Below are 57,671 nucleotides of genomic sequence, written 5' to 3'. Positions count from 1 at the left end.
TTTACCGGCAATCCGTTGAATACGTTAAGTGGTTGGTAAGGAGCATAAGTTCCTGTTACCGCGCTTCCTCCAGCTCCACAAACGATGTTTGGAGATCCGTCGTTCAAAGTTACGTTGTAAGCACCTGAAGCTTGGTTACACTGACGGAACAAAAGGATTGAGCTCGTAGTGTTGTTCGGGTGAACCAATTTCGCCTCAACATCCCACATGTAAGTGTGAGTCGCTGCAACGACTACGTTCACATCGCTGATCGTAGTTCCGCCATCTGCAATGTTGATTGTAGATGTAGCCGTAGGTCCGAATGTATTTGCGGCAGCTCCATCAGGAATTGGCAAAGCAGTCGTGTTTGAGTAAGTATTACAAGTTGTGGCAACCGTGTACCCGACAGCGAATCTAGGAGAAACTGCGTAGAAGATATTTCCGGCAGCTTCAACCAAGATGCGACAGTTTGCAGAATATACAGCCGGAAGCAAAATAGCCTGTGTTCCGTCGTTTGGCGTGTTAGCAGCAAGAGTTGTCCAAGTTACACCTCCGTCAGATGAAAACAAGATGTTCACATTTGCAGTGTTTACGTTGTTTGCAGTTGTTCCGGCAACGTTCCAGGTCACTGTTTGACCCGAACCTGGCAACCAACTCGTGTTCAGTGCCGGTGCTGTTACCGTGAATGGTCCAGCAGTTCCGTTTACGGTTACAACCATTGCATCAGTTTGTGTCTGTCCACCGCCGCCACCTGCATTGATGTTGTTCCATGCAGTAAGTGTGAAGTTCAATGTACGGGCAACTGTTGAAACAGCTTCCCAAGTATTGCTTGTAGTTCCGCTAAGGACTGTCGCGAAGTTTGGCATATAACGAACCGGAGTTCCCGTTGGAGGAAGCGAACGGAAGTTTGGCCCCTGGATTTTTGTTCCGGCAGGGAAACTGGCCGTAGCGTTTACAGTGGTCGCATCGTCATTCTGTTCCCAAGCGTAAGTCAAGTTACCAGTTCCTGAACCGGTTCCTGTCAATTTGAAAGCAGTTCCTTTCGGAATCGTGTAATCCAAACCAGCATTTACCGTAGGCGCCGGAGTTGTCACGGGCACAGATACCGGACAAGTCTTCAGGTTCAGGTTCGTTTGGATCTGAAGGATACTTCTGTAAGTGAAATAGTCGTCAGAGTGCGCCTGAACGTCTGTAGCTCCTGTGATACCCGCGTAGCCCATGATTGTAGAACCACTTCCTGGCTCAACATTCACAGCATTGTTTTCTGCACTGTGAGAAAAAGTGTGGTTCGCTCCCAATTGGTGTCCCATTTCGTGGGCAACATAATCGATGTCGAAGAAATCTCCTTGCGGAATTCCATCGGCCGGAGACGTGATACCTCTTCCTTTTGTTCCGTCATTACAAACGCAGCCGATACAACCAGCGTTACCACCACCACCATTTGCACCAAACAAGTGTCCGATGTCGTAGTTAGCCTCGCCAACGTTGGCCGTAAGTGCAGTTTGCAACTGTGCGTTCCAGTCGTCAATACCGTTTCCTGTATTGTAAGCAGTGTAAGGATCTGTCGCAGCGTTAGTGTAAATTACGGCCGAACTTCCTGCAACAAGGTTCAGGTGCAAAGCAAGATCTGTCTCGAAAACACCGTTTACACGTGTCATGGTAGCGTTGATTCCGGCAAGAGCGCCAGCTACAGTTCCGCCGTAGAAAGTCGTGTATTCGCCGTTTGTAGACATTGCCAAACGCATTGTCTTGTATACGCCGTTGTTAGAAAGCGCGACGTTTGAGTTTCTTCCCAATTCTTCAGTAAGCGCCACATCATCGGTCTTACAAACCAATGGAAGACGTCCCGGACGGTTGTCGGAAGATTCAAAGATCACATAAACCGAAGCATCTTTCGTAAGAGGCTCGATGAATTCTGTTTTGTCAGCGCGTCTCACCATAGTCTGAACGCCAAGTGGGCTAAGACTAAAGTGGATTGTAGCCGTAGGATCTGTAATACCTTTACCTACATAAGCGCGAATGTCAGGATATTGCGCCTGCAATTCAGGTTCAAAGTTCGAGTTTTCCCAAACGCTGAAGCTTTCGATAGCACCATTTCTATTCGGGAATTGGAGTACAACACCAGCATTGCCCGAATTGCGGTTAGCCGTCGCAGCCAACTTCTGTTTCAACAAGCCTACATTGACCTGATAAAGGTTTTGTTCTTCGGAAGCAGCAGCCTGCCGAACTCGTTCCAAGCCAGCAGCTTTTGAAGCCGCGACTTTAGTCCATGACTCGCCTTTTTGAGCGCTCACTTGCCCAATAGTTGCCGCCAAAGCTAGAAAAAGTAGTGATTTTTTCATTTGATAGTAATTACGGTATTCAGGCAAAAATAGCATTTTATTCGATTTAGAAAAGTAATCGCAGTGGTTTTTGCAAGTGTTTAAGCAGAATCAATGCATTTTTTTCATTTTGTGTTCTAAAAAATACTTAAGGCATTGTTTCAAAATCGAACTCCCGTTACATTTGTATCAAACAATCGGCTTTGAAAATTTTCAACTCCATACAGGATTTTTCCCCAATTGGAAAAACAATACTCACATTAGGCACTTTCGACGGCGTGCACGTCGGACACAAAAAAATCATTGCCAGGCTTTTACAGACGGCGAAAGAAGAAGATTGCGAAAGCGCCATTCTCACGTTTTTCCCGCATCCGCGCATGGTTTTGCAGTCTGATTCCGATATCCGGCTTTTGAACACGATCGAGGAAAAGGCCGAATTGCTCGCGGAAATCGGACTCGATAACCTCGTGATCCATCCGTTTGACAAGGCTTTCTCGCGTTTGACTGCCGAAGAATTCGTGAAATCGGTTTTGGTCGAGCAGTGCAAGATAGAAAAGATCATCATCGGGCACGATCACCGCTTCGGACGCAACAGAACAGCGACAATAGACGATTTGATCGAATACGGAAACCTTTACGGCTTCGGCGTTGAACAACTTTCTGCCCAAGAAGTGGACGAAGTTTCGGTAAGCTCGACCAAGATCCGTGAAGCGCTCAACAACGGTGACATGAAAAAGGCCAACGAATATCTGGGTTACGAGTACTTCCTGACCGCGAAAGTCGTGAAAGGCCGCCAACTCGGGCGAACGATCGGTTTTCCTACGGCGAATCTGGACGTTAGCGCATCGTACAAATTGATTCCGAAACAAGGCGTTTACGTGGCAAAAGCTACGATTGACGGAAAGGAATACCGCGGCATGATGAACATCGGGACAAACCCGACCGTAGACGGACAAGATTTGTCGGTGGAAGTCAATTTTCTCGATTTTGAAGGCGATCTTTACGGAAGAGAACTCAAAGTTTCGATTTTACACAGACTTCGGGATGAGGAAAAATTCGGTTCGCTCGACATTCTCAAAGCCGAAATCGCAAAAGACAGACTCGCCACGATCGCTTATTTTGAAAGCCTATGAGTTTTTCGGATAAATTATATCGGCCGATAGACAATTCACCACTGATCGCGTTCCGTATTTTCTTTGGATTCTTGCTTTTCGCGGAATCCATCGGAGCGATTTTCACGGGTTGGGTAAAATCGGTCTTCATCGAACCCGAATTCACTTTTTCGCACATCGGACTCGAATGGCTGCAACCGCTTCCGGGCCTCGGGATGTATTTTTACTTCGTGGTCATGGGCATTTTCGGGCTTTTGGTCATGCTCGGTTATCGGTACAAAATCTCGCTGGCCGCATTCACGATCATGTGGGCCGCGGTCTATTTCATGCAGAAAGAATCGTACAACAACCACTATTATTTACTGCTTTTGGTCTGTATGATAATGTGGACTTTACCCGCAAACCGATTCGCCTCTTTGGACGTAAAACGCGATCCTTCGCTAAGACAACTCACGATGCCGCAGTGGATTTCGTGGGCGATGATCTTTCAGATGGCGATCGTTTATTTTTTCGCCACGGTTTCCAAACTCACGCCAGACTGGGTCGACGGAACATTCATAAAACTCTTGCTGGGCGGAACCGATCACTTGCCGTTCGCCGAAAACCTGTTCGCTCAACATTGGTTCCATTTGTTCATCGCTTGGTCCGGAATGCTTTTTGACTTTATCGTGATTCCGCTGTTTTTGTGGAAGCGCACGCGTACTGTGGCTTTCGTGTGTTCGATTGTCTTCCATATCTTCAATTCGATCGTTTTGCAGATTGGGATTTTCCCGTTTTTCGCGCTGAGTTTCATCGTGTTTTTTTATCCGCCGGACAAGATTCGCCGGGTTTTCTTCAGACGCAAGCCGATGGCCGATCTTTCCGTAGGAATTCCGCGTCAGACGGCACTTATCCACTATGTTTTCATTCCGTATTTCATCCTGCAGATTTTACTTCCACTAAGGCATTTCACGATCAAAGGCGACGTGCTTTGGACAGAAGAAGGCCATAGATTGAGCTGGCGGATGATGTTGCGACAGCGTTTCGGCTATATCCAATTCGAGGTCGTGGACAAAAAGACGCAACAACAAACCTATTATTCGCTCCAGAAACTGACCAGCAAACAGCAGCATTTGGTGGCGACCAAACCGGACGCGATCTGGCAAATGGCGCAACGCATCAAAAAAGAATACGCCGACAAAGGTCAGGACGTTGCGATTTACGCCAAGGGAAAGGTTGGCGTGAACGATTCCGGCTACCACGAACTCGTCAATCCCAAAGCCGATCTTGCCATAGCCAAATGGGATTATTTTTGGCACAACGACTGGATTTTGCTCTATGACGACGACTGGAAACTCTTAAAATGAGGCATTTGCGACTTTCCTATTAAAATTATATTAAAGTCGTGTCCTCACTGATAAATCCGCAGTTTTTTAGTTAAATTTGATAGACACCATCACAACAATTTGTCTAACCAAACCGGTGTCAATCCCGGATTTCTAAAAAACCATAACCATGAAATTCACCAGAGAACTGCTAAACGGTTTCATCATTTTCGCTGGAATCGGCATTTATTTCGTCATTCTGGAACTCCTAGGATTTTCAGACGTATTCTGGCTTCGCATCCTGAACATTCTCTTCGTCGCTTATGGCGTCAACAGAACCATACAAGGCAATTTCAACGAAGGTATTCGCGGCTACAACACGAATTTACTTTCGGCCGTTGTCACTTCGATGATCGGCGCGGCTTTGAGTATCGCCAGTCTTTTGGCCTACATCACTTTCAAAGGTGGAGAACCGTATCTTAAAAATCTGGCCGACAACTTTATTTTTGGCGGAGGCGATTTGACGATCCAACAGTATTGCATAGGGTTATTGTTCGAGTCTTCGGCTGCCTCACTTGTCGTTTCTTTCTGTCTGATGCAATATTGGAAGGACAAAGTGGAAGTCATCAACAGAGTCGACTGAAAACAGAATATAATGAACTGGCCTGCAATTCAGGGTTTTGCCTTGATTGCAGGCTTTTTTGTTGGCCGAAGCTTCCTATTTGGAAAGCGTCTGCGCAGTACTTAAATAAGAATTTCCTACTTTTGAAGTTTTCAAAATCAGGCCTTATGACCCAAACCAGACACGATTGGACGAAGGAAGAAATCATCGCCCTTTACAATAAGCCTTTGATGGACTTGCTGTACGAAGCAGCTTCCATCCACCGCGAACAACACGATCCCAACGTCGTTCAAGTATCCACGCTTTTGTCTATCAAAACAGGCGGTTGCCCCGAAGATTGCGGCTATTGCCCGCAAGCGGCTCGTTATCACACGGGCGTCGAAGGCAACGACCTCATGACCGTAAATCACGTGAAAGCTCAGGCATTGCGTGCCAAAGCCAGCGGCTCATCTCGGGTTTGCATGGGCGCGGCTTGGAGAAACGTAAAAGACGGCCCGGAGTTCGATCAGGTTCTGGAAATGGTGCGCACGATAAACAAACTCGATATGGAAGTTTGCTGCACACTCGGAATGTTGACCGAAAACCAGGCGCATCGTTTGGCCGAAGCCGGTTTGTATGCCTACAACCACAACCTCGACACCTCAGAAGATTACTATAAGGAAGTCATTTCGACACGCGGTTTCGAAGACCGTCTCCAAACTATCGAAAACGTGCGCAAGACGAATGTGACGGTTTGTTCCGGAGGAATTATCGGAATGGGAGAAAGCGTCGCCGACAGGGCCGGAATGCTCGTGGCCTTATCGACTTTGAATCCGCAACCGGAATCTGTTCCTATCAACGCTTTGGTCGCAGTCGAAGGAACTCCGATGGAAGACGAAAAGCCGGTAGAAATCTGGGAAATGATCAGAATGGTCGCCACGACGAGAATCGTGATGCCGGAAACCCAAGTACGACTTTCTGCGGGAAGAACCGGAATGTCACGCGAAGGCCAAGCCATGTGTTTCTTCGCTGGAGCGAATTCCATTTTCGCCGGAGACAAACTCTTGACGACTCCAAATCCCGACGTGAACGAAGACATGAAAATGTTCGAGATGCTCGGACTCATCCCACAAAAACCATTTACCAAAAAAGTACAGCCGCAAACTGTCGAGGCGCAAGATTCAGAGTTCGAATCTTTGGGCGAAAAGCCAAGATGGACACGACCTGGCCACTCCATCGAACGCAATCTCGAAGCATCCGGAAAGAAATTGGTTTAAGATACAAGCTCTCATTAATGGGAGCTTTTTTGTTTATACATCTGGATTCCGACCAAAATCGACCCCGAATCCGACCGCTATTTTTGTGAAAAGTTTAGCAACGACCCGATTTTACAATTCGGTAACACTCGCTAACTTTAGTAGTGCATTTCAACTCCATTTGGATCTGCGCCTAAACAACACAACGAAATATGTCATTGAACCTAACCGAAATTGAGCGTGTGGAATCTATCTCAAAAGAGGATTTCTACAATAATTACGTCAAAAAACAAAAGCCGGTCGTCATCGAAAAACTTACTGAAGATTGGCCAGCCTACAAAAAATGGCACTTCGAGTACATAAAAGGACTGGCGGGAAACGAGGTCGTGCCTTTGTATGACGACCGTCCGGTTTCGCACAAGGACAAGTTCAACGAAGCACACGCCAAGATGAAGATGTCCGATTACATCGATCTGCTCGAATCAAAGCCTACGAATTATCGGATTTTTCTCTACAATCTTGTCGCGAAAGTTCCCAAACTGCGAGAGGATTTCCGTTGGCCAGATTTGGGTCTGAATCTGATAAAACAAATGCCGATGCTGTTCTTTGGCGGACAAAACTCCAAAGTCTTCATCCATTACGACATCGACTACTCCAATATTCTGCATTTTCACTTCCACGGAAAAAAACGTTGCGTGCTTTTCGCGCCCAACCAAACGCCTTATCTCTACAAAGTCCCGCACGCGCTGATTTCACGTGAAGACATCGACTACGACGATCCAGATTTGGAGAAATTTCCCGCGTTGAAACATGCCAAAGGTTTGGTCACCGATCTCAAACACGGCGAAATGCTTTACATGCCCGAAGGTTACTGGCATTACATGAAATATCTGACTCCGGGTTTCTCGATGAGTTTGCGGTCGCTCCCGCGCGAATTCACCAACCTCGGACGCGCCGTCTACAACATTTTCATCATGCGCCATTACGACAATTTCATGCGAAAATGGAAAGGCCAATCGTGGATCGACTACAAGAACGAGCAGGCCGTGGTTCGAACCCACAAATCGCTCGGAATTCCCGTATAAAACGAGGCCCCGATTTTTGGTCGGGGCTTTTTATTTGGTGGATGTTTTTAATAGATGATTTTCTTGGAAACGATCGCTCCATTTGCAAGTTTGACTTTCACGACAAGCGATTGCTGGCTTTTCGACAGATTGTCAATTGAAAAAATAGTGGCTTGAATTCCCTTTTTGGAGTAAAGATTTCGTCCCAACATATCGTAAATCTCGACAGATTCGATCACTTCGCCTTTCGAGCGCAATTGCACCGATTGGTTGTTCACCGCGACGGAAACCGCATTTTCCGAAGCTAAATCTGGTGTGGAAAGTTGTTCGGTCGTAAAACGCAATTCGAAACGAGTATCGAACGTTCCAACGGCGGTCGTAAAGCTGTAAGCGCTTTGTTTCAGATCGTGGATCACATTTAGAAGTTTGTCCTCGAGATAGATTTGCTGGTTTTCGAAAATTCCGTCAAAGCCTTCCATCGAAATCGTGAAACTTCCGGCTGCGTTGGTTTTGTATCCGATCTTGATTTTGTCACTGTCTGCGAACGGCAGCGCACGTCCTTGAATCGTGAACATCGAAGGATTTTCGTCTATAAGCGAGTAAAATGTTAAATCGTTTCCTGCGTCGATGAAAGGTCCGTCGAAAGCTTCGTCAAATTCATTGGACGCGCCTTGTGCATATCCGACCAAAATCTGCTTGAACCAATTTTGTGAGTTTGAGATGTCGAGCCAGATTCTGTGACGCTCCACTTCTGAAGGAGCCGAAACCACCGTGTTCGCGTGTCCTTGCAAATCGGGTCTGAAGAACGTCGTATTGTTACCCGTAATTCTCATGCTGTTGTTGAAAGTCACGTTTCCGACTGCTTTCCCAATCGCGAAAAATCCTTGTCCCGACGCTATTTTTCCATTCGGAACCGTATTGTTGATCCCGATGTTCGGCGCGGCCAAAGTTCCCGTTCCGCCCAAAAGATTGTAAACGGCATAATCTCCGTAGTTGTAGACCAAACTCGTGACCGGTGTGTTGTGCGTCCAAAAGTAAAGCGTTCCGGTAAGCAGAGCCGAATTCGACGGCAATTGCAGGAATGTATCGGCATTCACCGCCGACGGGTATGGATTTCCGATAAGATTCCAGGTTCCGGTCGAGTTGTAGACCGTCGGCGTGACAAATCCATTGTTCGGAATCCCGACGAAAGAAGCTGCGTAAATTTGTGGAGACGTCGTATAAGTATCAGGAGCGCGGACAATGTATCCGATTCCCGGCGTCATTATGGTCGAACTCGGAACAGTTTGCCAGCTGTTTGTTGGCGTATTGAAAATGTAATATTTGTCCGATCTGGTATTTGGAGACAAATTGAATAAGGTTTGTCCTGACACCGGTGACGACCAATAGGTGAAGTCGTATTTGCGCATCGCGGTTGAATTCCGCTTGACGGTCACGCTTCCTATGTTTGCTGCAAAATCATTTCGTTGGACGATACTTCCACCGCTTTCAACCACGATCGATCCGGCGTTCTCGATGTCGCTTTCTATATTCAGGAACTGCCCGCTGTTGACCGTAATCGTCCGTCCGGCGTTCACCTGACATTTACAAGCCTGGATGTTTCCGGAAGATGTGTTGTAATTGGCGTCGAAAATCGCCTTTGTGGTTTGCGTCGGAGCGCCGTTCGACCAAGTGTTCGAAGCCAGCCAAGTCGTCGTGATTTCCTTTCGCCCGAATAAACTTACGTTGTCGATTGCCCAAATCTCGGCTGTGTTGTTGTTGGCCAGTGTCACGCGAACCATGAGATTCGTCGTTTTCGGAAGATTCGAAAGCCGCAGCGTTCCCATTCCGTTTGTTGTCACGAAACCTGCTGCTGCCGTGGCAAAATTTGTTACTACATTATTTCCGTCGTATGGCAATGCCAAAATTCCGCTTCCCGAAACGAAACTCCATTTGGCATCTGTATTTCCGCTTAAATCGAATTCGCTCGACCAAGTCAAACCGCCGTTGGCACTTACCGAAACGGTGATTTTGTCTGTGGCGTCGCTGCCTTCGGCGGCGGTCGTCGAAAGCGAAGCCAAGCGCAAAGTCAGTTCGATATCACTGTAAAGCGAGGTGTTGATCGCGTTGAACGTCACGACTGAAGTCGCGTTGTTCACTTGCAGGCTTCGGCCGCCAATAAAACGAGAGGATGTTCCGGCATCACCAGACGCTCCGTAAGCAGTGCCGGCGGCAACCGTATAACCTGTTCCTGAATACGCCCAACTTGGAGTCGCAGGAGTCGTCTCAAAATCCTGGACGGCGATCGTTTCGACGAGTCCGTAAGCGCACGGCACATAATCGAGTCCGTAACCGCGAATCGCGAAAGTGTATGGATTTTCGTCGTAATCGTTGTTGACCAAATTCACAACAGCATTTTTAACGCCAACCGAAGATGGGTCAAATCTGATCGTAAAAGTAGTTGTCGCGTTTATCGCCAAAGAAGCCGTCGGAAGCGAAATGATCGAAAACTCCGAGGCATTCGCGCCTGTCAATGTAAGCGCGCCAATCGTGAGTGGTGTATTTCCCGTATTCCTGATTGTGTAAATTCGATCCAAAAACGCACCCGTGATGTTGAGATTGTCGAAGAATGTGTGGTTGATCAGCGTTGGTGTCGTACTTCCGCTGACGATTGGCTGAGCGTTGCCCGTGATGTCGATTTCTGGAGCGACTCCTTTTCCTTGCACCAAAAAAGTATAAGGACTTTCGGTCAATCCTGTAAACGGATCGGCAATCAGATCGTTATTCTGGATCGTAACCAAAGCCGTTCTGATTCCCGAAGCTTGAGGCGTAAAAGTGATTACGAAGTTCGATCCGAAACCACCGTTTATGTTCAAGAGCGTCGGTTGTGTCGTCACGACAAAATCACCGGGATTTGCCCCGCCAATCTGAACTGCCGGCGTTCCCGTAAGCTGTAAAACCGATGCGATGTTGGCCGTATTCTGGATTCTGTAGTCTTTTGTAAGGCTCGTTCCGACGATTTGATCGGCTACCCAAAGCGTATTGTTTCCGGCAACGGGAATCATGTTACCACTTGTGATATTTGCCGTTCCGCCCGTATTTCCTTTGACGTTAATATCGGGTTTTGGAATGATTCCGTAACCTTGGATGTCAAACCAATAAACGCTTTCGTCAGAATCGTTGTTGTAAATCGTCACTCGGGCTTTTCGCAAACCTTCGTCGCTAGGATCGAATTTGATGGTGAGCTCGCGATAGTTCGTCGGACTGCCCGCGGGTTGGATCGCGCCCGTTGGCGAACTCGCGCCCGTAGGAAGGAATATCGCAAAATCGGCGGCTTGCGGGCCTGTGATCGTAATATTGGTGACATTCAGAATCGCTCCACCGAGGTTCTCGATTTTGAATGTGGTGTTGAGGCTTGCGCCGATTGTGGACAAAGGCGATCCGATTGGAGCGAAGTCTGTCCCTTCGGCTACGGTTGGTGTTGTGTCACCCGAAAGAACCGTGATTCCGGAAACGCCTCTCACGTTGATTTCGGGAGCGGCCGGTCCGTAAGTGCCCGAGATTACGATGTCGTCCAGTCCAAATTCGTCTCGGTCGCCCGTTCCGCTAACGTCTTCACTTGTCCAACGCAAATAATAATATTGGCCCGGAGCGACGTTGATTCCCGTGATTATTGTCGATCGCGCCGGTGAAACGCCTACTGCCGTCCATTGGAAAGCATCCGGAGCTTCGGGTGAAATATAGTCAAGAGTCGGAACTGCCTGATAAACGACGTCATCGTTGGAATGTGAGAAATTGAAAGAGTTGGCGCGGCCTTCGTCATTTCTGATAAACAGATTGTAAGAAACCGAAAGCTGCGTCATGTTGGTCGTGCCGTTGTTTCTAACGCGCAACACAATCGAACCCGGATTGAAGTCTGTGGCCGCAGGTTGCACCATGAAGGCCGGATTGGCGACCGTTCCCGGAAGTTCGGTATAGGCGTAAAGCCCGCCTGTCAAAACCGGAGCGGTGATTTGTCCGCGTCCGAAGTCGTCTACGGTTTGTGTTCCGCCAAATCCCAAAGTTCCAAAGTCAAAACCTCTAACGTCCCAAGCATTCGAGTTCAAACGTCCCGCCACGGTTGGGTTTGGTGAAAATCCCGCCGCCTTGTAAGCCGTGCCCGGACTCGTTCCTACCGACGTTGGCATCGAAGCCGAAAAGTCGATAGTGACGGTTGGCACCGCTTCCGTTAGGTTGACCTGCGCCCGACCGACCGCAAAGATCGAAAAGAGAAACAGCAAGGACAGTAAAAATCTGATTTTCATAACGAGTAGGTTTCAGGCTGAATGTTTGGTGGAAATGTAGCTTTCAAACTTACAAAGAAAAGAGAGCTAGATACTTAGCGTTTGCCTATTATCGACAAAAAGCAAAAAAAACCGATGAATTACATCGGTTTTTTCTTATGGATTTTAACAGAATTTTTTGAGTCGCCAGCGCTATCGTTTTAGTGTACGATTTTTCTTGAAATACTTGTCCCGTCGATGAGTTTGACTTTTACCAACAAGGCTTGTTCCTGAATGTTCAACGGAACTTCAATATCAGTTTGGTTTACGTTCTTTCTGACGATGATCGAACGCCCCAAAAGATCGAAAATCTCAACTTCGGAAATGTTCTCACCAACCGAACGAACCATCACGGAATTGCCCGTAGAGACAACCTGGATTTGATTGATAGGCGTTTCAATATCCGGATTTCCGAGCGCATTTTCGGCATAACGCAACTGGAACCTGTTGTCGACAGTTCCCAATCCCAAATCGAAAGAATACGGGCCTTGTTTTAGATTATGGAAAACGTTGAGCAGTTTGTCCTCAAGATAAATCGGCACGGAAGCATCGTTCAAAATTCCTTCGGCGTGCTCGATACTGATGGTGTAAGTTCCCGGCAAGGCAGTGTTCACGCCCAACGGAATCACATCGGTGGTCGAAAACGCAGGTCTTCCCTGGATGCGGTATTTGTCCGAATCAATGAACGAATAAAGACTCACCGAATTCCCGGCATTGGCCACGACGCCGTCATAACCTCTGTCTACGCCCAAAGTCGCATCATCCGTATAGTAAAACAAAACCTGGCTGAACAATCCAATCGGATGCTGGAAATTGAGCCAAACCCTGTCTTTTTGCGCCGGAGCGGTTTGAGCCAAAGTGTTCGTATTCCTGTAGAAATTGTTGTTTGAAAAGCCTTTGTCCCGCATGCCGTTGTTGAACACAAGATTGCCCGATGCCTCAGCTTCAACGAAAAAGCCTTGCCCGCTTGCGATATAACCCGTTGGTTGCGCTCCGCCGTTTGAACTCGCCACACCGCCGCTCAAGTTGTACATTGCATAATCTGTCGTGACGAAATTGCTTTGGTAAGGACCAGGCGCCGTATTAGAAACGGGAGTTGAATGTGTCCAGAACAACAATGTCCCCGAAATATTGGTATTCAGATTGATGAAAGGATCAGCGAAAAGTGCCGATGGATAAGGGTTTCCGACCAAATTGTAATCGTCCCCATTATCGGCTGGATTGGCGCTCAAGGAAATCGGGAACGAAATTATACCGTTGTTCACCGCTCCAGAAAACGTCGCAGTAGCAGTTGCCGGATAGGTTCCGAGATTCGTTGGCGTCATCACCACGTAACATTTTCCCGGAATCATTGTTGCACCGGCTCCCGCGTGGATCCATGTGTCGTTATTGTCGTCGAAACCATCGGCCGGACCTGTTCCGTTCGGGCCAGTCACATCGCTGTAATTTGCCGTGTTGAACGTCCACGAATAATCGAAACGCCAGCCTGGCATCGCTGCGCCGAGTGTCGTATTGGCAACCGGAGAAGACCAATAAGTATAATCGTATTTTCTGAATGGAGTTGTCGTCCTGAAAACCTGGGTTGTCCCGTTGTTCGTCACGATTCCGTTGTTGTCTATCATGACGAGCGATCCGCTGTTTTGCACTTGAAGTGTTCCCGCGGCCAAAACCGACAAGTCGTTCACGATTGAAACGTAAGTGTTTGGGGAAATCACCAAAGTGCGCGATCCGTTTACCGTGAGGCTGCATGCTTCGAAACTTCCGTTGGCCGCGGTATTGTAATTTCCGTTGATGATCGCAGGTGTTGTAGAGTTCGGAGCTGTTGGCGACCAAGCCGTTCCATTCCACGTTACCGTTTGTACTCCTGTGATCATTACTGCATGGGATGCCGTGTAGCAACTTGCTCCATTTTCACGAACCTGAGCATAATACTGATAGCCCGTGAGTCCGGTGATGCTTGAAACCGAAAGTGTCGTAGTCGTTACTCCCGAATAAACGCCCGAATTGGTCAAAGCCGTCCAGTTCGCCGCGCCCGGAGCAGCCACATACCATTGATAAGCCAACGCGTTTCCGCCCGCATAACCCTCAGTCGCGGCCACCGTGAAAGCAGTTTCTTTACAACTTGGCGTAAATGTCGGCTGAAGTGTTATTGTTGGTGGCGTACCTGAAAGGAAGTTGAATGTTCCGATGTCAGAGTAATCGTTTGTAGAGCAAGATGCTTGTGCTTGACCTGCCCAGTCTGTAATGTCCCAATCGGCATTGGTGTAATTGTATTTCGGAACCGTGACGTTATTTTTTCTCCTGAAAGCTGCTCCGCGATCACCAAGTCCTAATCCATCTGCCCAAGTAGCACTTCCAAAAATTCCAAATGAATCGACAAAACTACCTAAGCTAATTCTGTAAAGCCCGATATAATCATTTCCTCCAGTATCGAAGTTAATTCCGCCAGCTCCAGAGGTCTGATTTGCGAATTGCCCATTTCCGCCCGGAGTCAAACATGTATTCGTAGCGTTTGGTGATCCGTTAACACCTATCGCCAGTGTGTATGTCGACAACGGACTAAGTGTACCAATCAGTGTGACATTCGTTACAGGCGCTCCCATCGATCCGTCAGAATGTACACGCACCTGGTAATCCGTCAGGTTTACGGTTGACCCTGTTCCATTAAAGATTTCAACGTAGCTTACTCCACCCGTTGTCGCATCTGTCACTTCACTGATGAACAAATCACCCGGAATCGCACCCGACGTTCCTTCACAACCAACAGTGTGAGTATCGATCACTGTAAACGGATTCGAGCCTTGACAACCCGAAGCATTCGTCGTGACGATATTCCCGCTGATCGCGCCAACAGGAACGACCGCGGTTATTTGAGTTGCCGAAATTTGCGTCACGACAGCAGGAATACCGCTGAAAGTAACTGTTGCGCCCGTAAGATTGTTGACCGAAGCCGTAATCGTGACCACAGTTCCCGCCGGACCAGTTGCCGGAGTAATCACGTTTGTAGCCGCCGTACAAACTCCAGTTCCCTGAATCAGGAAAGTGTAAGGATTTTCGTCAGAATCGTTATTTGCGATTGATACGATTGCCGTTCTTACGCCAACTGCGGTCGGTGAAAAAGTGATATAAAAAACCGTGCTTGTTCCAACGGCTACTGCGTTTGTTGATGGCTGTGTCGAAACTGCAAAATCTCCGGGATTCGCGCCAGCGAGCGTTACGATTGGCGTTCCTGTCAAATTTAAGACAGCCGTTCCAAGATTCTGTATTTCGTAGTCTTTCGGTGCCGTTGTAGCGCCAATGTTCGTAGCCGCAAATTGCGTATTATTTAGCGAGTTTGCCGTTGTGGCGCCACTCACGATATTGTTGGTTCCGCCAGTAAAACCTTTGATGTTGATTTCCGGAACCGGCGTAATCGCATTTCCTGTAAAGTTGATCACGTATGGATTCTCATTGCCTGACGGATCGTTGGTCGTAAAACTCACATTGCCGGCAAAAGCGCCAACTGCGCCCGGGGCGAATCGAATCACGAAAGTTCGTGTTCCCGTCGGACCTGGAATCGACGGCGTCAAAACAAACGCCGGATTGAAACCGAAACCTGTTCCGGTTGTGTTGGTGACGGTCGCGGCCGAAAACGTAAGGTCTTGTTGTCCGAGGTTTTCTATCGTGAACGTAATATCTGTAGTGCTCCCGACAAGTTGCGTTCCGAACGCATAAGTGCTGTTGTGCAGATAATTCGTCGCCGCTTGCTTAATGTTGATGTCAGGATCACGTCGGCCGGCGGTCAAAGCGTGCGTCGCTCCTGAGACAAAACCAGGAACTGGCGCAATCACGTTTGTTGCAGCGTTCACGCCTGTTCCGGGATCGCTCCAAGCCGTTCCGCTGTAGCGATTTCCGGTGTAGTTCGCTTCGTTTCCTACGACATCGGCATCGGTATAAGTTCCCGAAGCCGTAAATGTGGTGATTCCTGTAACTCCGTTTGCCGAAATATCCCAATAGCGCGAAATGTAATCTGTCGAAGCTTCATAATTCGGATGCTCGATATCGTTCACCGCTACCGAAATGTAAGCGTTTGCCGCATAAGTCGCTCCCGTGGTCGTAACCGTTGCAGGCGAATATTGCGAACCATCCGCAGAAGCGTTGTTATCGCCTACACGAAAAACATAACCCGCAGGATTCGCCGTAAAGACTTTTCTCAAAGCCGCATTTGCTCCGGCCGACCTGTCTGCGATTACGTAATCTGTCGTCGCGGTGATTGCTCCGGCAGCTCCAATCGTAAGCGGAAAGTTTCCGACGTCGAGGCGTCCTGCCGTCAAGGCCAAAGTTCCCACAACCGAAAGTGGCGTTCCCAAAGTGGCCGCAGTCGCGTTGGCAGTTCTGTTGATGGTAAAATTGTTCAGCGATTGCCCGCCAGTGGTGAAACTCAACGTTCCGATGCTTCCGGTTCCTAACAAAGTCAGGTTTGAAGTGGCCGTTCCGCTGAAAGTTCCGCCTCCCGAAATGGTGTTGGCAACGCCCGCAGTTCCAATTGTAAGTCCAAGTCCGTTTAGGCTGAATACGTCCGCCGTACTGTTAAACGTGATTGCGTTTCCGCCTACCGGAGCGCTTACGATTAGGTTGTTTGGCCCAATCAGCGTTATAGTCGTGCTGCCGGTAACCGGCTGATAAACAACGTAAGGAATAGTTAGCAAATTCGTCGTGGATATTTGCTGAACACCATTCTTGACAAAGAACACGCGACGGTTGTTGTGCGTGAAAGTTCCGGTGTTTACCGTGAAATTGTTGCCGAGTTTCAGATCGTCTGTAGCGTTTGGCCCCAAAGCGAGCGTTCCCGAAAACAAAACGTTTCCGTTCACGGTAAGGAATCCGCCTGGCGACAATCCGCCGAAGTTCATTGCAAATGTCGATCCTGTGGCAATGGTCAAATCTCCCGCCAAGGCTTTGTTGCCAACGCTTCCCGAAGTACCGTTGATGTAATTGAGCGTCGTGTTGTTAGAAAGTGAAATGTTGTTTGGATAACCTGCGGTCGTGCCGATTGTTCCTACGCCGATCGCGCTCCATTCCAGACCGCGTCCGAAGTTGCCTCCCGACGCATAATTCAATGTTGACGCGTTTCCATAAACCGGAGCGTTTGTGGCGAACGTTCCGCCCGTGTTCATTTGGAGCGTTCCGTTTATCCTGAAAGTCGATCCTGTACTTATCGTTGTTGCCGAAGCCGCGATATAAGTACCATCTACGGTTGTCGATCCGTTGTTGGTGTAACCTGCCGAAGTAATCAACGATGCGCCGGCGTCAATCGTGGTGAAACTTCCCGCGTTTCTCGTGATTCCGACATTGTCTGTTACCGCATGGCGTACGGTTGCATTTTGTGCCGATGTTGGCGCGACGCCTCCAACCCAGGTTGCACCTGTTGACCATGCGCCGTCTTGTGCTGTAACGAAGCCGTTTATTACTGTTCCGTTGAAGATAAAATCGTTTATACTGAAAGTTCCTCCGGCGGCACTAGCGCCCCATGCGTAGACGCGGAAAGTGATTGCGCTCGTTATGTTCTGGTACGCTGCAGCCGCCAAAGAAATATTTGTTCCTGTAACCGCAGCAGTTCCGATATTTGTAGCGTATCCATCCAAACTAGACCTTACCGCAAAACTCGTCGGACCAGTTCCTGAAGCTTGTCCATTATAAGCAAAACTCACGAAATTGATTCGGCTGCCCGAATTCGGCGTAAGCGTAAAAGTGAAATATCTGGCTACGTTTATAGCCGCACCGTTCCAACCGGAGGTATTATATCGGTCATTTGCGGTTTGCACAGTAACACCTGAAGTTCCAATTCCAGAAACCGTAATGTTAGTATCTACGGTCTGTCCGGCAGTGTAAGGGTTCGTTGAACTAGGGTTTGTTCCGGTAATCGGATTCTCCCAAATCGACTGTGCGTAAGCGATTTCTCCCAGGCATAGGTATCCCAGGGCAAGAAGTAGTAATTTAAATTTCATTAAGTCGGGCAGTTTTGTTTTTTCTTAGATTCAATTTACGGCGTATATTCGTTATCATTTTCCCAAATTTCTTCGGGGCAACAAATTTAGCCCTAAATCACTAATTCTCAAATAAATTACGTTACAGAATTATTAACATTGAAAGATGGCCGACAAAAGGTTCGAAACTCACAAAACGTACACGGTAAACGAGGCGCGCCAAAAACTGGAAGCGTATTGCGCCTACCAGGAGCGTTGTCACGATGAAGTTGTGAGCAAACTCCGCTCCATGTCTATGATCCAGGAAGCGATCGACCACATTATCGGGCATTTGATTGAGCACAATTTCCTCAACGAAGAAAGGTTCTCGATTGCTTTTGCACGAGGAAAACACCGCATCAAAAAATGGGGAAAGGTTCGCATCACGAATGAACTCAAAATACGAAATATCTCACAGCGAAACATCAGCACGGCTTTGAAGGAAATCTCGCTCGAGGAATATCAGTCCACTTTTCACGACACTGCCGAAAAACACTGGGAATCGATTACAGGCGCGATCACTCAGGCCAAGCGCAAGAAGTTCTGCGATTTCCTGCTGCGAAAAGGTTTCGAATCGAATTTGGTTTACGACAAACTTCGCGAGCTGGAAAGTGGTCGTTAAAAGTCGAATTCATCTATCGACAAAGTGTCGACATTGATGATTTTCTCGTCCTCTTTTTTCACGTAGGCACGCGCCGCTCCGTAAAGCACGACTTTTTTGGTTTGTGCCGTCGTGTCATTCGGCGTGAGCCAACCGCGTCGCATCATCGTGTTTTTCAAGGAGGAATTGTGGCGCACCAAATAAGGTTTCAGCGTCGCTTCTCCGTCAAATTGCCACATGAATTTCTTGGGTTTCGGGATGATGCTCGCCAGGAAAAGCGATTCGTTCAGGTTGAGTTCGCTTGGATGTTTCAGGAAATAGAACAAGGACGCTTCCCCGATTCCATAGACATTCGGACCCCATTCTATAATGTTCAGATACACTTCATACATGCGGTTCTTGCTCACGATGTGATTGTTTTCCATGATGTAGACCATCAGGATTTCCTCGAGTTTTCGCGACAAGGTTTTCTCGCGCGTCAAAAACACGTTCTTGACCAATTGCATCGAGATCGTACTTGCGCCGCGCGCGAACCTTTTCGACTTGATGTTCTGCACGATCGACTGACGGAAAGCATCTTCGATAAACCCGCGATGGTTATAAAAAGAAGGATCTTCTGTAGTCAAAACCGCGCGTTTCAGGTAAGGCGAAATCTGATCCAATGGCGTGTAATAGATGTTCACCGGATTGACCAGAATCGGACGCAGGCGCTTGCCGTTCTCGATGGCGCGATACGTGAAACTGCCGTTGAGTTTTGCCAGATCGGCTTCTCCGTATTTGACGATCTTGAGGTTGTCACGCGTGAGTTTTACATCGAAAACCGTTTTATTCGGCTTGTTCTTGTTGTAGGCGAAATTGAGTTTGTAGTCGAATGCGCCCGTGGCTTCCATGCCTTCGAAATGCGTGAAAAGTCCTTCGGGAAGCGAGTTGATGAAATCTTGCGCCTGCATTTTCGGGATGTCGACTTTCACCTTATAGATCGTGTCTTCCGAAACATCATAAGAAGCGAACGGATGGAATTTGATCTTGTTCAAAACCGCCGTTGACGAACTGTCGACCGCGATAAAATCGGCACCGAACAAAAAGTGGTAATCGAATTGTGCGTTCTTGATCACGACGTCTTTCGAAGCGATTTTCGGATGGTTCACACGCAAATTCGCGATCGAACTGAAGCCGTCGATTTTCATCTCGCCACCGCTGTAATCGATGTCGTCAACCTTGAGTCGGATGGAATCGAAACCAGATTTCAGATTGTATCGTTCGTCGACCCACGGCACTTTTATTCCCAGCGTATCGGTCGAATAAAAACGCAGATCTGTTTTTTTGTCGCGCGGATCGGCAAAACCCGAAATCTCCCATTTTTGGGCGAACGTATTGGTCGTGACGTCAATCGTAGTGCGCAATTGCTTGTCCTTGAGCTCGAGTTTGGCCATTTTCATCGTGACCTTGCGTCCCATGTCGTCCATTCGAAGCGAAACGTTGTCGAGCTGCATGTTTTCAGGCACGAGATTCAACACGCGATTCAGGATTCTATAACCGAGTTTGGCGTAATTTTTAGGCTCGTTGGTCTCGATTTCCTCCTCGTCTTTCTTCGGATGCAAAAAAGCTTCGAAGTTTTTGCCGTCCTTGTTTTTTACGAGTTGGATGAATCCGTCTTTTACAATGAGCCGGCCGAGTTGGAGATCGCCTGCGAAAAGTTTCCAAAAATTGACTTCGGTGTCGAGCGATTTTACATTGAAAAGTGTGTCTTTGCCTTTCGGAACAAGCAAAATGTCCTGCATCCGAATCGAACTGAAGCCCGTAAATTCGGCATCTTTAATCGAGAAATCGCTGTCGTAATCCTGAGAAATCTTGTCCGAAACCTTGCTGATGGCTTTGTGCAGAAGTTGGTCGCGGAAAATAAAGACGGCAACCAAAGCCAAAACGATCAAGGCAAAAAATGAACCGATTGAAATGTAGATTTTCTTTTTGGTGCTTTTCTTCATCGGACGCAAATAAACACTAAATATAAGATTTAAAATGTTAACAGATGTTAACCAAAAAGTTCTGTTGCGACGTCTTCGATGCGCGATACGAGGCTGATTTTGATTCCGACATTCTTCACGGAAATCTTGCTGTATTTGGACACGAAAATCTGCGAAAATCCGAGTTTTTCGGCTTCCTGTATTCTTTGGTCGATGCGATTCACCGGACGGATTTCTCCCGAAAGCCCGACCTCGCCCACAAAACAACAATCCTTATGCAGCGGAATGTCTTCGTTGGACGAAAGAATCGCCGCAACAACAGCCAAATCGATCGCCGGATCGTCGACGTTGATTCCGCCGGTCACGTTCAGGAAAACATCTTTCGTCCCGAGCCTGAAACCCGCGCGTTTTTCGAGAACCGCGAGAATCATGTTGAGCCGTTTGGCGTTGTAACCCGTGGTCGATCTTTGAGGTGTTCCGTAAACCGCGGTGCTTACCAGCGCCTGGATTTCGATCATCAACGGACGCATGCCTTCTAAAGTTGCGGCGATCGCCGTTCCCGACAAATTCTCGTCGCGATGCGAAATCAGGATTTCCGACGGATTCGAAACCTCGCGCAATCCGCTGCCTTGCATTTCGTAAATCCCGAGTTCGGCGGTCGATCCGAAGCGGTTTTTGAGCGAACGCAACAATCGGTAAACGTGGTTTCTATCGCCTTCGAACTGCAAAACGGTGTCGACCATGTGTTCCAAAATCTTCGGCCCGGCGATGTTTCCGTCTTTTGTGATGTGTCCGATCAAGATTACCGGAACGTTCGATTCCTTGGCGAATTTGATGAGTTCGGCCGTGCATTCGCGAATTTGCGAGATCGATCCCGGCGAAGCTTCTATGTATTCGGTGTGAAGTGTCTGGATCGAATCGATTATGAGAATATCGGGTTCGATTTCCTCGACTTGCTTGAAAATATTCTGGGTTTTTGTCTCTGTGAGAATGTAGCAATTGTTGCTCGACGGATCGATTCTTTCGGCCCGCATCTTGATCTGCTTCTGGCTTTCTTCTCCCGAAACATAAAGCGTCTTGAACGGCAATTTGAGCGAAATCTGAAGCAGCAAGGTACTTTTCCCAATTCCGGGTTCACCGCCTAGCAGAATCAACGATCCCGGAACGATTCCGCCGCCAAGCACGCGATTGAGTTCGCCGTCCATGCTATCGAGGCGATATTCTTCTGCCGAATCGATTTCAGAGACGCGAAGCGGTTTCGAGGCGCGTTTGGTGTCGTGATTCGAGGCGCGCCAGACAGGCTTTTCTTCCTTTTGGACAATTTCCTCGACAATCGTGTTCCATTGCTTGCACGAATTGCACTGACCTTGCCATTTGGAGTATTGCGTGCCGCAGTTTTGGCAGAAAAAGGCTGTTTTTACTTTTGCCACATCGAAGGTTTTTAGGCGTTTATTCTAATTTTGGCTTTGAAGTTTTCCGATGCAATCGCAGCGTTTATTGGCGCTTCAATTCGTCGGCTTTGTTTATCATCATGTCCTTGGTCAAATCTCCGACTTCTTCCATCTGATAAGCTCTCATATAAGATTTAATCGCTCTCGCATTGTCGCCTTTTTTCTCATACATCATGCCCATTTCGTAATCGGCGAGCATGGTTTTCGGATAGTTCTTTTCGGCCAATTGCGCCAACTGATCGAATTCATTGTAAGCTTTGTTCTTGATAAGCGCGGCCTCGATCGCCTTGAAATCGTTGAGGCGCACTTTCATTTTCATGCCCATCGATTTCTCGATCGTGGCATATTTGTCAATCAGATATTGCACGTAACCTTGTTCCAGCTTGACGATTTTCTCATTGAATTCGTTTGCCGAAATAGGTTGGTAAACCGAGAAAAACTGATAAAGAGCACTTGGAATCGCATACAAGACCAACGAATAATGTGACGCGCCCTTGAAATCGTCGAAGTAATAATTCAACCCCGGACGTTTTATGGCTTTGGCAGCGTCGTCGAGTTTCTTGATTCTCGTGGTGAGTTTTTTCACGTCTCCGTCGGCCGTGCAATGGTAGTACCAAATTGGCTTTTGCACTTTTTGAAGTCGCTCGGGAATTTGTTCTTCCATTCCCGTTGGCATGTCCGCGCTAAGCAAAATATAAGCGTCGAAAAGCGGCACGTCTTTGTACAGGAAGAAATTCGCAAAACCGGCCGTCATGTCGTGACCGGCAATAAGTCGCATTGGCGCGACGCGGTATTTTTTCTCGATCGCCGGCATGAGTTCGGTTCCGATGAAGTCGAAGAAATTGTTTCCCGTGTCTTCAGGCAAACCGGTTTCCTTGTCGTATTTACAGTCGGCTTCGCGTTCGTTGTTCTTGTTTTGGCTGATTCCGACGACGATCATCTCCGGAATGTCTTCCCAGTAAGCGCCGTAATCGAGTGCGCCCGTGAAAGCCGGCATCAGATATTCTCCGTCGAGAAGAATCAAAATGGGATATTTACGGGTTTTGTCTTTTTTGTAAGATGGCGGAAGTGCCACGCTGATTTCGCGGTCGGCGTTGAGTTTTTTGGATTTTACCGTGTCGATTACAGTGTGTTGTGCCGAAGCGAATGCCACAGTGAAGACGAGGGCGAAAAAAGTCAGGAAAGCTTTCATAAGGTCTTTGGTTTCGAGCCCAAGATAACAAAATTATCGGTGCGCACGAAAGCCGAATTCATTGCCAAAACGCTAAGATTTCCTGCGATTGAGCGCGGGCAGCAACAGGAAAGAAGCGAATCCGAAGATAAGGACGACGACCATCTGGGACGACCAGACGATCCATCCGAAAGCGGTTCCGATCGGTTTGCTTATGGAGTAAAAAAACAGGATTTGCGAAATCAGGAACGGATAGCTTCCGAAACCGCTGTTTGTGAATGCGATGGCGATGCTTCCCACGACAAATGCCGAAATCGCGGCTCCGAACGACAAAACTGCCGTTTGCGGAAAAACGTACATCGTCACGTAAAAAGTTGCCAGATACGAAAGCCAGATAAAGACCGTGTGACCGATAAACTGCCATTTTTTCTGCATCTTCATCAAACTGAAAACGCCTTCTTTCAACCCCGAGATCTTGTCTTTCAACATCAGGATGAATTTGGAACTCGAATACAGGTAGAACCACAGGGCGACCATGCAAAATCCGAATGCGATTCCGCCGTAAAGCAATAATTTGTTGATTGGAATCTGGTCAAGGACGAAGGCCTTGACGATGTCGAATTGGATGAAAAACGCCAGGACCATGAACGAAAAGAGGATGATCACGTCTAGCAATCTTTCGGCGACGATCGACCCGAAACCTTTGTCAAACGGCACTTCTTCGTACTTTTTCAGAATCAGCGCGCGGCTCACTTCACCAGATTTGGGAATGGCGAGATTGAGCAGATAACAAACATTTATCGCCAGGAAATTGTTGAGGAAAGACGTCTTGTAGCCCATTTGTTCCAGCGGATATTTCCAGCGCCAGGCACGGGAAATATTTCCGAGAACGGCAACGAATCCGCCAAGGACGATGTAGGAGTAATTCGCATCCCTGAAATACGACCGGATCTCGACGAGCTGTTCCGGCGTAAAACTGTAATACGTATAGTAAATAAGATAGATTCCCAACGCTATAGGAAGCACTATAGACAGGAATTTACTTATCTTCTGTTTCAAAATTACGTAAGGGAATTGTCTTTCTCGTTAGGGAAAACGAGACTTGGTTTGAATTGTTTGGCTTCTTCGAATTCGAGGATTCCGTAAGCGATGATGATGATGATGTCGCCTTTGTGCACTTTGCGCGCGGCCGGTCCGTTGAGCTGGATTTCGCCACTGTTGCGGTTTCCGGTGATGGCATACGTCTCAAAACGCTCGCCGTTGTTGACATTCACGATCGAAACTTTTTCACCTTCGATGATGTTTGCCGCTTCCATAAGGGCTTCATCTATGGTGATGCTTCCGATATAATTAAGATCGGCTCCGGTTACAGAAACGCGGTGGATCTTCGACTTTACAACATGTACTAACATGGGGGCAAAGGTAATTAATTTAGTGAAACCGTATCTATTAAACGCACCTCGTTTGCGAATACTGCAATGAAAGCACGATATTTCAGGTTATTTTCCGTTTTTTCGATCGGCACCAGGGTTTGTTCGTCGGCGATTTCGAAGTATTCGAGTTCAAATCCTTCCACGCCTTCAATCATCGTCTTAACCGAGTCGCGCAACTGACTGACAGATTCCGTGCCAAAGTGCTGTTTGGCAGTCTGCAAGCTTTGGTAAATGACAGCCGCTCTTTCCCGGATTTCATTTGGCAGCCGTTCGTTTCTCGAGCTCATGGCAAGTCCGTTGGGTTCGCGAAAAATGGCGCAAGGCACGACGTTCACAGGGATTTTGTATTTGGACACGAGTTTCTTGACAATCTGGAGTTGCTGGAAATCTTTCTCCCCAAAGTATGCATTGGTGGGTTTCACGATCTCGAACAGCCGTTTGACGATTGTTCCGACACCGTCAAAATGGCCTGGACGGAACGCGCCTTCCATTTGGTTTTCGAGTCCGTCGAAGTCGAAATGTTCCGAAACGGCGTTTTGTCCGTAAATGTCTATTACAGATGGAGCGAACACGATGATATCCGGGTTCACCGATCTTATCTTTTCGACGTCAGATTCGAGCGTTCTCGGGTATTTCTCGAGGTCGGATGCGTTGTTGAATTGGGTCGGATTCACAAAAATGCTGATGACTGTCAGAGCATTATCGGATACAGATTGCTTCAATAGCGATAAGTGTCCGTCGTGGAGCGCGCCCATAGTCGGAACAAATCCAATCTTGGCTTCAGGTTCGCTTACTGTCTCAAGATGAGCAGTAAGGTCATTCTGATTGTTGAAAATCAGCATGGAGTGTCAGGTTAAAAGGAGCGCAAAATTATCACTTTTGTTAATAATACCATAAAATTTCGTAGTTTTGCCTGTTTTTTATTGCCTAAAGAAAAAGAGATTTACCCTATGGAAGATAAGAGGATATTGTACGTATCATCTGAGGTTGTTCCGTATCTCGCTGAAAATGAAGTGTCTTTGATGTCTTACGACGTCCCGAAAATGATCAATGATCAAGGCGGACAGATACGAATCTTCATGCCGCGTTACGGAAATATTAATGAGAGAAGACACCAATTGCATGAAGTGATACGTCTTTCGGGGATGAATTTAGTGGTTAATGATCTCGACATGCCCTTAATCATTAAGGTCGCATCGATTCCGAAAGAGCGCATCCAGGTTTATTTTATCGACAACGACGAATATTTCAAGCGAAAGTCGACGTTTACCGACGAAGACGGAAATTTGTATCCGGACAACGACGAACGTTCCATTTTCTTTGCGAAAGGCGTCGTGGAAACGGTCAAGAAACTGAATTGGGTTCCGGACATCATCCACGTTCACGGTTGGATGGCGGCGATGCTTCCAATCTACATGAAACATTATTACAAGGACGAGGCTTTGTTTGCGCACACCAAAATCGTGACTTCGGTCTACGGACAAGGTTTCGAAGGCACGCTCGACAGCAAAATGATGAAGAAAGTGATGTTCGACGACGTTCCTCAAGACGCTGTTTCTTTCCTTGAAACCCCAGACTACGAAAACATCATAAAAGCTTCGGTAATGCACTCTGACGCAGTGATTATCGCCTCTGAAAACGTGTCTCCAAGTTTAACAAAATTTATAGAATCTTCGGGCAAACCTTTTCTACCTTTCGCCCCCAAAGAAACTTTTGCCCAAGCCTATACGAATTTCTATAAGCAGGCGGTTTTGTAAACCCTTACAAGCATTTATGATCTCTAAATTTTTCAAGACAGCGCTGTTTTTCGCTTTCGCCGTGACATTGGTTTCGTGTGACAAGGATTACAACGAAATCGGTACAGATCTGGTCGGGGACGACCACTATCAATTTGTTCCGAGAGAAGACATGTCGATTGCCGCTTCCAACCACCTCACCGGACCGGTTCAGGCCAATGGCCAAACAATCGTTCCTTTCGGCGTTTACAACGACGGCGGTTTCGGAAAAACCACGGCGAATTTCGTGACGCAACTCGAACTTGCCTCGGCAAATCCTACGCTTACTGACCTTGTCGACATTGATTCCGTAAGACTTTACGTGCCTTACAATTCCACTTACGACAAAACGGAGAATAACGTGCGCATCCACAAATTCAATGAACTTCATGGAGACGCCGCCACAAAACTCAACCTTCAGATTTACGAAAACCAGTATTTTCTTCGTTCTCAGGAAGTCGTCGACAACCAAACCCAAGCACAATCGTACTTTAACGACATGGATGCCACAATCGATGCGGCAAAAGCACCGACTTTGCTCAACGATGCGCCAAGCGACGCTTATGATGCAGGAACCAGCGTTGGCACGGTCGGAGCGGAAAACACACAATTCTATTTCAAGAATACCGAATACAAACTCCACAAATACGAAACTGACGTCAACGCTGGCGATACGAATGTCGTTGCGCAATTGCCGGGAATGTATCTGAAATTGAACAAAGCCTATTTCAAAAACAGAATTTTGCAGGCGCCGGCCGGAATGTTGGCGAACAACAACGTATTCAAGAATTACTTCAGAGGCCTTTATTTCAAGGTGTCAGATCCTTCGACGGCCAAAGGCGTTCTGAACATGATGAACTTCACCGGAGGCGCGGTTACGATTTACTACCGAAGAAATATCACGGTCACCAATACGACTACCGGAGTTTCGGAAACCAAGCCGAGACGTTTCGAGATGAAACTCAACATGACCGGAAATTCTGTCACTTTGCTCAATTATGACAATCCACCGACGCTCGTTCCAAACCGGATCGTAATCAAAGGTGGCGAAGGAAGTATAGCGGCCGTCGACATCATTTCCCAACTCGAGAGAGAGCAAATGGTAGCCGAAGACTGGATGATCAACGAAGCCAACCTCACTTTTCACGTAGATGAAGTCGCGATGGCCGGAAGGAAGCGTCCGGATCGTATTTATTTGTACGACATGACGCACAATCAGCCATTGGTCGATTATTCTTTTGATACTTCTACGGATTCCGATCCGAAAAAAATCAAGAAAATCTACAGCGGACTTATCGATTCGTCCAAAGTCAACGGTATTTACAAATTCTTCTACAAAGTCAGGATAACCAATTATGTGCGAAGCCTTATCGCCGAGCCGGATTCTACACGAGTCAGGATTGGAGTTTCGGCACTCGAAAATATCGGTGAATCGAGCATGGTAAAAACCAAGAACCCAATCGTGGTTCCAAACGCCGACGGAACCACGACCTCTTACAATAAAGTTCCCAAGTCGTCTGTAATTCACCCGTTTGGCGTAATATTGCACGGGCCTGAAAGTGAAGACGTTGCAGACAGGCTAAAACTCAGGGTTTACTACACAAAGCCTGATTAACAAGAACCTACACCAAATAAACAAGAAATAAATTATGTGCGGAATCGTTGGATACATTGGCAACAGGGACGCTTACCCAATTGTCATCAAAGGACTCAAAAGATTGGAATATCGCGGCTATGACAGCGCGGGCGTAATGCTTTACGACGGTGACGAACTCAAGCTTTCGAAAACGAAAGGAAAGGTTTCTGACCTCGAATTGCGCTCAGAAGCCGAAATCTCGCTTCACGGAAACATCGGAATGGGACACACGCGTTGGGCAACCCACGGCGTTCCAAATGACGTGAACTCGCATCCGCATCTTTCGAATTCAGGAAATATCGCAATCATCCACAACGGAATCATCGAGAACTACGAGCCGTTGAAAAAGGAATTGATCAACCGCGGATACAAATTCAGTTCTGATACAGACACCGAAGTTTTGGTCAACCTTATTGAGGAAACCAAAATCAAGGAAGGCGTGAAACTCGGAAAAGCCGTGCAAATCGCGCTCAACCAAGTTGTCGGAGCTTACGCGATCTGCGTTTTCGACAAACAGCGTCCGGACGAATTCGTCGTGGCTCGTTTGGGAAGTCCGCTTGCTATCGGAGTCGGAAAAGACGAGTTTTTCATCGCATCCGATGCATCGCCATTCATCGAATACACATCGAACGCGATCTACCTCGAAGATGAGGAAATGGCAATCGTGAGCAAGGACAAACCACTCAAAGTGCGCCGAATCAAAGACGACGGACTTGTGGATCCGTATATCCAGGAACTTCAAATGAACCTCGAGCAAATCGAAAAAGGCGGTTACGACCACTTTATGCTCAAGGAAATCTACGAACAACCGAACGTCATCAAGGACACTTACCGCGGACGTCTTCACGCCAACCAAGGCCTTATCCAAATGGCCGGAGTCGAAGACAATCTCGAGAAATTCCTCAATGCAGAACGCATTCTTATCGTGGCTTGCGGAACATCTTGGCACGCAGGTCTTGTGGCCGAATATGTCATCGAAGAATTCACGCGCATTCCGGTCGAGGTCGAATATGCGTCAGAATTCCGATACAGAAACCCGATCATCAACAAAGGCGACGTGCTTATCGCGATTTCCCAATCTGGTGAAACTGCCGATACTTTGGCCGCCATCAAGCTCGCCAAGGAAAAAGGTGCTTTCGTTTTTGGTGTTTGCAACGTGGTCGGCTCATCGATTTCGCGCGAAACGCACGCCGGAGCTTACACGCACGCCGGACCTGAAATCGGAGTGGCCTCGACCAAAGCTTTCACAACGCAGATTACCGTTTTGACGATGATCGCTTTGCGTCTGGCGAAAGCCAAAGGAACTTTGAACAATTCTGATTTCCACCGTTATCTTCAAGAACTTGAGGTGATTCCGGAAAAAGTGACCGAAGCTTTGCAGACAAACGACGTTGCCAAGGAAATCGCGGCGAAGTTCAAGGATGCCCCAAACTGTCTTTATTTGGGACGCGGATACAATTTCCCGGTCGCACTCGAAGGCGCTTTGAAACTAAAGGAGATTTCGTACATCCACGCCGAAGGTTATCCGGCTGCCGAAATGAAACACGGACCGATCGCGTTGATCGATGAGTTGATGCCGGTTGTCGTGATCGCGCCGAAACAAGGACATTACGACAAAGTTGTGAGTAACATTCAGGAAATCAAGTCTAGAAGCGGTAAAATCATTGCTGTCGTGACCAAAGGTGACACGCAAGTTCGAGAGTTGGCCGATTATGTGATCGAGATTCCGGACACTTCTGACGCACTTTCGCCTTTGCTTACGACAATCCCTTTGCAATTGTTGTCTTACCACATTGCCGTAATGCGCGGCTGCAACGTCGATCAACCTAGAAATTTGGCAAAGTCTGTTACTGTAGAATAAGGACTTACACTCAAAATACATACTCAAAAAGCGGCTTTCGGGCTGCTTTTTTCATTTTTCTCAATCGTTTTCATTTTTACGGATAACGCAGTTTTATATGCATGCATAGTGTATTTTAACTTGCTATTTTCAAAATGTTAATGAAAACACAAAAAAATTCTTACTTATTGAATAGATAAAATAGGGATGATTTTTTGCCGATTTATGAAAATAAAATGGGCGTTTTTAGGAATGTCCGATTTATTTGTACATTGGCGAGACTAATCAAGCAAAACCCTAACCAATGAAATTCTATTTGTTCATTTTGTCATTGTTCTTCTGCGGATTCGTCCAAGCGCAGACGACAATTTCAGGAACTGTAAGCGAAACCGGAACCGGACTTCCCGTTCCAGGAGCGAACATCAAAGTATCTGGAGATTCTTCTGCGACAGTGTCAGATTCCGACGGTTCGTTCACGCTCACCACAACCCAAAAGCCGCCGTTTTCGATTGAAGTGAGTTCGATCGGATACGTCACACAATCGGTCAAAGTTACATCGGCCAACCAAAAAGTCGCCGTGAAAATGGCCGGAGAAGAAACTAAACTCGACGAGATCGTAGTATCGGCATCACGTACTCCGGAACGCGTGCTGCAATCGCCGGTCACGATCGAGCGCATGAACGCGGCACAAGTCAAAAACACGTCTTCGCCTTCGTTCTACGATGGGCTCGAAAACATGAAAGAAGTGCATTTCAACACGAGCTCGCTCTCTTTCAAATCGATCAACACGCGCGGATTCGCTGCCGTTGCCAACACGCGTTTTCTGCAATTGGTAGACGGAATGGACAACTCCTCGCCTGCCTTGAACTTCGTTTTGGGTAACCTTGTCGGATTGTCTGAACTTGACGTTGCCAGCGTTGAATTGCTTCCGGGCGCTTCATCGGCACTTTACGGAGCCAACGCCTTCAACGGAATCTTGTTCATGAACAGCAAAAATCCGTTTGACCACCAAGGAATCAGTACTTACTTCAAATACGGAAAAACGTATCAGGACGCGGCCGGAACGAACGATTATTACGACTTCGGAATCCGCGCAGCGAAAGCTTTCTCGCCAAAATTCGCCGGTAAAGCCAACTTCACTTACATGCGCGCCACAGAATGGATCGCGAACGACACAAGAAGTATGACATCCGGAGGCGAAAGCCACGACGTCAACCAAAACTACGACGGACTCAACATTTACGGAGACGAGGTCACGACTTTTATCCCGAACGTTGGACAAGTCAGTCGTACGGGTTACCGCGAACAAGATATCAACGACAACAAGATCGAAAGCGTCAAGGCCGATTTCTCTTTGCACTATCGTCCGTTCGCCGATGATCTCGAAATCATTTTCCAGGAAAAAGTTGGTCTAGGAACCACTATTTATCAAGGTGCGAACCGCTACTCGCTCAAAAATTTCCTCATGAACCAAGTTCGTTTGGAAGTCAAGAACCGCAATTTCTTCGTGCGTGCTTACATGACATCTGAAAGCGCCGGAGATTCTTATGACATGCGTTTCGCGGCTTGGAATGTGAACCGCGCGGCTAAGTCTGATGTGGGTTGGTTTACGGATTATGCGACTGCTTATCAGCTTTCGTCGGCCGTTTTGGGCTTTGATGCTCCAACCGCTTCTCAATATTCACGTCGTTTCGCAGATTACAACGAATCTCCTGGATTGCCTTTGACGCCAAACGGACAATCTCGCCTTATTCCTGGAACTGCCGCTTTCAAGGCAGCTTTAAAGGATGTGACTGCAAATCCAGATTTGACGCAAGGCGCGAAATTCCTTGACAACTCAAAATTGTACCACATCGACGCAAACTACAACTTCAAGGAGTTGATCAAGATCATGGAAGTCATGGTTGGCGGATCTTTCCGTCAATATGCGTTGGATTCTCAGGGAACGATTTTCACCGATTACGACGGAGTACTTCGCTACGACGAATACGGCGCGTACGTCCAAGCCATCGGAAATCCTATCGAGAACTTGAAACTGACAGGCTCTTTGCGTTATGACAAAAGCCAGAATTTCGACGGATTCGTTTCTCCAAGACTTGCCGCAGTTTATTCAGCCGGCGCTAAAAAAGAACACAACTTCCGCCTTTCTTACCAAACCGGTTTCAGAAACCCGACGACTCAGGATCAGTACATAGGACTTGATTTGGGACCTTTCGCCCTTATCGGATCGGCTCCTGACAACTTGACGCGTTACGTAGAAACCATGAACGTAAGTGCCGCCGGACAAGCTGCGGGACAACCTGCAACGGTTACGCTTACAGGTAACGACGCTTATAACAATTCTTACACACTCGCTTCTGTTCAAGCGTTTGCAGCTTCCGGAAATCCGGCAGATTTGCAAGTGGCCAGCATCGGATTGGTAAAACCAGAGCGCGTTCAGGCATTTGAACTCGGCTACAGAACGGTCGTAAACAACGATTTGTCTTTCGATACGAACGTTTACTACAACATTTACAACGACTTCCTGAACCAATCCCGCGTCATCACTCCTTACTATGGTGTAGTTGGAACAGATTCCTCGAACGCCGACGTGCAATTGGGATATCAAGCGCTAGGATTTGGAGACCGTCGCGTTTATCAGGTTTACACAAACTCGAGAACAGAAGTGAAATCGCTTGGTTTTGGTGTCGGACTTTCGAAAAAAGTCTACAAGAACATCGAGGTTGGAGCAAATTACAACTTTGCCGAATTCAAATATGACGCAAAAGAAGATCCGAGTTTCATTCCAGGTTTCAACACGCCGAAACACCGCATCAAGGCATCGGTTTCAAGCCCGAACGCTTACAAAGGACTCGGATTCGCATTCAACTACCGCTGGTCGACGTCTTACTTGTACCAAGGTTCGTTCGCAGACGGAATCGTTCCTGAAATCAGCGTTTTCGATGCGCAGTTGAGCTACACTGTTCCAAAATGGAAAACCATGTTCAAATTGGGCGCGGCAAACCTTGGCGGAAAAGATTATCTCCAAGTTATCGGTGCCGGACGCGTAGGACAGCAGGTTTACGCTCAAGTCACAATCAATCCATAAAATAATAATTGCTAAAAAATATTCCGATGATACGAAATTTCAAATGGTTGCTCATCGCCTCGGTCACCTTGGCGGCTTGTAGCAGCGACGACGACGGATCGAACGCGGTGGTCGACGAGCCGATCACGTCGGGTTCTGCCGATTTCTCAAAATATGTGGCACTCGGCGACTCATTTGCCGCGGGTTACAGCGACAATGCCTTATTCCGCAAAGGACAGGAAAACTCTTATCCGAACATTCTCGCCTCTCAATTCGCACTTGCCGGCGGAGGCGAATTCCTGCAACCCTACATGGTTGACAATATTGGTGGATTTTCGATGGGCGGCGTCCAGATTCCGCAGTTTCCTACAAGACTTTATCTCGGACTGCCGAATCCGGAAGTTCCTTCACCTTCGCCAATGAATGTTTCCGGCGTTTCCGGTACGGTTTTCGGAACGACTGTAACTGGTCCGTTCAACAATTTCGGCGTTCCCGGAGCAAAAAGTTTCCACCTGACATTTGCAGGCTACGGACAATTGAATCCTTATTTTGGACGTTTCGCTTCGTCTCCGACAGCATCTGTCCTAGGAGACGCACTTGCCCAAAATCCTACATTTTTCTCGCTTTGGATTGGCGGAAATGACGTGTTGGGCTACGCCACGAACGGCGGAGTTCCCACTTCGCAGGATCCGGTTGCCGGAAATGACATTACGCCGCCCGCCACTTTCGACGCGGTTTATTCCGGAATGGTGGCGCAACTCGCCCAAAACGGAAGAAAAGGTGTCGTTGCAAATTTGCCTTACATCAATACGTTGCCTTTTTTCACTACTGTTCCTTTCAACCCGTTGACGACGACGGTTTTGGGCAGTGGAGATGTTGCAGTTGGCGAAGCTACGGTAGATGCTCTCAACAGTCAATTGTACGGCCCGCTTAAACAGGCGTTGACTGCTTTTGGAGCTGGAGACCGCATCGAATTGTTGAGCAAAACGCAGGGCAATCCTTTGTTGATAAAAGACGAATCCCTTACGGACTTATCGGCACAGCTTACAGCGGCTTTCACACCAACTTTGGGCGTGGCCACCGCTACGTTCTATGGACAGATCTTTGGTCAGGCTCGTCAAGCCAAAGGCGGAACGAACCGCGATTTGATATTGTTGACCACACGTGCCGCTATCGGTACTGCGCCTGCGGGAATACCGGCTCCGCTGAACAAATTCGGAATCACTTATCCGCTTCAGGACAAACACGTGCTTGTTCCTGCTGAAATTGCCGAAATTGCAGTTGCTACCGATGCTTATAACGTCACGATCGCCAACGCTGCGCAAACGCACGGTCTTGCATTTGTGGACACTTTCGCTATCATGAACCAATTGCTGAACGGCGGAATCCGTTTCGGGAATTATCAGATAACGGCAACATTTGCGACCGGCGGCGCCTTCTCACTTGACGGAATCCACCCAAGTGCAAGAGGTTACGCGCTTATCGCCAACAAATTCGCCGAAGCCATCAACGCGACTTACGGATCGAATTTCAAAGGCGTGGATTTGGGTAATTATCAGATCCAATATCCATCAAACTTGTAAATCACATCTTACCAATAAATAAGAGAGGGCCATTTCCGAACGTGAAATGGCTCTTTTGTTTGATGAAAACGCAGTAGGTTTTGAAGGCTTGCGAACAATCCTCAATTTTAACCGATTTTTTCGCTGCGAACCTATTGACTTGCTATTTTAAAACTCTATCTTTGCACTCGAAAAAAATAAGGTCTTTTCCAAATCATAAAAGGCTATTAAATAAATACATAAGCAATGTCGAAAATCACAGGAAAAGTTGCGCAGATCATCGGGCCGGTTGTTGACGTAGTGTTCAGCGGCGATGTGGAACTCCCAAAAATTTACGATTCACTCGAAATCAAGAAAGCGGACGGCTCTCTTTTGGTGCTTGAGGTTCAATCGCACATCGGTGAAAACACGGTGCGTACTATTTCGATGGATTCCACTGACGGCTTGAGCCGCGGTTACGAAGTTGTGGGAACAGGAAACCCAATCAAGATGCCAATCGGACCAGACGTTTACGGACGTCTTTTCAATGTGATCGGAGACGCTATCGACGGACTTGGCGATTTGCCACGCGACGGAGAAAACGGGATTTCAATTCACCGTTCGGCTCCGCGTTTCGACGAGCTTTCCACTTCGACAGAAGTTCTTTTCACGGGAATCAAAGTTATTGACCTTATCGAGCCTTACGCAAAGGGAGGAAAAATCGGACTCTTTGGAGGTGCCGGTGTCGGTAAGACGGTCTTGATCCAGGAATTGATCAACAACATTGCAAAAGGTCACGGTGGACTTTCGGTATTCGCAGGAGTGGGTGAAAGAACACGTGAAGGAAACGATTTGCTTCGCGAGATGCTTGAATCAGGTATCATCAAATACGGAGATGCTTTTATGCACTCTATGGAAGAAGGCGGATGGGATTTGTCAAAAGTTGACATGAAGGGAATGCGCGATTCAAAAGCGACTTTCGTTTTCGGTCAGATGAACGAGCCACCTGGAGCACGTGCACGTGTTGCGCTTTCGGGACTTTCTATCGCGGAATACTTCCGTGACGGAGCCGGATCCGATCAAGGAAAAGATGTTCTTTTCTTCGTCGACAATATCTTCCGTTTTACACAAGCTGGTTCTGAGGTTTCGGCACTTCTTGGACGTATGCCATCTGCCGTTGGTTACCAACCGACATTGGCTACGGAAATGGGCGCGATGCAAGAGCGAATCACTTCGACAAACAAAGGATCGATCACATCTGTACAGGCGGTTTACGTTCCTGCGGATGACTTGACCGACCCGGCGCCGGCAACGACATTTGCCCACTTGGACGCCACAACAGTATTGTCTCGTAAGATCGCCGAACTAGGTATTTACCCGGCGGTTGATCCACTCGATTCCACTTCACGTATCTTGACACCACAAATTTTGGGTGACGAGCACTACGGTTGCGCACAACGTGTGAAAGAAATCCTTCAGAAATACAAGCAACTTCAGGATATCATTGCCATCCTTGGTATGGAAGAATTGAGCGAAGAAGATAAATTGTCTGTATCACGCGCTCGTCGTGTGCAGCGTTTCTTGTCTCAGCCGTTCCACGTTGCCGAGCAGTTTACAGGTATTCCGGGCGTTTTGGTAGACATCAAAGACACCATCAAAGGATTCAACATGATCATCGATGGTGAGTTGGATCACTTGCCAGAAGCGGCTTTCAACTTGAAAGGAACTATCGAAGATGTAGTTGAAGCGGGTCAGAAAATGTTGGCTGAAGCGTAATTAGTTTGAGTCTTGAGGCATGAGTCTTGCGTTTATGCTTGAACCTCTCACATCTCAAATCTCATAACTCGATACTAGAAATTATGACATTAGATATTATATCTCCCGAAGCGACGCTTTTTTCCGGTGAAGTTACAGCCGTAACGTTGCCTGGTGTTGACGGAAGTTTCCAAATCTTGAACCACCACGCGCCTATCGTATCTATTTTGGACGCAGGCGATGTGAAAATTCAGGCGAACAGTTTCCACTTCTCAAAAGACGTAGCGGGCAAATTCGTCAAGTTGGATGAAAAGACATACACGTTGGCCATCCAATCTGGAACAATCGAAATGAATGACAATAAAGTGATCGTCTTGGTTGACTGAGACGATTCAGAATATAAAGAAGCCGGGCATTTGTTCCGGCTTTTTTTGTTTTTGGGTGTTTCGAGTTGGGCTTTTCGTTGTCAAAAAAACACCCTGTCAGGGTTTAAAAGGGTGACAGGGTTTATAACCCTGACAGGGTTAAAATAAAAAATCCCCTGAGCTTACATTACAGAAAATCTGTAAAAAAACCTAAAATTTCCAAACCGTCCGAAAGCACTAAATTTTTGTCAGATTTAAGACGTTATTTAGAATCGTTCTGCGTAATTTTGCCGCATCTGAAATTCCTCACATCGATGCATTCAAAATCCATACTTTCACTCTTGGCGTTGGCTTTCTTCGGATTCTCGGCCAACGCACAAACCAACGTATTTCTCGACCGCGCTTACTGGAAAAGCGCGCCGACAGTCGAAACCGTAAAGTCCGATGAGCAAAAAGGCAGCGACGCCACGAAACTTAATGCAAATGCGTTCGACGCGACAGTTTATGCCATTCTCGAAAAAGCTCCGAAGGAAACAATCGAATATTTACTGTCAAAACCCGGAAATGACGTAAACAAAATCACGCACGACGGACGCACTTACCTATTTTGGGCAGCCTACGCCGGAAATCCTGACTTGATGGCTTACCTCAAAGCGAAAGGCGCGAAAACCGACTTGCACGACGATCACGGCTACACGGTCTTGAACTTTGCGGCCGCGACTGGCCAAACAAACACGAAGGTTTACGATTTGTGCATTTCTTATGGAGCGAACCTGAAAAAAGACCTCGATCACGACGGAGCAAATGCTTTATTACTCGCGGCCGGTTCGGCGAAAGACTTGACTGTGGTCGACTATTTCGTATCCAAAGGATTCGATCTCAAAAGCAAAGACGCGAACGGTAACGGCGCTTTGAACTACGTAGCCAAATCGGGCAACCGCGAAATCATGGACGCTTTGCAGAAAAAAGGCGCAAAATTCACGGACAATGCCATGGTCATGGCCGCGCAAGGTTCGCGTTCGAATACAAACAAACTCGAGACTTACCAATATCTCGAATCGAAAGGTGTGAAGCCGAATACAGTCGGTGCGAACGGCGAAAATCCGCTTCATTATGTTGTCCGAAAGGAAAATCAAACCGAGGTCATCAACTACTTTTTGTCGAAAGGCGTCGACGTGAACAAAGCGACCAAAGAAGGCAACACCGTTTTGATGAACGCCGCGACTGCTGCCGATTTGCCAACACTGAAATTGTTGTCCGAAAAGACCAAAAACATAAATGCGACCAATGCAAAAGGTCAATCGGCGTTGACTTACGCGATCCAGTTCAATTCTCCCGAAGCCGTCGCTTTCCTTTTAGAAAAAGGTGCCGATGCGAAAATCACTGACGTCGACGGAAACAACTTGGCGTACTATCTCGTGCAATCGTACAATCCGAAAAAATCCGAAGCTTTCGACTCCAAACTCAGGGCTTTGCAGCAAAAAGGCGTCGATGTGACATCGGCACAAAAAAACGGCAACACGCTTTATCACCTTGCGATCGCGAAAGACGACATGTCGCTTCTCGAACGCGCAAAATCGCTCAATATCGACATCAACAAAAAGAACGGCGAAGGTTTGACGGCTTTGCACAAAGCGGCGATGAGCGCCAAAAATGGCGATGTGCTCAAATTTTTGGTCGCATCAGGCGCAAAAAAATCGGACAAAACCGACATGAACGAAACCGCGTTCGACCTTGCGTCGGAAAACGAAATCCTCAAACAAAACAAAGTCGCGATCGACTTCCTCAAATCATGAAACACGCTTTTAAACTCTTGACGCTCGCTTTCCTTTTGTTCGCTTCGGCCTCGAATGCCCAATCCGAAAAGCTCAAATGCATGATCCAAATGTCGAATTATCCAGGCGAAGGCGCGTATATCGTGGTTTCTTTGGTGAATCCGAAAGGCGAATACGAAGAAACGCTTTACGTTTTGGGCCGCGACAAAAAATGGTATCCCGATTTGAAGGAATGGTGGAAATTCCAAAAAGTAAAAAAACAGAACATTTCTGCAATCACGGGCGCTTCGATGGCAGGCGGCGATCGCGGGACGCAAGTTCTTGAGATCGACAAATCCAAAATCGACAAAGGTTATACTTTGCGTTTCGAGGCCGCCGTCGAAAACCAGAAATACAACGTAAACGACATCGAAGTGCCGCTCACGACCGAAAATGTGTCGGGCAAAGTCGAAGGTTCGAACTATATCCGCTACGTGCGACTCGCGCCTGGCAAGGATCAAAACTAGACGAATGACAATTTCAATTTGGAGATACAGCCATCTCGCTTTGGCCGTATCTTCTTTTCTTTTTCTGTTACTCGCGTCGATTACGGGAATCGCGTTGGCGTTCCTGCCCGTTTCCGAAAGTCTGCAACCTTATGCGGTAAATACTCAAAACGTCACGCTTGCCGAAACTTTGGGGAACATGAAAGGCAATTTCGACGAAGTCATTGCGCTCAAAGTTCGAAAGGAGCGTTTTGTCGAAGCCGATGTCATCAATGCAAACGGAGATTCCGAGAACGTCTACATCAATCCCAAAACCGGCAAATCGCTGGGAAAAGTCTCCGAAAAGCAGCCGTTTTTCCAATTCATGTTAACGTTGCACCGATCGCTTTTCCTGCACGGACTCGGACGTCTTTTCATGGGAATCACAGCCTTTTTGCTATTCCTGATTTCGTTGACCGGAATCATTCTCGTCGTAAAACGCCAGCGCGGTCTCAGGCATTTCTTCTCGAAAGTCGTGCGCGAGGATTTCTTCTCGTTCTATCACGTGGTTTTCGGACGCATTTGGCTGATTCCGATCCTGATCATTTCGGCGACCGGCGTTGTGATGACATTGGAAGAATTCGAGGTTTTACAGAAAGCCAAGTTCACGCATGATGTCGACTATGAAAAATCGAAATCAGGACCGAAAGTATCAGTTGCCGAATTTGCCGCTTTTCGGAACACGCCTTTGTCAGAAGTAAAAACCGTCGATTTTCCTTTTTCCGATGATATCGAAGATGCGTTCACGGTTCGGCTGACGGATCGCGAATGGATCGTGAACCAATTTACGGGAGAAATTCTCAGTGAGAAAATCGCGCCACCAACCGAAACTTTGCTCAACATGAGTCAAACTTTGCACACCGGACGCACGAATCTGGTTTGGGCAATGATTTTGGCGATCGCTTGCGTGAACATTATTTTCTTCATTTACTCCGGATTCGCGATGACTCTGAAACGTCGCAGCTCGAGAATCAGGAACAAATACAAGAAAAGCGAAGCCGAAATCGTCGTTCTGGTCGGATCTGAAAACGGAAGTACGATGGGATTTGCGAAAGCGTTTCATCTGGCATTGATAAAATCCGGACAGAAATCGCATTTCACAGAGTTGAACCGATACGACAAATTCGAATCGGCCAAACACATTGTCGTTATCACCGCAACTTACGGCAGCGGCGAAGCTCCGACAAATGCCAAAAAAGCATTGGCGCTGATCGAAAAACACTTGCAAAATCAGGCTGTGAACTTTTCTGTCGTGGGATTCGGCTCTCACAATTATCCCGATTTTTGCCAGTTCGCCTACCATGTCTACAACGCCATGTCGCTTCATGAAAACCTGAATCCATTTTTAGAAATCAGGACGGTGAACGACAAATCGATCGAGAGTTTTACGGAATTTGTCTCGGAATGGTCGAATAAAGCTGCGATCGATGTCAAGCTCGATTTGAAATCGGTGAGTCAGAAACCGAGGAAATTGCAGCAATTTAAGGTGGTCACAAAAACGGAATCCGAAATCGACGGAGCGTTTTTGGTCACGCTTGAATCGGTCAAGAACAAAAAATTCCGATCGGGCGATTTGCTCAATGTCTATCCGGCGGACGATCATCGCGAACGGCAATATTCCATCGGAAAAGTCCAAAACCGAATCCAGTTGAGCGTCAAAAGACACGAATTCGGACTCGGATCGAAGTTCTTGTACGAACTCGAAATCGGGCAAACCATAAACGCAAGAATCGTCGAAAACCCTGAATTCCATTTCAATCCGAAATCAAAACAATCGATCCTGATTTCAAATGGAACGGGAATCGCGCCATTTTTGGGTATGATCGACGAAAACAGTCCGATGAGCGAATGCCATTTGTACTGCGGATTCCGGAATTCAGCGTCGTTCGCGCCTTACGAAACGTTTTTGGACGCAAAGGTGAAATCTGGAAAACTGACGCAACTTCACCGGGCTTTTTCGCGTGAAGGCGAAAGTCAGTACGTGAAAAATCTGTTGGAAAGAGATTCGGAATTTGTATCGGAAGTGCTCAAGAACGGCGGACAAATCTTGCTTTGCGGCTCTTTGGCGATGCAAAACAACGTGCTCGAACTCTTGTCTGACATCTGCGAAAGCAAACTTAGACAGCCTTTAAGCCATTTTCAGTCGAACGGCCAGATCAAGATGGATTGTTATTAGGATTTTCCGCCTTTCGAGAAATTCCTGTAAATGATGTAGCCGAAAATCCCGACCTGGAAAACGAGTGCCAAAAGCAGAAAAAGCTCGGCGTTCCCGACGTGTTGGATCTTGAGGAACGCGGCTCCGACTACGGCCAACATTCCGGCCAGCAAAAGCAATATCACGGTTTTACCTTTCATATCATTGGGTTTTGATTTCTGGTACATATTCGATTATGTCGGACGGCTGGCATTGCAAAACCTCGCAAATCGCTTCCAAAGTCGAGAAACGGATCGCCTTTGCCTTGCCCGTTTTGAGGATCGACAGATTGGCCGTCGTCATCCCGATGCGGTCGGCGAGCTCGTTGGAACGCATCTTGCGCTTGGCCAACATTACGTCTACGTTGATTATTATCGGCATTAAAGTGTCAAATCGTTTTCTTCTTTAAGGTGTTTCGCGATTTTGAAAACCTCGCTCAAGACCATGAAGAACAAGGCCAAAGCTATGGACAAAATTCCGGAATCGAAACTTCCGACTTCCAATTCAAACCCGACTTTACTGTGAAAGATCGCGTGATAGATAAAGTTCGGAATTCCGACAACCAAAGTGGAAATCAGCAGGCAAATCCCGACGAGATTGAAATTCTTGATCACGTCGTCGGTAAAAATCTCGCGCTTGACAAATGACTTCACGATTCTCCTCAAAAATTGGATGGCTTTGACGAAAAGCGCCGCTGCCACGAGCCAGCAAATCAGTAACGTTTTCGCGCCCCAATTGTCCACGACGATGTTCCTTCCGTTCACGGTTAGATCGATTGCCTCGTCGCTGAAAACTGCCATCGGAACAAAAATCAAGGCCGCGGCAAAAGACAAAATTCCGAAGAAGAAAAATAAATCCAGACAGGTTTTTAGAATGTTGAGTTTTCTCATTTTGTATGTTATTGGTTGGAGCAAATGTATAAATATTATCGAATAACAATAATTTTTTATCAAAAAACTTTTAGTAATTATCTTTTTGTAGCCTATCCGTGGCTTAGCTATTAGCTTTTTTGTCCAACGCTTTTTTTGGATCGCGCCTAGCGTGGCTTCCTGCGGTCGCCCGCTTTTCGCGCCAAAAAATAGCGTCGGCCCGCAAAAGGCTATCCGCTGCCACGGGGCTAATAAACCTGCTTTCGCGCTTAGAACGATTTGTCTAATTTTACAAAATGGACTTCCCGAAAAAACTGCTCGAAAAACTCCGGAAACGCGAACAGGAAAACGCTTTGCGAAACCTTTCCTCTCCCGAATTCCCCGTCGATTTCTACTCGAACGATTACATAGGATTCGCGCGTTCGAAGGAAATTTTCGACGAAACCCACGATCTTCTCAAACGACAGCGAACATTTGCGAACGGTTCGACGGGATCGCGACTCATTTCGGGAAACCACGCGATTTACGACCACGCCGAAACCTTTATCGCGCAATTCCACCAAACAGAATCGGCGTTGATTTTCAACTCGGGATACGATGCCAATGTTGGGTTTTTCAGTTCGGTTCCGCAACGAAGCGACGTGATCCTTTACGACGAATTGTGTCACGCCTCGATTCGCGACGGCATTGGTTTGTCTCGCGCCAAATCGTTCAAATTCGGGCATAACGATCTTGAAGAACTCGAGAAATTGGTCGCGAAATTCCAATCAGGCGAAAGCCAGATCTATGTTGTCACGGAATCTGTTTTTTCCATGGATGGCGATTCCCCAAACCTTGAACAACTGTCTGAAATCACCCAAAAAAATGACTGCCTTCTGGTCGTCGACGAAGCTCACGCGCTTGGCGTTTTCGGGGAATTCGGATGTGGTTTGGTGCAACAGCAAAACCTTGAAGACAAAGTTTTCGCGAGAATCATGACTTTCGGAAAAGGTTTGGGTTGCCACGGCGCAGCGATTCTCGGATCGAAAGAACTTCGCGATTATCTGATCAATTTCTCGAGAAGTTTTATCTATACGACCGCGCTTCCGCCTCATTCCATTGCGACGATTTTGTCGGCTTACAAGCAATTGCAAATCACAGCCAATATCGCCAAATTGACCGAAATCGTTTCGCACTTCAATCGCGAAAAGTACAGATTGTCGCTCAAACCGATGTTCGTTTACAGCAAATCTGGCATTCAGTGCGCGATCGTTCCGGGTAACGAAAAAGTAAAATCGGTGGCCCAAAAATTACAGCAACGCGGTTTTGGAGTAAAAGCGATCTTGTCGCCAACCGTTCCAGAAGGTCAGGAAAGACTCCGGATTTGTCTGCATTCATACAATTCGGAAACGGAAGTCACCGCACTTCTCGAATATTTGTGCGACCTTGTCTTTCCAAACCCTTAAACATGGATGAATTCGCTTTTTTGTCGTCTTACACCTATTCGTCCGAAGCACAAATTTTCAAGGGCTTGCTTGAGTCGCGTGGCATAGACGTTTTCGTGCGCGACAATCATACTGTCGATGCCGATCCTTTGGTCAGCAATGCAGTGGGCGGCGTGAAACTGTTTGTGAAATCTGAGGATTTTGAATCGGCGAAAGCGGTTTTATCTGAAGTGACGCAATTCTCGATCGACGAAAACGGCGAGCAGGTCGAGTGTCCTAAATGTCACGAACACAAGGTCGAAATGGTGACTTCTGCACGCGAAAAAAAGACGCTTCTCGCTTTGATCGGTTCGGCGCTTTTGGGCGGATTGCCATTGTATGCGAACCATCACTACAAATGTTCGGTGTGCGGACACGAATTCGGCATGGAAAAATCATGAAAAGCGAGTCACAGACTCGCAAACGCCGTCGCAAAGTCACAGACTTCGCGCCCACCAAAACAATCGCAGCAACACTAGCACTAACCACAATCTGTTGCACAAACCAAGAAAAGCGCTTCGCGTCCAAAACCCAAATAGGACTTTGCCAGCAAACCCAGGGAATGATCGCTTACGAAGTCAAACTTTACAGCGATTCCACGTTTTATCTTCCGCCCGACGAAGCGTTCATCGACGAATCTTACGGGAAATTCCATATTGAAAAAGACACGGTTTTCTTTGAAACAAAAAGTGCGGAATCGGATTTGTGTGCGACTTATTTTTATGATCGTTCGAAGCAAATTCTCGTTCCGATTGACTGTTCGGACGACAAATTCCGCAACGACAGACTTTCGATTTCACTTCGGGACTGACTTTTTTTTCTGACATTCAGTCGGTTCACTTTTAACATTTTTTACGTGAAATCTGTAATCGAAGTGGGTTCGACTTCCTTACTTTTCTAACCCTGTCAGGGTTATAAACCCTGTCAGGGTTTTAAACAGTGACAGGGTCAAATTTGATTGGCGTTAATCACGAAATTTTCCGTTTGCGAAACCACTTCGGATTCTCTTCCCCAAACAAATAAGCATAAGGTTCGGTTTCCGGACTCAGCTCGAAAAGTTTCTTGAGAATCGCGATGGTCGGAATGATCAAAATCATACCCGGAATTCCCCAAATCGCGCCACCGATAAGCAATCCGATAAAGGTTATGAACGCGTTCAGATTCACGTTCGCGCCCGTAATTCTTGGCGTCAGATAAGCGCTTTCAAGCAATTGAATCAACGTGAAGGCCACGACGACAGCCGCCGGATAAAACAAACTGTCTTTGGTCAACAACGCGAAAATGAACGGCAAAATCGCTCCCAAAGTCGGACCGAGATAAGGGATTATGTTCAGGAAACCGGCGAGCATTCCGAAGAAAATCGCGTGCTTTATTCCGAGAGCGAACAAGATTCCCGTGTTCACGACGCCCAAAATCAGCATGACTTTTCCGGCTCCGACGAGGTAATTGTGGACAACTTTCCTGACATCGGCAATTTGTTTCAATAGATCGGAATCGTTTCTGCGCTTGAAAACCTTGCTGGCGAAAGCGGCGAAATGGTCGCGATAAATGAGCAGGAAAAAGATGAAAACAGGAAGCAGGACAATGTCTGACAGCGTTCCCAAGGCCTTGAATACGAAATCGGTGAGCGCCTTGTCGTCCGATTGTACCAGACTGAAGATTTTTTTGAGGTCGAATCCGCGTTCCATCTGCATGTCAAAACCCGTTTTGTTTTGCACCCAGGCGTCGATATTTTTTACGAAATTGTCCAAATTCGCCTGCATGTTCGACTCGACATCTTGCGTAAAACTGCCAACTTGCGTCACGACGAAATACAAAAATCCGATAAGGAAAGCCGAAGCCAGCAAAAGCGCGATAAATGCCGCCAGCGAACGCGGGATTTTGTGCTTTTCGAGCCTGTTGCAAAACGCCGTCAGCAACATGGCGATATACGCCGAAAGCATCAATGGAATCAGGATTTTTTTGGCCATGACCATGAAAAAAACGATGATGATGATCAAAAGCGACAAAAAGACGAATTTGACGTAAGGCGGAATTGCGGTTCGGTTCATGTTGTTGCGTTGTGCTACTAAATGTAGCGAAAAATGAGTGAGTGTACGATTGTGCGATTTTTTCAGATTGGATTTTTTGGATGGCAACACCTTCATTTAACAAAATGTACATTTTATCTGTAATTCGGATAGCGTGAAAATTGCGACCTTGTCATCGGGGAAGGGCCGATGTGTTTCCGTACTGAAAAAATTAGAGCTTCAATTACAGAAAATCTGTAAAAATTGTTAAAGGTTTGGAACGGCGTTCATTTTGACCTTCGCTAAAATTGCAATCGGTATCTTTGGAGTATGAAGTTTTTTATCACCGGAATCTCGACCGAAGTGGGAAAAACAGTCGCCTCGGCCATCGTGACACAAGCGCTCGAAGCCGACTATTGGAAACCGATCCAAGCGGGCGATCTAGACAATTCCGACTCTCACAAAATCAGGAAATACGTTTCTAACGACAAGACGAAAATCCATCCGAATTCTTATGCGCTAAATACGCCCGCGAGTCCGCATTTGGCTGCCGAACTGGATGGCATCCGAATCGACCTCGACAAAATATCCGAGCCAAAATTCGACAACGAGCATTTGGTAATCGAAGGCGCAGGCGGACTTTACGTGCCATTGAACGAAAAAGACACAATTGCAGATTTGATCGAACCCGATTACAAAGTGATCGTCGTTTCACGTCATTATCTGGGAAGCATCAGCCATACTTTATTGACGATCGAAGCCTTGAAAAACCAAAAGGCGAACATCGCGGGAATCATATTTTCCGGAGACGAATTCGCATCCACAGAAAAAATTATCCTCGACAAAACGGGTTTGAAAATGATCGGACGTATCGCGAATGAACCGTTTTTCGATCGGGAAGTGATTGCCGATTATGCCGATGAATTCCGGCAAAACATCCTAAATGCCTAATATGAACCTCATCGAAAAAGACGCCGCCTACATTTGGCATCCTTACACGCAACACAAAACCGCAAAACCGCCCGTGGCAATCGCAAAGGCACAAGGCGCGCTGGTTTGGGATTTTGACGGAAAGGAATATCTCGACGCGATCGCCTCTTGGTGGGTGAATCCTTTTGGGCATTCGAACAAATTCATAGCCGATGCGATCTACAAGCAACTGACGACTTTGGAACACGTCCTTTTTGGCGGATTCACGCACGAGCCCGCGATAAAAGTCGCCGAACAATTGCTCGAAATGTTGCCGCCGAACCAAGGGAAAGTTTTCTTTTCAGACAACGGATCGACAGCGGTGGAAGTCGCGATTAAAGCTTCGTTGCAATATTTTTTCAATAAAGGCCAGCTGCGAAAAACCATAATCGCGTTCGAAGATGCGTTTCACGGCGACACGTTTGCCGCTATGGCGGCGAGCGGAATTTCGTTGTACACGCAAGCTTTCAAGGGCATGTTTATCGACGTTGTCCGGATTCCGGTTCCGACTTTTGGCAACGAGGAACGCTCGAAATCGGCATTGGAAAAAGTCATTTCAGAGAACGATTGTGCAGCCTTTATTTTTGAACCTCTGATTTTGGGCGCGGCCGGAATGGTCATGTATGCTCCCAATGTGTTGGACGAATTGATTTCAATCTGCAGACAAAATGACGTTTTGACGATTGCCGACGAAGTCATGACGGGTTTCGGAAAAACCGGAAAGAATTTCGCTTGCGATTACCTGACGCAACAGCCGGACGCGATCTGTCTGTCGAAAGCGTTGACCGGCGGCACGATTCCGATGGCGATCACGACTTTTACGAACGATGTTTTCGACGCTTTCTATTCGGATGACATCAACAAAGCGCTTTTCCACGGACATACTTTTACCGCGAATCCAACCGGTTGTGCCGCGGCGCTTGCGGCATTCGAACTTCTGAAATCCGAAGAAATCCAGATGAATTTGGTTCGGATAAACAAAACGCAATCGGCATTTGCGGATAGGATCGCGAAACATCCGAAAGTCAAAGCCTCGCGCGTGCTGGGAACGATCATGGCGCTCGAAATCAAAACCGATGGCGAATCGGCTTACTATGGCGAACTGCGAAACAAACTCTATGATTTCTTTATTGAAAACGGTGTGATTTTGCGTCCGGTCGGCAATATCGTTTACGTGCTTCCGCCTTATGTGATGACTGATGAACAGCTGGAAAACGTGTATTCGATTATCGAAAAAGCGCTGGACGAAATTGCTTGATGCCGTAAGAATTCGTCGAAAATCGGAACTCGAATCAATCTTGACTTGCCAACTCAATCTGACCAAAAACCGATGATTTTACCGTATTTTTGCGTGGATTTTGAATCGCGCCTTTCATTGGTAAAAAGCTGCGATTCGTCATCCGAATGTTGTTCCAAATGTGACTGTTGACATTCGATTAACTGCAAAATCCCTGATTTGTTCACACCTGTCTCCATAATTTCGCTAGCGTCGGTTTCTCCTTTGGGCGATTCGGATGCTTCCGTTTGGGAAAGTTATCTGTCTCGAAAACCACTTTTTTCCAAAGCCGATTTCAATGGGAATCTGGCTTGGGGCGCGTTTTTGTCCGAAGATTTGAAACGCGGGATTTCCGTCCTCAAGAATTCCGACAACAAATATCGCTCGCTTGATGATTCGGTTTTGTTTGCCATTTTGGCTTCGCGAAAAGCGGTCGAAAAAGCCGGATGGAGCAAAGACGATACTTTCGGAATAAACATCGGTTCATCACGTGGGGCGACCGGATTGTTCGAAAAACACTTCGAGGATTTTCTCGAGAACCGAAAAGCCGCGACTTTGGCTTCGCCGACGACGACCTTGGGAAACATTTCGTCCTGGGTTGCGCACGATCTGCAATCTGACGGACCTGAAATCTCGCACTCCATCACGTGTTCCACTTCGTTGCACGCACTTTTGAACGGAATCGCCTGGATCAATTCCGGAATGTCCGACAAGTTTCTGGTCGGCGGAAGCGAGGCGCCACTCACGCCTTTCACGATCGCACAAATGCAAGCCTTGAAGATCTATTCTCGCGAAGAAGGCAAATTTCCGTCTCATGCGATGGATTTCGACAAAGACAAAAATTCGATGATTTTGGGCGAAGGCGCGGCAATCTGTTGTCTCGAAAAAGGATTGTCCAACAAGGCGATCGCGGTAATTTCGGGCATCGGATACGCGACGGAAATCCTCGAACACAACACCTCGATCTCAACCGAAGCCGATTGTTTCCAAAAGTCGATGAAAATGGCTTTGGGAGAAATGCATCCGAGCGAAATCGACGCGATCGTCATGCACGCTCCGGGCACGATAAAAGGCGATCTTACGGAATTGCGCGCCATCGAAAAAGTCTTCGGAAACCACAAACCGCAACTTACGACCAATAAATGGCAAACCGGACATACGTTTGGTTCGTCGGGGATTTTGAGTGTGGAAATGGCGGTTTTGATGCTACAGAAACAGGAATTTATAGGCTCGCCGTTCCGCTTGACGGAAAAATCGCTACGTTTGAAAAAAATCATGGTCAACGCCGTCGGATTTGGTGGGAATGCGGTGAGTGTGGTGGTTCAAATTCGTTGATATGTCTGCAATAATTTCTTACAAAAAACACCTTTCTTTCTGGAAAATACTGCTCGGAGTCTTATGTGGACTTTTCGCCGTTTTCCTACTTGTGAGCAATAATCCCATCGGCTTTATTTTTTGGGTTTGCGTAGGCGTTTCGGCTTTGCGGACAAATGGAGCGGAATTGGATCTGAATTCGAAAATGTATCGGGAAACGAAATTTGTCGTTGGCATAAAATTCGGGAACTGGAAGCCGAATCCTGCGTTTGATTACGTTTCGGTATTCACCACAAAAGAGACGCAAACTGTTCGTTACGCCTCGATTTCGACCGATGTTTCGGCGAATATTATCGTCCTGAACGTGTTTTACGGAAACAAACACATTACTTTTTTCAGTACAACAGACAAGTCTGATGCTTTCGCCAAAGCCAAACACATCGCAACGGCTTTGAATATCGATGTTTTGGATGCGACTTCCCGCGACAAGGTTTGGTTGGATCAGAATCTGGTGCCGATTCAGTCGTAGACTTACTTACTTTTTTAACTGCTTTTCCATTTCGTCGACATTTTTCAAATACTGCGGATTCGTATCGTACTTGCGTGTTTCTGAAGCCCATTTGTCGAAGTTCTTCTTGTCCTTTTTCTCAAAATATCGGTAGGCGAGATTTTGGGCCGTTTCCATAAGATATTTCTGGCCTTCACAGTTTTTCATGGTTTTGTAGATTTCTTCTGCCTTGGCGAGTTTGTCAGTTGAATTGTAAGTGTAGGCCAATTCTTTCAGCGCGTAACAATCGTTCGGGTCAAGTTTGATTGCTTTCTTTAGCGCGGCTTCGGCCTTGTCGTGCTTGCCAAGAGCATTGTAGGAAAAGGCCAATTCTGTTTGCAGGCCTTTATATTTGGGATCGAGTTTGTCAGCGGTTTCCAAATAGGTCAATGCCTTGTCGAACTGTTTCCATTCGTTGAAGAGATAACCGCGGCGATAGTGGTAGGCAGCCGTATTTTCACCTTCTTTGAACTTGACGAGCCATTTTGGCGTCTTGTCGATTCCGAGTTCCTCAAATTTCAATTCGGGGATTTCGGCCAACTGCGTCTCGTCAGGTTGAATCTTGACGATCGCCCTGCCTGAATTAGGGATTCTCGCAGAAGGAATTCTCTCGAATTTTCCGTTCCCATCAATTTTGAACGTGTCTTCGAATGCGAAAATCAGTCCGTCTTTTGGGTCGATGAAAATGAATCCGAACGCGTAAGTGCCTTCGACTTTCGTCGGATACACAACCCATTTGTCTTCCGATTGCAAGTTCGTCTTATTGAATACGAGAGGATTTTGCGCGTGGACGTTGCAGAAAAGCAATCCGAAAAAAGACATAGGAATTTCATAGCGATGTTGTTAGGTTGATCGCAATTTAAATTTTTCACCGATGCGACACTATCCGAAAGTCAAAATTCGGGTAAAAAAGAAATCCCGCCATTTGGGGTGACGGGATTCTTTCCTAAACTAAAACAACTAAAAACAACCTATTCAAATTCTATACTTTAATACATGATAACTTTTTTGGTGATGACCGCATCGTTGTCAAGAGTGACTTTTACGATCAGGACTTGGGCTGCGATGTTCATGTCTTTTGTGCTGAACAAAGTCGCGTTGATGTCCTTTTTGTCATACACGAGCTTGCCTGTAAGGTCATAGATCGCAATGTTGGTCATGTTGTAATTTCCTGAGCTTACCTCGATATGCTTGTCGTTCTTGACAATGTACACTGTGTTTGCGTCTGGTGTATGATCGCCAACTCCCAAAGCAGATGTCTGGAAATGCAACTCGAAACGAGCGTTGAACGTTCCCGTGGCCGTCGTGAACGAATATTCGGCTTCACTCAGGTTGTGGTAACTCATGTCCGATTTGTCCAAGAGGTACACATTTTGGTTGTCGAACAGGCCGTCGAAATGCTCGAGCGTGATCGTGAACGTTCCGGCTACAGACGATTTGTATCCGACAGGAATCACATCGTTTACATCGAAGGGCAAAGCACGTCCTTGGATCGAAAGCTTGGCAGTTCCCAAAATCGTGTACATGCTCACGAAGTTTCCGCCGTTGAAGATTTCCCCGTCGAACAAACGGTCTTTTTCATTCGTGGCGCTTTCGATGTATCCGACAAGCATTTGGTCATAAGCTCCGTCAGCGTTGTGAAGACTCAGCCAAGCGCGGTGCTTTTCGAGACCTTCGGTTTGCGTCGTCGATAGCGACTGATCGGCTGCCGGTCTGAAAAATTGGCCGTTCTGGTTGGCGACACGCATGGCGTTCCTGAAACTCACATTGTAGTTTCCGTTGGCCAAACCGGCTCTTGTTTCGATGAAGAAACCTTGACCTGAGGCAACTTTACCTGTTGGTTCGGCTCCGCCGCTGATCGATGGATTCGCCGTTCTTACACCGCCCGTCAAGTTGTATTTGGCGTAATCGTCGGCAGTATAGTTGTATTGTGCTCCGCCTGGCGTGGATGCACTTACGGCCGTGTTGTGCGTCCAAAGGTAAATCGTGCCGTTGACCAGGTTCGAGTTTGCCGGATCTGTCAGGAACAAATCGATATCGATTGCCGACGGATAAGGGTTCCCGATCAGGTTGAAAGTACCCGCACCTTTGTTGAATGGGGTCGAGATGATTCCAGAGTTCATCGTTCCGATGAAAGTGGCCGGATAGCGACCGCCGACAGCATTGGTCACGCTCCAGTCAAGTGGTGCGCGCACTATATAGCCCAATCCCGGAGCCATAACCTGCACACCATTCACATGGGTTACCCAGGCATTCGTGACAGGATTGAAGCTGTAATATTTGTCGAATCTCGTTAGCGGAGACAAGTTGTGCAACGTTTGACCTTGAACCGGAGACGACCAGTATGTAAAATCAAAGTTTTTCATTGGAGCACTGTTTCTCTTAACCGTAGCGATACCGGTATTGGCCGCAGAGTCTTCGATTTGCACCACGCTTCCTGTGTTCTCCACGATGATGTTTGCATTCGGATCGATAATGACCTCGCGCTGTACGATCAAAGTCGCATTCGGTTGTACCGTGATTACCGCGTTGTTTGTCACTTGGCAAGCACAGACCGTGATGTTCGAGCTGATCGTCAAGTTAGCCGATACGACGATTGGCGTGTATTGGGACGGCGTTCCGTTCCAAGTTCCATTGTAAGTGACGATTCCAGGCACCGTGATTGTCATTGAAGCCGTAGTCCCGACTCCGCAAGCTCCGTTTACGACAGCTCTTACGTATTTCGTTACAGCCACACTTCCGATTTGGGCAGCCGTAAGCGTCGTGGTCGTATTGTTTATCGTTTGGACGTTCACCGTGAAGGCAGCATCGTCGGCGGTTTGCCATTGTACGACCGATCCTGAGTTTCCGGTAAGCGTTACGTTTTGAGGCGTAGAGTTGCGGCAAACGATCTGGTTGGCCGACAGTGTTCCGAGGTTTTGCGCAGGAACGACCACGTTGTAAGTCACGGCCGCAGTTGTCTGTCCGCAAAGCGAATCGATGCGTCTAACCCAGTACGTCGTGTTGGCTGTTGGATTCACGTTGATCGAAGCTGTTGTCGCTCCGGCAATGATGTTCGATCCTACCGTGCCTGTTCCCCATTGGAAAGTTCCGTTTGTTCCGGTCGATCCGCCGCTGGCCGTCAAGGTTACTGTCGCTCCGGAACACGATGGCGTTCCGTTTGCCGTAAGGTTTGTTGGTTGTGTCGAAAGGACGTCGGTTTTGGTGAAATCCATTTTGAGGTTCGCGCCTCCGCCGTATTCCCTAACACGCACCTCGATTTCAGATGAAGCTGTGAGGTTGAAACTTCCGGTGATTATACCGTTGTTGCAGCCGCCGCCTCCATTCCAGTTGTTGCACGAGAAGACAAGTGTTCCGTCTACGAAAACTCGTACTTCGTCATCCCAGTTGGCCAACGCCAGTGAGTAAGTTCCGCAAGGGAAACCTTTTCGTTTGTAGACGAAAGTAAAGTTGTCGTTTGGCACAGAACATCCGTTCCATCCGGCTGAGCTTGATGGTGAATTGTTCGTATTCCAGCTGTTGGTTCCGTTTTGTGTGTCGAAACTCAATACGTTTTGGATGTAATATCCGGCGTAGATCGCGCTTGTCAGGTTAATGTCGCCTGTTGCGTATCCGTAGACATTCCATTGGTTGGTTCCGAAAACACTTGGGTTACCCGGAACTGCCGTAATGTTGATTGTCACGGTCGCTGCCGAAGTATAGCCCGAGCAAGGCGTTTGCTGCACGCGACGTACCCAATAAGTGGTCGTAGCCGATGGCGTAACAGTAATCTGATTGCCGGTTTGACCTGCGATGACGTTACTTCCTACCGTTCCTGTTCCCCATTCGAAAACAGTCGATCCAGCACCGCCGTTAGCTGTAAGCGTGTAGCTTGGCCCACCGCAAACTGTCGCAGTCGGAGCGCCCGAAATTGACATTGGAGCCGTGGCCGGAGCCGTTACCGTAATTTGTCTCGTTGCCGAATTCGAAGTGTAGTTACACGGCGCGGTGTCTACGCGACGAACCCAATAAGTTAGCGTGCTCGTTGGCGAAACGATGATCGATACGCCAGTCTCTCCTGCGATGATGTTGTTTCCTACTCCGCCAAATCCCCATTGGTAAGCGCCGTCAGTTCCTAGTGCGCCTCCTGTGGCTGTAAGCGTTACCGAACTTCCGCTACAAATTGTCGTAGCCGTCGTGCTGATTCCCGTAGGACTTGTAGATCTCACGCTCACATTGACTGTCAAGAACAAAGCCGATGAAGCTGCAGAACAAGCATTGTCGATCGTGCGGACCCAATATGTCGTAGTCACGTTAGGTGACACGTTATAAGTCGCGTTGTTTTGTGTAGCAAGGATATTTTGTCCTGGTGTGTCTCCCGAACCGAATTGGTATTGTCCGCCAGTTGCCAATGTCGCGCCATTTGCTGTAAGGTTGGTATTTCCGGTAGAACAGATCAAATAGCTCGCAGCGGTAAAGCTTGTTGGCGCAGACGAGTTTCCGTTCACGTTGATGACGATCGTTGGCCCTTGCGTTTGTGTATTACAAGGCGCCGGATCCATTCTTCTGACCCAATAAACTGTTTGTGTCGTAGGCGAAACCGTGATCGATGCCCCGGTTTCTCCGGCGATTACGTTGTTTCCTACCGTGTAACCTGTTCCCCAATTGTAGACCGAGCCTGTTCCTACGGTTCCGCCGCTGGCTGTCAACGTTACCGAATTTCCGCTACAAACCGTAGTCGAAGTCGCCGTGATCGTTCCAGGATTGGTCGAAGCCGTGTTTGCAGTTACTGTGTAAGAAACTCCAGCAGAATAAGTGTTACAAGTTGGATCGTACATACGAACCCAGTAAGTAGTAGTTACACTAGGGTTGATGTAAACCGGATTGTAGTTTGCAAAAACGTTGCTTCCTACAGCTCCCGTTCCCCATTGGTATTGTCCGTTGCTTCCTGTTGTCGCCCCGTTTGCCGTTAGGTTTCCGCCACCTTGTCCAAAACAAAGAACAGATGGACCCGTGATGGAAGTTGGCGCAGTCGGTGCGGTGTAAGTATTTACTGTGAAGAAAACCGCAGCCGTTCCCGGACAAGTTCCCTGATCTACAAGACGCACCCAATAAGTGGTCGTAGCCGATGGCGTAACGGTAATCTGATTGCCCGTTTGACCTGCGATGACATTCGCGCCTCCAACGTTTCCTGTTCCCCATTGGTAAACACTTCCCGTTCCAGGCGTTCCGTTTTGAGCGGTCAAAGTCGTGGCCGTGTTGGCGCAGACTGTTCCTGTTCCGGCGATGCTGTAAGGGCCGGTTGAACCTTTGTAAACCGTTACTGTAACACCACTTGTGTAAGTGTTACAAGACGGATCGTATCTTCTTACCCAATACACTGTTGTTGTGTTCGGATTTACATATTGCGTTTGTCCGTTTCCGCCGAAAGGGTTTGTTCCCACAACCGATCCCGTTCCCCATTGGTAAGTCGAGTTGGCCGCAGCCGTTCCTCCATCTGCGCTAAGAGTTACACCACCGTTTGTATTACAAAGTGAATTTGTCCCAGAGATAGATGTAGGTGCGGTCGAAGCCGGATTCACCGTAACTGTCGTCGTAGCGGCATTCGTTGTTCCGCAAGGCGATGGACCGGTTCTTCTTACCCAATAAGTTGTCGTAGCCGATGGAGAAACCGAAATCGAAATTCCGGTTTGTCCGGCGATTACGTTCGATCCTGTCGCTCCTGTTCCCCATTCGTAAACGCTTCCCGCCGCCAAAGTTCCGTTTTGTGCAGTCAAGGTGACGCTTTGTCCGGTACAGATCGTGCTGTTGTTCGGACTGATCGCCGTTGGAGCTGTAGATGATGGCGTAACAGTTACAAGTTGTGTAACGCCGCCGGTTGTAAGATTACACGGCGTTCCGTCGACGCGACGCACCCAATAAGTCGTATTTGCAGTCGGGGAAACCGTGATCGAAACCGCAGTTTGTCCGTTGATGATGTTGTTTCCTACGGTCGTTCCCGTTCCCCATTGGTAAGTGGCGAACGCTCCGGCGTATCCGTTAGTAGCAGTTAACGTCGTGGAAGTTCCGTTACAGATTGTCGTCGTTCCGGAGATCGAAGTTGGAGCCGAAGAAAAATCGGTACAAGCGACATAACTGAAAGTCACGCGGGTATCGCCTCCTCTTTCGTAGAATTCGATCACGAAATTCTGGCTTCCGCTAAGGTAAATCTGAGCTGTCGTAGACGAAGTGTAGGAGTGATCGACGTAGTTGGAAAGTGTCCACGTTGCGCCGCCGTCCATAGAGAAACGGTAGCCGTCGTCACCTCCAACGGTGAATCTGTAATAACCTGGCGTCCAGTTTTTGGTCATCTTGAAGCGGATCGCGAAGTTGCTTGCGTAAGTTCCGCAGACGTTTGCCGCGCTCATCGCAGCCGTTCCCAAGTTGTAATCGAATTGCTCCGGTTGCGTGATGTAGCCTCTGTAAGTCACGAAAGCGTTCACCGGCGGATTCGCTCCGTCCATTCCGGAATATACGTATCCGATCCATGAATCTGTTCCGTAAGATGTAGCGTCGCCCGGAGCGCTTGTTACCGTTACCGTTCCTGTTGCTGCGTCTGTGCTTCCGCATCCGTTTGCATTTACGCGTCTAACCCAATAAGTGGTCGTAGCTGTTGGCGCAACCGAAATCGAAACTCCGGTTTGACCCGCAATCACGTTGCTTCCGACCGTTCCTGTTCCCCATTCGTAAACGCTTCCTGTGGCGAGAGTTCCGCTAGTTGCGGTAAGCGTCACGGAAGTTCCGGCGCAAATTGTTGCGGTTCCCGAAATTGACGTTGGCGCAGTAGAGACTGGCGTAACTGTAACTTGTTGCGTAACACCAGCCGATCTGATGCTACAAGGTGCCGCATCGACGATTCTTACCCAATATGTCGTGTTTGCCGTTGGAGCGACCGTGATGGAGACTCCGGTTTGTCCGGCGATGATGTTGTTTCCGATAACTGTTCCCGTTCCCCATTGGTAAACGCCGCCTGCAGCCAAAGTTGCTCCTGTCGCTGTAAGCGTCGTGGAATTCCCGCTACAGATCGCGTTTGTTCCCGAAATTCCGCTTGGCGCAGTTGAAGCTGGACCGCAAGATGTGTAGTTGAAGCTCACGCGGTACTGTCCGCCTTGGTCGTAGCTTTCCAAAACCATATCGCGGTTTCCTGAAAGATAAACCATGACAGTGGCCGTTTGGTAAGAATGGTAGTTCCAGTCTGAAATGGTCCACGTGGCGCCTCCGTCAAAACTCAAACGCACGCCGTCGTCACCACCAATCGTAATTTGGTAATAACCGGCAGGCCAGTTTTTGGTCATGCGATATCTTATCGAGAACGAATCGGCATACGAACCGCAAACGGTTGATGCTGTTGGCGCTCCGTTGCCCAAATCGTAATCGAATTGTTCCGATTGCGTAATGTAGCCGCGATAATTGCCGGCCGTAAACGCATTTTGCGGTGGATTGTTCGTGTCGAGTCCGTTGTAGACGTAGCCGATCCACGATCCTGTGCCATAAGCAGCTGGTGAACCTGGCGGTGTCGGACATTGCGCGAACGCTGTGACACTGGTAAGTAGCATTAGCATCATCACTGCGAAAAAGCTGTGTTTCCTCGATGCCACCACTTCAGAAGAGTAGATTGTTTTCATAGGATAGGTTGAACTTGTTTGTAAGGCTCTTATCTCTTACGGCTTTTTGTTTGTTTCGGTTTTAGTGTGACTTCTTCCCAAAATTTGAAATCATCGACCAAATGTAGATAAACATCGATAAACTGCAACTATAAACTTTAATGGTAACTATTTTCCTACATCAAACTATTACGTTGTAGTTCGGCCTAAATAAGGCTAATTACCTGATAATCAAAAAATAAAACCTGTGAAAACTTTTTTTACAAATTTTAAAGAATTTTTACATAATAAAGAAATACCTTACAAATTATTTACCGTTCATCGATGATAGATTGCACTTTATCGATAATTTGACGACGTCGCGACGTTAGATTAAGCTTAGAATTCTGTATTACAGTAAATTATGTAAACTTGAAATATGTAAATGCTATTTTCAATGAGCATTTCGAGTTAACTTTATCTCAACCTAAAAAATGACAGCCATGAAAACACTTCTATCTATTTTACTGCTTACTACTTTCGGGTCATTTGCCCAAACTGTAGGGCTTACGACCGTGGCGTCAGGAT

The 57,671-nt window shown here is 47.5% G+C and carries 39 protein-coding genes (2 of these 39 cut by a window edge); 24 read left to right on the top strand and 15 right to left on the bottom strand.

Going from position 1 to position 57,671, the window contains the following annotated elements; genetic code table 11:
* On the bottom strand, positions 1-2,321 hold the 5' portion of the coding sequence (locus EOO49_RS03135) for a reprolysin-like metallopeptidase (RefSeq protein ID WP_290842635.1). It extends 364 nt beyond the left edge of the window; 2,321 of the gene's 2,685 nt are visible here — the first part of the coding sequence; it begins with the start codon at positions 2,319-2,321; its stop codon lies off the left edge, out of view.
* 182 nt (positions 2,322-2,503) lie between these two features.
* Here EOO49_RS03135 and EOO49_RS03130 point away from each other — a divergent pair, with 182 nt between their 5' ends.
* The 5 genes from EOO49_RS03130 to EOO49_RS03110 all read left to right on the top strand — a co-directional run bounded on the left by EOO49_RS03130 (position 2,504) and on the right by EOO49_RS03110 (position 7,658).
* A complete protein-coding gene (locus EOO49_RS03130) occupies positions 2,504-3,433 on the top strand; it encodes a bifunctional riboflavin kinase/FAD synthetase (RefSeq protein ID WP_290842633.1) in 930 nt (309 codons plus the stop codon).
* Positions 3,430-4,758 carry an HTTM domain-containing protein gene (locus EOO49_RS03125; RefSeq protein WP_290842631.1) on the top strand — a complete coding sequence of 443 codons (1,329 nt, stop codon included), beginning with the start codon at positions 3,430-3,432 and terminating at the stop codon, positions 4,756-4,758. Before EOO49_RS03130 ends, EOO49_RS03125 begins: the two co-directional genes overlap by 4 nt.
* Positions 4,759-4,906: 148 nt before the next feature.
* On the top strand, positions 4,907-5,359 hold the full coding sequence (locus EOO49_RS03120) for a hypothetical protein (protein ID WP_290842629.1): 453 nt from the start codon (positions 4,907-4,909) through the stop codon (positions 5,357-5,359).
* Positions 5,360-5,505: 146 nt separating this feature from the next.
* A complete protein-coding gene (bioB, locus tag EOO49_RS03115; RefSeq protein WP_290842627.1) occupies positions 5,506-6,594 on the top strand; it encodes a biotin synthase BioB in 1,089 nt (362 codons plus the stop codon).
* Between the two features lie 191 nt (positions 6,595-6,785).
* Positions 6,786-7,658 (top strand): cupin-like domain-containing protein, encoded by an 873-nt coding sequence (locus tag EOO49_RS03110; protein ID WP_290842625.1) that lies wholly within the window; start codon positions 6,786-6,788, stop codon positions 7,656-7,658.
* A 47-nt stretch (positions 7,659-7,705) separates the two neighbouring features.
* On the opposite strand, the gene EOO49_RS03105 is transcribed toward EOO49_RS03110, so the two are convergent.
* Together EOO49_RS03105 and EOO49_RS03100 are read right to left on the bottom strand one after the other, a co-directional pair.
* Entirely contained in the window at positions 7,706-11,920 is a 4,215-nt protein-coding gene (locus EOO49_RS03105) for a choice-of-anchor D domain-containing protein (protein ID WP_290842623.1), read from the bottom strand.
* A 179-nt stretch (positions 11,921-12,099) separates the two neighbouring features.
* Positions 12,100-17,925 carry a choice-of-anchor D domain-containing protein gene (locus tag EOO49_RS03100; protein WP_290842621.1) on the bottom strand — a complete coding sequence of 1,942 codons (5,826 nt, stop codon included), beginning with the start codon at positions 17,923-17,925 and terminating at the stop codon, positions 12,100-12,102.
* A 145-nt stretch (positions 17,926-18,070) separates the two neighbouring features.
* Between EOO49_RS03100 and EOO49_RS03095 the strand changes: the two genes are divergently transcribed.
* Positions 18,071-18,565 carry a regulatory protein RecX gene (locus EOO49_RS03095; protein ID WP_290842618.1) on the top strand — a complete coding sequence of 165 codons (495 nt, stop codon included), beginning with the start codon at positions 18,071-18,073 and terminating at the stop codon, positions 18,563-18,565.
* Here EOO49_RS03095 and EOO49_RS03090 read toward each other — a convergent pair.
* The 6 genes from EOO49_RS03090 to panC all read right to left on the bottom strand — a co-directional run bounded on the left by EOO49_RS03090 (position 18,562) and on the right by panC (position 25,405).
* Positions 18,562-20,529 (bottom strand): biosynthetic peptidoglycan transglycosylase, encoded by a 1,968-nt coding sequence (locus EOO49_RS03090; protein WP_290842616.1) that lies wholly within the window; start codon positions 20,527-20,529, stop codon positions 18,562-18,564. The genes EOO49_RS03095 and EOO49_RS03090 overlap by 4 nt on opposite strands.
* A 47-nt stretch (positions 20,530-20,576) precedes the next feature.
* Positions 20,577-21,938 carry a DNA repair protein RadA gene (radA, locus tag EOO49_RS03085; protein ID WP_290842615.1) on the bottom strand — a complete coding sequence of 454 codons (1,362 nt, stop codon included), beginning with the start codon at positions 21,936-21,938 and terminating at the stop codon, positions 20,577-20,579.
* Positions 21,939-22,002: 64 nt separating this feature from the next.
* Positions 22,003-23,151: an alpha/beta hydrolase-fold protein gene (locus tag EOO49_RS03080; RefSeq protein WP_290842614.1), complete on the bottom strand. Its 1,149-nt coding sequence runs from the start codon at positions 23,149-23,151 to the stop codon at positions 22,003-22,005.
* A 72-nt stretch (positions 23,152-23,223) separates the two neighbouring features.
* Positions 23,224-24,189 carry a lysylphosphatidylglycerol synthase transmembrane domain-containing protein gene (locus tag EOO49_RS03075; RefSeq protein ID WP_290842612.1) on the bottom strand — a complete coding sequence of 322 codons (966 nt, stop codon included), beginning with the start codon at positions 24,187-24,189 and terminating at the stop codon, positions 23,224-23,226.
* Between the two features lie 2 nt (positions 24,190-24,191).
* A complete protein-coding gene (panD, locus tag EOO49_RS03070; protein WP_290842610.1) occupies positions 24,192-24,542 on the bottom strand; it encodes an aspartate 1-decarboxylase in 351 nt (116 codons plus the stop codon).
* Between the two features lie 14 nt (positions 24,543-24,556).
* Positions 24,557-25,405: a pantoate--beta-alanine ligase gene (gene panC, locus EOO49_RS03065; RefSeq protein WP_290842608.1), complete on the bottom strand. Its 849-nt coding sequence runs from the start codon at positions 25,403-25,405 to the stop codon at positions 24,557-24,559.
* Between the two features lie 108 nt (positions 25,406-25,513).
* Here panC and EOO49_RS03060 point away from each other — a divergent pair, with 108 nt between their 5' ends.
* From EOO49_RS03060 to EOO49_RS03015, 10 genes are all read left to right on the top strand, one after another.
* The gene (locus tag EOO49_RS03060; RefSeq protein WP_290842607.1) at positions 25,514-26,320 is read left to right on the top strand and encodes a glycogen/starch synthase; all 807 of its coding nucleotides are present in this window, start codon (positions 25,514-25,516) and stop codon (positions 26,318-26,320) included.
* 16 nt (positions 26,321-26,336) lie between these two features.
* Complete coding sequence (locus tag EOO49_RS03055) at positions 26,337-27,953, top strand: DUF4270 domain-containing protein (protein WP_290842605.1); 1,617 nt, start codon at positions 26,337-26,339, stop codon at positions 27,951-27,953.
* A gap of 34 nt (positions 27,954-27,987) precedes the next feature.
* On the top strand, positions 27,988-29,835 hold the full coding sequence (gene glmS, locus EOO49_RS03050; RefSeq protein ID WP_290842603.1) for a glutamine--fructose-6-phosphate transaminase (isomerizing): 1,848 nt from the start codon (positions 27,988-27,990) through the stop codon (positions 29,833-29,835).
* 283 nt (positions 29,836-30,118) lie between these two features.
* Entirely contained in the window at positions 30,119-32,902 is a 2,784-nt protein-coding gene (locus EOO49_RS03045) for a TonB-dependent receptor (RefSeq protein ID WP_290842601.1), read from the top strand.
* A gap of 26 nt (positions 32,903-32,928) precedes the next feature.
* Positions 32,929-34,464 (top strand): SGNH/GDSL hydrolase family protein, encoded by a 1,536-nt coding sequence (locus tag EOO49_RS03040; RefSeq protein WP_290842599.1) that lies wholly within the window; start codon positions 32,929-32,931, stop codon positions 34,462-34,464.
* A 225-nt stretch (positions 34,465-34,689) separates the two neighbouring features.
* Positions 34,690-36,198 (top strand): F0F1 ATP synthase subunit beta, encoded by a 1,509-nt coding sequence (gene atpD, locus EOO49_RS03035; protein WP_290842597.1) that lies wholly within the window; start codon positions 34,690-34,692, stop codon positions 36,196-36,198.
* Positions 36,199-36,281: 83 nt separating this feature from the next.
* Positions 36,282-36,563 carry a F0F1 ATP synthase subunit epsilon gene (locus EOO49_RS03030; RefSeq protein WP_290842595.1) on the top strand — a complete coding sequence of 94 codons (282 nt, stop codon included), beginning with the start codon at positions 36,282-36,284 and terminating at the stop codon, positions 36,561-36,563.
* Between the two features lie 293 nt (positions 36,564-36,856).
* Positions 36,857-38,338 carry an ankyrin repeat domain-containing protein gene (locus tag EOO49_RS03025; RefSeq protein WP_290842592.1) on the top strand — a complete coding sequence of 494 codons (1,482 nt, stop codon included), beginning with the start codon at positions 36,857-36,859 and terminating at the stop codon, positions 38,336-38,338.
* Complete coding sequence (locus EOO49_RS03020; protein ID WP_290842591.1) at positions 38,335-38,823, top strand: DUF2271 domain-containing protein; 489 nt, start codon at positions 38,335-38,337, stop codon at positions 38,821-38,823. Before EOO49_RS03025 ends, EOO49_RS03020 begins: the two co-directional genes overlap by 4 nt.
* Before the next feature lie 4 nt (positions 38,824-38,827).
* Positions 38,828-41,017 carry a PepSY domain-containing protein gene (locus EOO49_RS03015; RefSeq protein ID WP_290842590.1) on the top strand — a complete coding sequence of 730 codons (2,190 nt, stop codon included), beginning with the start codon at positions 38,828-38,830 and terminating at the stop codon, positions 41,015-41,017.
* Here EOO49_RS03015 and EOO49_RS03010 read toward each other — a convergent pair.
* The 3 genes from EOO49_RS03010 to EOO49_RS03000 are packed head-to-tail and all read right to left on the bottom strand — an operon-like array spanning position 41,014 to position 41,925.
* Complete coding sequence (locus EOO49_RS03010) at positions 41,014-41,196, bottom strand: hypothetical protein (RefSeq protein ID WP_290842589.1); 183 nt, start codon at positions 41,194-41,196, stop codon at positions 41,014-41,016. The two genes, EOO49_RS03015 and EOO49_RS03010, sit on opposite strands and share 4 nt — an antisense overlap.
* Before the next feature lies 1 nt (position 41,197).
* On the bottom strand, positions 41,198-41,416 hold the full coding sequence (locus tag EOO49_RS03005; protein WP_290842588.1) for a helix-turn-helix transcriptional regulator: 219 nt from the start codon (positions 41,414-41,416) through the stop codon (positions 41,198-41,200).
* Entirely contained in the window at positions 41,416-41,925 is a 510-nt protein-coding gene (locus tag EOO49_RS03000) for a DUF2975 domain-containing protein (RefSeq protein WP_290842587.1), read from the bottom strand. The genes EOO49_RS03005 and EOO49_RS03000 overlap by 1 nt, the downstream gene beginning before the upstream one ends.
* Positions 41,926-42,200: 275 nt before the next feature.
* On the opposite strand from EOO49_RS03000, the gene EOO49_RS02995 reads away from it, so the two are divergent.
* The 3 genes from EOO49_RS02995 to EOO49_RS02985 are packed head-to-tail and all read left to right on the top strand — an operon-like array spanning position 42,201 to position 44,178.
* On the top strand, positions 42,201-43,349 hold the full coding sequence (locus EOO49_RS02995) for an 8-amino-7-oxononanoate synthase (RefSeq protein ID WP_290842585.1): 1,149 nt from the start codon (positions 42,201-42,203) through the stop codon (positions 43,347-43,349).
* 2 nt (positions 43,350-43,351) lie between these two features.
* Positions 43,352-43,768, top strand: a complete 417-nt coding sequence (locus EOO49_RS02990) for a DUF2007 domain-containing protein (protein WP_290842583.1) — start codon at positions 43,352-43,354, stop codon at positions 43,766-43,768.
* Positions 43,765-44,178, top strand: coding sequence for a hypothetical protein (locus EOO49_RS02985; protein ID WP_290842582.1), 414 nt, complete (start codon positions 43,765-43,767; stop codon positions 44,176-44,178). The genes EOO49_RS02990 and EOO49_RS02985 overlap by 4 nt, the downstream gene beginning before the upstream one ends.
* A 157-nt stretch (positions 44,179-44,335) precedes the next feature.
* Here the strand turns inward: EOO49_RS02985 and EOO49_RS02980 are convergent, their stop codons facing one another.
* Entirely contained in the window at positions 44,336-45,418 is a 1,083-nt protein-coding gene (locus EOO49_RS02980; protein ID WP_290842580.1) for an AI-2E family transporter, read from the bottom strand.
* Between the two features lie 288 nt (positions 45,419-45,706).
* Between EOO49_RS02980 and bioD the strand changes: the two genes are divergently transcribed.
* The 4 genes from bioD (at position 45,707) to EOO49_RS02960 (ending at position 49,464) form a co-directional block, all read left to right on the top strand.
* Positions 45,707-46,327 carry a dethiobiotin synthase gene (bioD, locus tag EOO49_RS02975; protein ID WP_290842578.1) on the top strand — a complete coding sequence of 207 codons (621 nt, stop codon included), beginning with the start codon at positions 45,707-45,709 and terminating at the stop codon, positions 46,325-46,327.
* Between the two features lies 1 nt (position 46,328).
* Complete coding sequence (bioA, locus tag EOO49_RS02970; protein ID WP_290842750.1) at positions 46,329-47,603, top strand: adenosylmethionine--8-amino-7-oxononanoate transaminase; 1,275 nt, start codon at positions 46,329-46,331, stop codon at positions 47,601-47,603.
* Positions 47,604-47,801: 198 nt separating this feature from the next.
* Entirely contained in the window at positions 47,802-48,956 is a 1,155-nt protein-coding gene (locus EOO49_RS02965; protein ID WP_290842576.1) for a beta-ketoacyl synthase N-terminal-like domain-containing protein, read from the top strand.
* 1 nt (position 48,957) lies between these two features.
* Positions 48,958-49,464: a hypothetical protein gene (locus tag EOO49_RS02960; RefSeq protein WP_290842574.1), complete on the top strand. Its 507-nt coding sequence runs from the start codon at positions 48,958-48,960 to the stop codon at positions 49,462-49,464.
* A gap of 6 nt (positions 49,465-49,470) precedes the next feature.
* Here the strand turns inward: EOO49_RS02960 and EOO49_RS02955 are convergent, their stop codons facing one another.
* Positions 49,471-50,304 carry a tetratricopeptide repeat protein gene (locus EOO49_RS02955; RefSeq protein WP_290842573.1) on the bottom strand — a complete coding sequence of 278 codons (834 nt, stop codon included), beginning with the start codon at positions 50,302-50,304 and terminating at the stop codon, positions 49,471-49,473.
* Between the two features lie 167 nt (positions 50,305-50,471).
* Positions 50,472-57,125 carry a T9SS sorting signal type C domain-containing protein gene (locus tag EOO49_RS02950; protein WP_290842572.1) on the bottom strand — a complete coding sequence of 2,218 codons (6,654 nt, stop codon included), beginning with the start codon at positions 57,123-57,125 and terminating at the stop codon, positions 50,472-50,474.
* A 461-nt stretch (positions 57,126-57,586) separates the two neighbouring features.
* Here EOO49_RS02950 and EOO49_RS02945 point away from each other — a divergent pair, with 461 nt between their 5' ends.
* On the top strand, positions 57,587-57,671 hold the 5' portion of the coding sequence (locus EOO49_RS02945) for a PQQ-dependent sugar dehydrogenase (protein ID WP_290842570.1). It continues 1,295 nt past the right edge of the window; only the first 85 of its 1,380 coding nucleotides appear in the window; the start codon lies at positions 57,587-57,589; the stop codon falls past the right edge of the window.

It is taken from the genome of Flavobacterium sp., from assembly GCF_004295795.1.
Lineage (GTDB): Bacteria > Bacteroidota > Bacteroidia > Flavobacteriales > Flavobacteriaceae > Flavobacterium.
This window is presented reverse-complemented; position numbering and strand designations above follow the sequence as displayed.

Bases quoted from the DNA above. Each gene is read 5' to 3' on its own strand.
- EOO49_RS03125 (WP_290842631.1), top strand. From the start codon at position 3,430: ATGAGTTTTTCGGATAAATTATATCGGCCGATAGACAATTCACCACTG.
- EOO49_RS03120 (WP_290842629.1), top strand. From the start codon at position 4,907: ATGAAATTCACCAGAGAACTGCTAAACGGTTTCATCATTTTCGCTGGA.
- bioB (WP_290842627.1), top strand. From the start codon at position 5,506: ATGACCCAAACCAGACACGATTGGACGAAGGAAGAAATCATCGCCCTT.
- EOO49_RS03110 (WP_290842625.1), top strand. From the start codon at position 6,786: ATGTCATTGAACCTAACCGAAATTGAGCGTGTGGAATCTATCTCAAAA.
- EOO49_RS03105 (WP_290842623.1), bottom strand. From the start codon at position 11,920: ATGAAAATCAGATTTTTACTGTCCTTGCTGTTTCTCTTTTCGATCTTT.
- EOO49_RS03100 (WP_290842621.1), bottom strand. From the start codon at position 17,925: ATGAAATTTAAATTACTACTTCTTGCCCTGGGATACCTATGCCTGGGA.
- EOO49_RS03095 (WP_290842618.1), top strand. From the start codon at position 18,071: ATGGCCGACAAAAGGTTCGAAACTCACAAAACGTACACGGTAAACGAG.
- EOO49_RS03090 (WP_290842616.1), bottom strand. From the start codon at position 20,529: ATGAAGAAAAGCACCAAAAAGAAAATCTACATTTCAATCGGTTCATTT.
- EOO49_RS03080 (WP_290842614.1), bottom strand. From the start codon at position 23,151: ATGAAAGCTTTCCTGACTTTTTTCGCCCTCGTCTTCACTGTGGCATTC.
- panD (WP_290842610.1), bottom strand. From the start codon at position 24,542: ATGTTAGTACATGTTGTAAAGTCGAAGATCCACCGCGTTTCTGTAACC.
- panC (WP_290842608.1), bottom strand. From the start codon at position 25,405: ATGCTGATTTTCAACAATCAGAATGACCTTACTGCTCATCTTGAGACA.
- EOO49_RS03060 (WP_290842607.1), top strand. From the start codon at position 25,514: ATGGAAGATAAGAGGATATTGTACGTATCATCTGAGGTTGTTCCGTAT.
- EOO49_RS03055 (WP_290842605.1), top strand. From the start codon at position 26,337: ATGATCTCTAAATTTTTCAAGACAGCGCTGTTTTTCGCTTTCGCCGTG.
- glmS (WP_290842603.1), top strand. From the start codon at position 27,988: ATGTGCGGAATCGTTGGATACATTGGCAACAGGGACGCTTACCCAATT.
- EOO49_RS03045 (WP_290842601.1), top strand. From the start codon at position 30,119: ATGAAATTCTATTTGTTCATTTTGTCATTGTTCTTCTGCGGATTCGTC.
- EOO49_RS03040 (WP_290842599.1), top strand. From the start codon at position 32,929: ATGATACGAAATTTCAAATGGTTGCTCATCGCCTCGGTCACCTTGGCG.
- atpD (WP_290842597.1), top strand. From the start codon at position 34,690: ATGTCGAAAATCACAGGAAAAGTTGCGCAGATCATCGGGCCGGTTGTT.
- EOO49_RS03030 (WP_290842595.1), top strand. From the start codon at position 36,282: ATGACATTAGATATTATATCTCCCGAAGCGACGCTTTTTTCCGGTGAA.
- EOO49_RS03025 (WP_290842592.1), top strand. From the start codon at position 36,857: ATGCATTCAAAATCCATACTTTCACTCTTGGCGTTGGCTTTCTTCGGA.
- EOO49_RS03020 (WP_290842591.1), top strand. From the start codon at position 38,335: ATGAAACACGCTTTTAAACTCTTGACGCTCGCTTTCCTTTTGTTCGCT.
- EOO49_RS03015 (WP_290842590.1), top strand. From the start codon at position 38,828: ATGACAATTTCAATTTGGAGATACAGCCATCTCGCTTTGGCCGTATCT.
- EOO49_RS03010 (WP_290842589.1), bottom strand. From the start codon at position 41,196: ATGAAAGGTAAAACCGTGATATTGCTTTTGCTGGCCGGAATGTTGGCC.
- EOO49_RS03005 (WP_290842588.1), bottom strand. From the start codon at position 41,416: ATGCCGATAATAATCAACGTAGACGTAATGTTGGCCAAGCGCAAGATG.
- EOO49_RS03000 (WP_290842587.1), bottom strand. From the start codon at position 41,925: ATGAGAAAACTCAACATTCTAAAAACCTGTCTGGATTTATTTTTCTTC.
- EOO49_RS02995 (WP_290842585.1), top strand. From the start codon at position 42,201: ATGGACTTCCCGAAAAAACTGCTCGAAAAACTCCGGAAACGCGAACAG.
- EOO49_RS02990 (WP_290842583.1), top strand. From the start codon at position 43,352: ATGGATGAATTCGCTTTTTTGTCGTCTTACACCTATTCGTCCGAAGCA.
- EOO49_RS02985 (WP_290842582.1), top strand. From the start codon at position 43,765: ATGAAAAGCGAGTCACAGACTCGCAAACGCCGTCGCAAAGTCACAGAC.
- EOO49_RS02980 (WP_290842580.1), bottom strand. From the start codon at position 45,418: ATGAACCGAACCGCAATTCCGCCTTACGTCAAATTCGTCTTTTTGTCG.
- bioD (WP_290842578.1), top strand. From the start codon at position 45,707: ATGAAGTTTTTTATCACCGGAATCTCGACCGAAGTGGGAAAAACAGTC.
- bioA (WP_290842750.1), top strand. From the start codon at position 46,329: ATGAACCTCATCGAAAAAGACGCCGCCTACATTTGGCATCCTTACACG.
- EOO49_RS02960 (WP_290842574.1), top strand. From the start codon at position 48,958: ATGTCTGCAATAATTTCTTACAAAAAACACCTTTCTTTCTGGAAAATA.
- EOO49_RS02955 (WP_290842573.1), bottom strand. From the start codon at position 50,304: ATGTCTTTTTTCGGATTGCTTTTCTGCAACGTCCACGCGCAAAATCCT.
- EOO49_RS02950 (WP_290842572.1), bottom strand. From the start codon at position 57,125: ATGAAAACAATCTACTCTTCTGAAGTGGTGGCATCGAGGAAACACAGC.